This window comes from Longilinea arvoryzae, assembly GCF_001050235.1.
In the GTDB taxonomy this organism is placed as follows: Bacteria; Chloroflexota; Anaerolineae; order Anaerolineales; family Anaerolineaceae; genus Longilinea; species Longilinea arvoryzae.
Genome location: NZ_DF967972.1, coordinates 2419198 through 2476868 on the forward strand (window position 1 = coordinate 2419198; position 57671 = coordinate 2476868).

Consider the following 57671-nt stretch of genomic DNA (forward strand, 5'->3'; position numbering starts at 1 on the left):
TCGCTTCGCTTCCCGGCTAGGCTTATTTCTTTACATTGACGGGCAGTTCCACCGTGAAGGTCGAGCCGGCGTTGACCTGGCTCTGTACGGTGATCGTTCCGCCGTGAATTTCGATGATGCGATTGCAGATCGAAAGCCCCAGCCCGGTGCCCGGATAGGCTTCCTGAATATTATGCGCCCGATAGAATTTCTCGAACACATGGGGGAGATCTGCTTCCGGGATGCCCACGCCGTTATCCTGGATTGAAAAACTGACCGAATCGCCGTTCTTCCAGGCATTGACCAGTACCCGACCGCCGGTCTGGTTGTATTTAATGGCATTGTTGAGCAGGTTGACAACGACCTGCTTGATTTTGTTCTCGTCGGCGGTGAGAAATAAGGGCTGATCGGCTGAAAACATTTGGATGCTGATGCCGGCTTCTTCGGCCTTGGGTCGGAGTGTGCGGCAGCTTTCCGTCAAAAGGTTCCGAAGATCAAAAGCTGTCGCAGAAAAAGTCAGCCGTCCGGCTTCGAGGCGCGAATACTCCAGATAGGAGCTTGCCAGGTCATTCAAACGGGTGACTTCTTCGGCGATCGATTCAGCGAATTGCTGCCTTTGGTCGTTGGTGAGGTCGCTGCGTTTCAGCAGGTAGGCGATCGTCAGGATGGAGGCGAGCGGCGTGCGCAGTTCATGCACCAATTCGTTGATGAGATCAGCCTGCTGATATAACCTGGAATTCTCGACAGCAATGGCCGCCTGAGCCGCCAGAACTGTCAGGACGTCGACATCCTGTTCATTAAAATAATCTTGCTTCTTGTTGACCACTTCCAAAACCCCCTGAATCTTGTCTTTCGCAACCAGTGGTACAGCAATCAGCGATGTTGTTGCGGTGTTCAAAAGCGAATCATTCTTGACGATAGCCCGCTGATCTGATTCGACATCCACCACAATCATGGGCTTTCGATGAACGCAGACCCAGCCAGCAACGCTGGTGGCCGGAAGGCACTGTCCCTGTAAGGCATGTTCGTGTTGCGAATTGGTCGACGCTTGAAGAACGAGACCCCCTTTGTTTTCGTCGTAAAGAAACACGTAAGCTGTTTCAGCGCTGCTCAAGTTTTCGGCCACCCGCAGAATCTTCCGCAATAACACTTCCAGATCGAGGGTGGACGCCAGATCCCTGGAGATTTCGAGCAATTGATCGAAATGTTGAGCATTGATCGACACAATTAATTCTCCATTAGTATAGCACGTGTAATTGCTGGAAGCGCAAGCGATACATCAGCTTTCAAAAGTATCGATGCCTGCCGATCCAGGTAGGTCGGCGATAGGGTGTTGAGGATCAATTCGGCCCCATTTTTTAGCGCAAGCATGGGAAGGCTGTTCACCGGCAGCACTTCGAGTGAGGTGCCCGCCACCAGGAACACGTCCGCGCCTTTCGCCAGGTCCACGGCTCTCGACCAGGCTTCCACCGGCAGCATTTCTTCATAGAAAACGATGTCGGGTTTTAAGATTGCGTTGCAAGCCGTGCAATGCGGCAGGACATCGTTTTCGATAAAGGCCGGGCAGTAAGCCTCCGAATGGAATGTCCGGTGGCAGGCCGGGCAGGTAAGCGTTTTCAAGGAGCCGTGCAGCTCGATGACGGTGCGCGAACCCGCCTTCTGGTGCAGCCCATCGATGTTTTGAGTCAGGATTGCATGAAGTATACCAGCCTTCTCCAACTCAGCCAGCGCCAGGTGGGCCGGATTGGGTTCGGCCGCGGCCATCTTGACCGCAAGCGGACGCAGCCAGGCAAAGAAACGTTCCGGACGGCGGCGGAAGGTTGATAACGAGATGACCTCCAGCGGATCGACGTGTTCCCATTCGCCGGTGCCGGGAGAACGAAAATCCGGGATCCCGGACGGTGTGGAGAGTCCGGCGCCCGTCAACGCCACAGCATGCTGAGCGGAACGCAGCTTTTCGGCTGCCCGCTGGATCAAATCGTCGAAAATCCCGGTCATTTGGTCTGCGTTTTAATGCGTTGCGAAACCAGGTCCGCCATGCGGTAATACTGCTGGCTGACCAGACCTTCTTTTTGGATTTCGATTAATGGGATCGAGCGCGTTGCGGCGTAAAAAGCCTGTTCGGGCGCAGGTGGGATCATCATCGCGATCGGCTGGCCGATTTTTTCCTGGATCTGGGAAGCCGAGAGCACGACATCCGCGCGCACGCGGTTGATCGCCATGACCGTGAGCAGTTTGGATTTCCCGAACCCTCGAGCGACCAGATCATCGATCAAGAATCGTGTCCGGTCGACGGACGAAGGTTGGGGTTCGGTGATCACAATGGCTTCGTTCAGTTGCGGCAAAATCCGGTCGAGCATCGGGTGAAAACTCGTGCCAATGTCCAGGATGACGAACGGCGCCATCAAGGATAACTGTTGGATGATGGCTTCCATCTGCGGACCGTAGTTGAGCGAATCGGTGTCACGCGTACGCGAAGAGGCCAGCAGCAGGCGCACGCCGTAGGTGGTGCGAATCAGTTCCTTTTCGACTACATTTACAGTAATGTCGGTTGGACGGCAATGCAGCAGATTATTCAATCCCTCGGGATTGGAAAGTTTAAGATCGATTGCCCAGGTTCCCTGGCTGGGGCGAAGTTCGGCGGCGATGGTATTGATATTCGTCCGTTCGTGGAAGGCGAGCGCCAGGTTCAATGCCAGTGTGGAAACCCCCAGGCCGCCCTTGGCGGCAATGACGCCCAGGGTGTAGCCGCGATCGACCGATGGGGTCGGCCCGGTGCGCACTTTGACGCGCGTCAACAGGGCCTTGATATGCGCCACCAATTCAGCCGGGTGGACCGGCTTGGTCAGATAGTCATCGACGCCAGATTCATAGCCTTTTACCTTATCATCCACCTGGCTCTTGGCGGTGAACATCAGAATTGGGGTGACGGTGGTGGCGGTTTCCTTGCGCAGGCGGCGGGTTACCTCGTAGCCATCCATGTCCGGCATCATGATGTCCAGCACAATCAAATCCGGCTGTTCATTGCGGGCCATCGCCAGCGCTTCAGCGCCATTATGGGCTGTCGCGACCTGATATCCCTGGCGTTGAAGCATCAACCCCACCAATCGTAACGTTTCCAGGTCATCGTCAACAATGAGGATTTTCTCTGGCATGGCACCCCTCCCTGTACTTTGCTGAATCCCTTCAGGAAAAACCATTCATGAAATTACTTTTAGGTCAATACTATTCTAAATCAAATCCAGAAAAACATACACTATAATCAGCTTATGTTGGAAAGAATCCGGGAAACTGCGCTGAACGATTGCAAACTACCCCCTGGAGCAACCGTGCTGGTTGGCGTTTCTGGCGGGCCAGACAGCCTGTGTCTGGTGGTCGCTTTGCAGCGTCTGGGATTCCACCCCATCGCCGCGTATTTCGATCATCAATTACGCGCTGAAGCGGAAAGTGAAAGCCGGCAGGTCGAAGCTCTGGCAGCCAAATTGGGTATCCGGTTTACGGCCGGGCGTGGCAATGTGGCCGAGGTCGCCCGCTTGAACGGCCAATCCATCGAAGCCGCGGCCCGTGAGATGCGCTATCGGTTCCTGTTTTCGCGCGCGCGCGAATTTCAGGCTGAGGCGGTGGCCGTGGGTCACAACGCCAACGACCAGGTGGAGACGGTGCTGATGCATATCCTGCGCGGCAGCGGGCTGGACGGGCTGCGCGGTATGCCCTTCCGCGTTCTATCCGGGTGGGACGACCAGATTCCACTGGTGCGGCCCCTGCTGCGCTGCTGGCGGGAGGAGATCGTCTCTTTTTGCGCTGCCGCCGGCCTGCAACCCGTGCTGGACCGTAGCAATCTCGAACCGGTTTATTTTCGAAATCGGATTCGGTTGATTCTGATGCCGGAAATCGAAAAACAGGCTCCCGGGGCTGGAGAACGAATCTGGAAACTCTCGCAACTCGCGGATGATGAATTGAAATGGCTGGATGCTCTGGAACAGCAGGCCTGGTCGGATTGCATGCTGGAAGTCACGCCAGGCAGCGTGCGTTTCGATCTGGCTGCCGTTCGTGCTTTGGCAGCACCGCTGCAGCGCCGCCTGATCCGCCGCGCGGCCCAAATCTTACGCCCGGCCGGCGAGGGAATGGACTTCGGAAATTTGAAGCGCGCGGCCGACTTCATCCAATCACCGCGCAGCGATCGAAAAATCGAATTGGTGCAGAAGCTGGAGTTACGTGCCCAGGGCAAAGAACTGATCCTGTTCACGCGTAATCATTCGGCGGATCTATCGCGCTACCCGCAAATGGGAATTTCGGACCCGGTTGTATTGCAACTGCCCGGCGGACAGGCGCTGGGAAATGGATGGGAGATCACCGCCGAGGTGTGCGACCCTCCCGATCCGGGTGCAATCATGGCCCCGCGAAACCAACTGCAACTCGAAGCCTGGTTGGATGTGGATTCGCTTTCCGAAACCCTGGAGATCCGCCAACCGCAGGCCGGGGACCGTTTCCAACCTTTGGGCATGCCTGCGGGAAGCCAGAAACTCTCGGATTTCTGGATCAACCGCCATATTCCAGCCGAGGCCAGACGCGCCTGGCCGTTGGTATTCAGCGCGGGCGAAATCGCTTGGGTTCCCGGTTTTTCACCCGCCGATCGCTTTCGCGTGCGCGAGCAAACATCGCGCTGCGTTCATCTTCGCATCCACCGCGTGGAGCGATAAAAAAAACGGCGCCCGTACGGACGCCGTATTCTTTCAGGCTTTCACCTCGCCGGCCAGGCGGCGGAGCTTGAAGTTGATCTCCCGCCATTGGATTTTCGATATGCCCATCTTCTGACGGATCTGATCGTGATCGATGCCCGAACGCCAATCATCGAGGACGCTGGTCCAGCGGCACATATCGAAGGATAAATGCTTTTCCAACCCGGTTTCTTCGCCGAGATCCTCGAGCAGGTATTCCAACCGGCGCGGCGACCAGGGAAAGATAGTGTCGCGGGGATTGTACTGCGCCAGGTATTCGCGATAGCTCTCCACCCAGTCCGCGGTCAGGTCGATCTTGCGTTCCTTGTAGCGCGAACGCGGCGTGGCGTAGCGAATGAACAGGATGGGGCCGGCGGGATTTTCAAGATCGATATGATTCAGGTTCAATGCCAGGCATTCGCCTTTTTTGATGCCGGTAGTCAGCAGCAGGAGAAGTAAGGTATACGGACGCGCGTCGGGTTTTTGAGCCGTCCGGTATTTCAACGCCACATCCAAAACGCGCTGTTCTTCTTCCTGGGTCAGGATGATGGGCAGAGGGCTCATCACGGACTGCTGCAGCACTTTTTCGGCGGGATCGGCGCCGATGCGGCCGCTTTGCACCAGCCAGCGGAAGAAGGCTTTGATCGATGTGATGCGCCGGGCGAGGCTCTTCGGGCTGCAGGGAATCCCGCGCCCGTTTTGGAGCCATTGCAGAAACTGGTTTAGATCCTTGGTCGAGATGGCGCCAACGGTGCGGTCAGGCGGTAAATGGGTTGCCAGAAGCTGCAAATCGCCTACAAAGGCCTTCACGGTATAAGGTGAGCGGCTTTGGTCGTTGAGATATAGCTCCCAGGCGCGAATGGCCGGGAGAAGCGCGGTGTTTGCCGTAATGTGTGCAGCAGGTGAAGGTTCAGACATGGCCAGAATCCTTGCTGATTTGCGTATAGCCTATCGTGTTTACAGTGTACATGATTAACTGCCACTTGTCAAATGGCAGGCGGGTCATTTTGTGCGATTTTTCGATCAGAAATCAGGGCAAGAATCGACGCATCGCCGAAAAAATCGTAATTCTCCGGCGATGCGTCGTAAGCAGCAGGCTTTCCACAGCCCGATTTATTGTCCGTAGACTTCCTTCTTGATAATCTCCCAGATGCCCTTCCGGTCGGGGATCAGCACCATTGCGCCGGTATCGGTCGTGTAATTGGTCAGCAGATCCGCGCCGATCAGCGTGCGGTGGATCAAGGTGTCGTCCGAAAGCAGCTTTGGCGCCATCTCGACCAACGGCAGCAGATCGGTGATCGTCAAATCCGTCTCGACCGAATTGATGAACTGATTGTAGAGTTCCGGTGCGCGACTGACCGCGTTCAAACTCATCAGGCGGCGAAAGAAGGCTTCCATGACTTCCTGTTCGCGGCGGGTCCGGTCGAGATCCGAAGTCGAATGGCGGGAGCGAACGTACCACAGGGCGGTATCGCCGTCCATCAACATCGCGCCCGGATAAACGGTGCAGTAGCCTTGCCAGTTTGCAGTCGGCAGGTCGCAGCGATCGCTCAGGTAGGAACCGACGTAGACATTGATCCCGCCCAGTGTATTGATGATCGATTTGAAACCGTAGAAATTGGTGAGGATGTAATGATCCGGGCGAATGCCGAAATTATATTCCATGGTATCGGCCAGCAGAGGGAAGCCATCATAAGCATACGGCGTATTCAGACGATCCATACCATGGCCGGGAACGTAGACGTAGGTATCCCGCGGGAAGGAAATGACGCTAACCGTCGATTTCTTGGGGTTGATTGAAACCAGCATCATGACATCGGTACGTCCACCGCTTTGCGGGCGGTAATCCGAGCCCAGCACCATGATGTTCATTTCCCCTTCCGGAACTTTCAGGTTGTGAACGATGGGGCCTGATTCGCCAACCGATTCGGTCGGGGTGGCCGATTGAAGGTCACTGATCTCCGACAGCGTGGGTTCACTCCCCATCGGTTGAAACGGTGTGGGGGTCATGGTAGCGTTCGGATCCGGAGTCATCAATTGAGAGCGGTCAACGTTTGGCGCCTGGGTCGCGCTTGAAAGGCCTGGAAGATTGCAGGCCAGCGAAAGCAAGACGAGTATTGAAAAAACGATCAGAATTCTGCGCATAACTTTCTCACTTGAATTTGCAGGTAGACTTTACGGGGCTGGATAATCACCCGGCGTGGCGGTAAAATCCTGCGTTGGTGTCGATGTAAGGGTTGATGATGGATAAATAGTCTCAAGAGTAGACGCTTGAGTGGGTGCGTTTGTTCCGGTCTGGGTAAATTCCGGCGTGCGAGTGGCGACATTGGGTACATAAATCAAATCCCCAACCCGCAGGAATGTGGAACTGCCCATGCAGTTGGCAAACTGCAATTGTGGAACGCTGACGCCGTAGATACGGCTGATGCGGAAAAGCGTATCGCTCGATTGAATCCGATACGCGATCCAACCCAATGGAGGGCCGCATTTGGATGAAGTGGGGGATGGCGAGGGTGTGAGCGTCTTCGTCAGTGCAAGCTGTGGAACGAATAAAACCGTCCCGGCGACCAGTTCAGCACTCACCAGGCAATTCGCCTCGCGAAGTTGTTCCGGGGTCACGCCTGCGTCGTTTGCCAGACCGCCGAGATCATCGCCGTATTGAACAACATATTCCACCCAACCGGCCGGTAAACGGCAGGCCGTGGTGGGGGTGATCGTCGGCGTGTTGGCGGTGGGAGTCAGGGTGACTTCGACCGGAAGGTAAGTCGGAAGTTCGAACGGCGTTTCGGTGGCCCGCGGCGGTAAAGATGGCGCGGCGGATCCTTCTACAAAGGATAGAATCAGGGCGCCCGCAACGATCACCGTCGAGAGCAATGCAAATAACAACCCGCCAAAAGTTTCCCTGAAGATCTTCATGCCGGTGTTTTATCTTCCAGGGTTTGATCAGGCAGAAGGGGCAGCAGAACACAGAAAGTGTTGCCTTCACCCGGGGTGGTATCCACCCAAATGCGGCCGCCGTGAGCTTCGACGAGCGTTTTCACGATGGATAAACCCACGCCGGTATCGCCGATGCCCTGAATCAGGGCGTTATCGGCGCGGTAGCGGCGCGAGAACACGCGCGGCAGATCCTCGGGACTGATCCCGCCGCCCATATCGCTGATCTGGAGTGAAACCACGGGCTGCTCTGATTCCGACTCTTTGACTTCGACGCGTAGACTGACGGTGCCATCCACTGGCGTGACTGCGCCAGCGTTCTGAATCAGTTGAACGAGCACCTGCTGCAAAGCATCCCGATCTGCGTTGAGAGAGGGTAATTCTTCAGGTAGGTCGAGCTGGAGCGTGATCGATTTATCGCGCAGGAAACCGCTGGTTTCGGAAAGGGCCTGGTCAAGAACCTCTTCGAGGGTGACCCTCTGCGGGCTCAACTCCATCGACCCGCTTTGAAGGTTCGACAGCCGCAGCAAATCATCGATCAGATTTCGCAGCCGATCAGAGGATGTTTTGATGCGTTCGAGGAATTTACGTTGCAGGGCGCCCAGAATCCCGACCGATTCTCCCAGAAGCAGGTCGGTATACCCGACGATCGAGGATAACGGCTGGCGCAATTCCTGATAGATGGAAGCAATCATCTCGTGTTCTTCATCGGGAGTGCGTTCACCCGTTTCGATCTGTTTTTCGAGGACCGCGATGCGGTTGTTGGACTCGGCCAGCGAATTCTGCAGATGCGCCATCTCTTCCAGCGTCAGGCGCATTTCCTCTTCCGCGTATCCATGATCCTTTGTAACCTCTTCAACCGGATGTTCGCGTTCGATCAAGGATCGGAGTTCATCATTTTCGGCCTGCAACCTCTGAATGGTCTCCTGGGATTCTTGCTGGAGGTTGATCAGGGTGGAGAACTCGTTCGATTTTTCGTTGTCCGGCGAAATCAGGTTCTGAAGCGGGTGGGTTTCGGCCATCCCGCGCATGTGTTCTGCCTCGGCCTGCATGGCTTCCAAGTCACGTTGGAGCTGGTTGATTTCGTCCCGGCTCTGTTCGAATTGGAATTTGAACTCGGAATTTTGGGCTGCACGCTGTAGAACCTGGCTGAATGCTTCGCTCATGCTGTTGAGGAAATTCTGGTCTTCGGCAATCCAGAGCCGGTTGGAATACGGCGTCAGCAATACCAGACCGGCACCCCAAACCCCGGGTTTGGCCATGACGGGTATGGCCAGCAGATGGCCGGCCTCGCTTAGCCCGAAAACACGGGCCAGCGAAACCAGATCCTGGGGCGGGGTTCCATTGGTGGAGAGGCGCAACGGCTTGCCGCGTTGGAGCGCATTTGCCAGGGCGGGAACATTATTGATGCCCAGGCTGGTTCCGGCGACCGGTTCCTCGCGGATGAGATCGTAGCCGCATTCGATCAGCATGGAGGATGTCTCGGGGTTGGTATAAACCAGGAAGGTGAAATCAGCCAACATGGTTTGCGATACCGCCCGGGTAAGGGCGATCCCGATTTGGGACGGATCAGACTGGTTGGCCAGTTGAAGCCAGGCGAAGATCGTTCTGGGTTCTCCGCTCAGCCGTTTGCGCCCTTCCGTGTCGGATGGGACGCTCGCAACGGCTGCTGTGGGCGTTGCCGGAAGCCTGGTTTGAGCCTGCAGACGCTGCGCCAGGGTCGGCAGCAACGGGAATGCACACAAGGTAAACAAGCGGACGTATCCGGAGAGATCGGCGTCGGGTTGCGCAAACAGCAGGTGAGTGGCCGACCCGAGGATGACCAGGATGAGAAATCCCAGGCCGATCCCCCAACCGGCCGGCCGGCGAAGGGTAAAGCCAATGAGCCCGATCAACGCCAGGGTCAGAGACGCAATCTGCCAGGCCCAATCCAGCCACGTCCCGTTGAAGGACAGGACCCCGCCCTGGGAGACCCAGTAGGACCACGTGAAGGCCAGCATGACCAGCCCGAGCACGGTGAGGAGGCCAACGCCCACATCCGCTGAACGACTCGGAGCGGGAGAGGCCCACATCCAGATGATCCACGCCAGAGAGAGAAACGGCATGGCCCGGTCAAGGGGCGGGATGAGCAGATGGGCGTTGAACAATCCCTGCCATGCCAGGCCGCTGGCGATAAAAAGGAGGATTTGAAACGCCAAAACCACAGCCAATCCAACGACGGTCCGCCGATTTTGTGCTTTTTCCATCCCCGGCGCGTTGAACGATGCGGCCTGTAAGGCCATAGCGACCGAGAAAGCCAGCACGATGTGGTAAACCAGGTTTCCCGGCGGCGCGATCAGTAGATTGAGAAGTTGGGTGATTGTGGTTTGCATTCTCTATCAGGGCTCATTGGCGATTATAGCACGGTCGAACTTTTCGACAGGGAATTTCTCCGCAATATTCGTCATAAAGGTTGACAAAAACCCGAAATGCGATAAAATTCTGCCCGTTGAACTGAATTGCCGAAGTGGCGGAACTGGCAGACGCGCTACGTTCAGGGCGTAGTGGGCATTACGCTCGTGAGGGTTCAAATCCCTCCTTCGGCACCTGGACCCCGCAAATTGCGGGGTCTTTCTTTTCCCACTGGCCTTCAACTTGCAACGGGTGGTCAATTGGAGTAACATACGCCTATGAAGAGCATCCAGTTTGACAAGAAACGCATCATCGTCGTTGCCGGTCTGGCCCTTCTGTTCCTTCTGATGATCGATTTGAACACCCGTTTGAATGATCTGTATCGCCTGACCCGCGAGCGCAACTCGATGCGCACCGAAATTGCCAACCTGACCAGCACTGCCATTGGACTGCAGACGCAAATTGCGTACGCGACTTCGGATGTGGCCGTGGAAAGTTGGGCACGCGAAGAAGGAATGATGGTGCGGCCGGGCGACCAATTGATCGTTCCCATTTCCCCCTCGGATGCAACCCCCATGCCAGTTATTGCCGCTCAACCCACCCAGTCGTCCCTGAAAAATTGGCAGGTGTGGTGGGCGCTGTTCTTTGGCGAGTGATTTACACGTTCGGCGACGAATTCTTCGACCGGTTGCAGCGGGAAGCTGGCAGCCGGTTTTATTTTTCCAGGTTGCGCAGAAACTCCCCGGGGTTCTGGCTCGACAATCGCGGCAGCACCCAATCCGCCTGGTTGAGCTTCTCGGCCGGATGGGTGGTTTCGACGGCCAGACAGCGCATACCGCCGCGTCTGGCAGCTTCGATCCCAACCAGCGAATCTTCGATGACCAGACATTCTGCGGGAGGAACGCCTAACTGGCGGGCGGCTTCCTGAAAGACAAAAGGATTCGGTTTACCGGGCAGATCATAGGCCGAAACAATGGCCTGAAAAAACAGCCGGATGTTGGTCTCGGCCAACAGGGCGTCGATGTTTTCCCAGGGCGCGGAGGTGGCAATCGCCTGCGCATAGCCTTTCGATCGAAAATACGTCAGCCAGTCAACCACACCGGGGAGGAGATGGACGCGGCCACGTAGCAGGCTTCGAAATAAAATTTCCTTCTTCTTCCCGATTTCCAGGGCTTCAAGCGGATCGGCAGGGTGGTGAAAAAGGTATTCGAGGGTATCGATGTTATTGCGGCCCATCACGCCCAGAAATTCCTGGCGCTCCAGTTGGATGGCGCGCCCGGCGGCAATACTCCGCCAGGCTTCAAAATGAGCGTCCGTCGTATCGATCAGAACGCCGTCCATATCCCACAATATTCCGCGGAGCATTTCAATCCATCCTCTATTTTTTGGATCAGGCGATTCAGGATTTCGTTTCTGGATGGCGTTGGATCGCCAGCAATGTAATATCGTCGGAAACGGATTCGATATCGCGAAATTCGATTACAGATTGTTCGATGGCGTGCAGCAGGTCGTGGACGCCCCGCGCGGCGGTGGACAGAATAATGTTTGTCAGGCGGTCCTCGCCGTACGTCTCACCGGTGGGCGAGAAGCATTCCGTCAATCCGTCCGTGAAGAACAACAGGCAATCCCCGGGGAAAATTTCCAGGTTCTTGTCCGAGTAATGGACACTTTCCAGCACTCCCAGGGCAATTTCGCCCTTGGGAAGCTGCTCGAGATCGTTGGTGGCTGCGCGCCAGAGCCACGCGCGGTTGTGCCCGGCATTTGCGCAGGTCAAAATGCCGCGATCCGGATCCAGGGCGGCGTATACGGCCGTGACGAACATGCCGTTCTGCGAATCCATCAACAGCAGGTTGTTGACGCGCTCCAACACGCGACCCGGTGAAGACGTATTTTGCATAAACGCGCGAATCAGCGTTCGCGTCACTGTCATGTAAAGCGCCGCCGGCAGGCCTTTATCCGAAACATCCGCGATGACCAATCCCAGTTTTCCATGGCGCAAATGGAACACATCGTAGAAATCGCCGCCGACCTGCCTCGCTGTCTGCCAGCGGATATCCAGATCCCAGCCAGGCAGTTGGGGCAGTTGGCTGGGCAGGAAGGACTGTTGAATCTGGCGGGCCAATTGGATTTCTTTTTCCAGCCGCTCGCGTTCGACCATCTCCAGGTTGAGGTGTTCGTTTTGAATGGCCAGCGAGACCTGCTGGGCGATGCCGGAGATGATTTCCAAGCGCTTCTCATGGAATGAGGCTGTAATGGGCGATTCTTTGGTCAGCATCACACCGTTAACCTCTCCTTTTACGGAGAGCGGAAAACCCAAAAGCCACGCGCTGCGCGCGGACTGTGCCGGCGTGGGCATTTCGCCCGCTTTCGAGCAGGGCAGTGTGTGCCACTCCAACGGCGACAGGCCGGGATCGGGCAACGGGCAGGAAGAGGGCGCGTCCGTTTTGAGGACTTGATCCAGCAATGGGAATTCTCCCGCGGCATAGAGGATTTCCATCACCTGCTGCTCCTGCTGGCGCTGTCCGGTAAAAGCCTGAGCCGGTTCGTGGCGCTTGTGCTCATTGTCCCACAGGTAGATGATGCAGGCGTCGATGCCGACCAAAATGGGCATCAGGTGCCCGATCGTATCCAAAATATCCGTCAGGTTGTTCTGGCTCACCACGGCCTGGGCAACCTGCAGCAAGACGGCCGTGACATAGGCTTCTTCCTGACGGACTTCGAGGAGCTGGATGTTTTCCACGGCGACTGCCGTCTGGTGGGCAATGCCCTGCAGGATGGCCAGGGTCTGTTGGTCGAAGAACTGGTGGAAGCCGGGCGTGTCATCGTTCTGATGGCCGACCAGCATCGCGCCGATGATCTCCTGGCGCGTTACCAGGGGGACCAGGACGAGCGTGCTGTTATCCCCCGATAGGGCCGCCTCAGGCAGGTGAAGCTCCTCTTTTGCATCCTGAATGAAAACCGGGCTTTGCGTATCCAGCAATTTTTGAAAGCCGGGCGTCTCGGATTCATAAAACAGGACTTCCCCTTTTGCCAGACCTTCGATGCCGTACCAACTTTTCAGGATGAATGCCTGACGGCTCGAATCGATCAGGAAGATGGCGCAGTTCTTGATCCCGACCAGCAACGGCGTCAGGCGAACCATCGTTTCGAGCAGATCGTCCACCGAATTCAGCGCCTGGCAGGCTTCGGCGACCTGCAGCAGAACGGTTGAAACCCAAGCCTGTTCCTGGGCGGCGGCGTACAGGCGGGCGTTTTGAATGGCCGAGGAGGCGTAACTGGCGAAGGTTGCTGTCATGGCGCGCGCTTCGGACCCATAACGGCCGTAGGTCGAATGAGCAAGCGTCAGGACGCCCAGGGGCTGCTGCCCGGCCATCAACGGCGCAGCGATGGAAGAATAATTGGGTTTGAAACCCAGGGCGGCGCCCAACGGCCCGAGCGGGTCGGTGGGCCGCCGGATGGTGGGTTCGGTTCCGGGCAGGGTGGCTTCCAGGACCTGGCGCGCCGTTGGATCCTCTTTCAGCACTTGGGTCATGTGTTCCAGGGTAAAGCCATGCGCGTAAGCCAGGCGCAGGCGTGTGTTGGTATCGGAATGCTGCGGATCTTCTTCGTACAGCCAGATCGCCGAAGCCTCGCACGGCAGGTTCTTTTCCAATTCCGAAAGGATGCTGTTGAGCAGTTCATCCAGGGTGATGTCTGCGTTCAACAGATTGGCCACGTCCCTGAAACTGTCGGCTACCTGGCGGCGCCATTGTTCCGAACGATACAGCGAAGCATTGCGCAATGCAATGGCAATGGAAGCGCTCAAGGCTTCCAAAATCGAGATATCCTTTTCGTCGAACGCGTTGTATTTTGTGCTTTGGAGGTCCAGAATGGCCTGCGTTTCGCCACCATAGGTCAATGGAAGTGCAACCTCTGAACAGGTTTCGTACGGCAGCAACGGGTAGGGTTTGTAGAGCGGCTCTTTCCGGACGTCGTTTGCCAACAGGGGTTTGCCGGTGCGCGCCACCCAGGGAATAATCCCTTTGGGATCATCGATTGAGATTTGAAGCTGCTGTTCGCGAAGTTTGCCGCTGCGTGCGCCGCTGCCGGCCCAATACAGGATCAATCGCCGACCGGGGTGAACCGAATAAAGATGAACGAATGGATACCCAAATCGTTTTTGAATGGTCTCGACGACGGTATCCAGCAGTTTATCCAGGTCCAGGATGGATGTCAGGGCATGGGTAATGTCGAAAACGGCGGAAATCTGCTCGGCGCGACGTTGAACATCCGAATACAGGCGCGCCCCTTCCACGGCAATAGCGACATTATTCGCCAGGGCCCGTAAAACGATCCGGTCGAGTTCGTGGAAAGCATCCACCTGATCGCTTTGCACATCGAGGACGCCCAGGACGCGCTGCTCGATTTTCAACGGAAACGAAACTTCCGATTCGGTTTCGGGCAGCGAATCGACGAAGCGGTAATGCGGATCGTTGTGAACGTCCGGAACGTAATATTCCTTGCCGATCTGGGCCGAATAGCCGATTACACCTTCGCCCAGGCGGGCCGACAATGTGGTCTGGCGATCCTCTTTGCTCTGGCTGGCGCTGGCGCGAAATTGTAGAATTTCACCGTTTTGATCCAGGGTGAAGATTGCGACGTAATAATATTTGAAGGTCTGTTGGATTAACCGGGTGACGCGCTTGCTGAGTTCGGTGAGATCGGTTACGTTGGCAATTTGGGCCGAGACGGACCGCACCAGCGTAAGCTGATCGGAGCGCCAGTTCTTGAGGGAGGCCTGACGAAAGATTTGCAGATAACTGGCGGCATGCGCCACCAATCCTTCGAGAAAATCGATTTCCTCTTTGCGGAAAGGCGAGTTGGGATCGCGGTGGACTTCCAGCACGCCGAGCAGATTTTCCTGGGTCAGAATTGGAAACGCCAATGAACAGGGCAAGTGATCCGACGAACAAGCCTGGTCTTCTCTGGCGCGGCAGGTTGGTTGATGACTTTCGAATACCTGCTGAACAAATGCAGGCGCATCCGGGGAGGGCAGAAGCAAGACCTCGGGTTCGTTGGGAAGAGGGTAATTTGTGGCGGTCAGCCAGATGACAGCTTGCGCCCCCAACAGCCGCTTGAGCGTCGCACCGATCAGGTTGCATTGTGCGGCTGCGTTGGGTTGCTTCAATAATTCTTCGCCCAGGAGAAGGAACTGCTTCCACTCTGGAATGGCAGTCAACCCGGGAGAAACCATTAGCGTTGTTTCTCCTTGCGCTTCGACATCACCAGGGTATTTCGGCCGGGTTTAAACTCAAAATCCACTTCATCCATCCATTGACGAATGAAGTAGAGCCCAAGGCCGTGGTCTGGTCGTTCTTGAAGCGGTGATTCCAGATCGGGCTTTTTGACTGAATTGGGATTGAAGGGGCGGCCATAATCCCTCAAGACAATGGTCAGCCCCTCTTCATCGATTAGGCAACTGCACTCGATCTCGCCTTTATTTTCACCGCCGTAGGCGTGCTCAATGATGTTGGCGCAAGCCTCATCCAGGGCTGTTTCAACAGCATAGACCTGAAATGAACTCAGACCAGCCTCATGAGCTGCCTCGCGCACAAAATCGGCGATTGCCGGTAAGCTCTCGAATCGCCCCGGAAAGGTGAGCGTAGTCATTTAAAATGATCCGTCAGCGGTTAGAAATTCCCGACTGCCGAGGTTGCATCCGCGAAAATCTTGAACAGGGGGGTAAATCCGGCCAGATCGAGTGTGGCAGCCACGTTGCTTGGAACACTGGATAAGGCGATTTCACCGCGATTATACCGTTTGCAAGTTTTTTGAGTACTGATGAGTGCGCGTAAACCAGCACTTGAAATAAATTCCAACCCGCTCATATCGACAACAATCCGATAGCGGCCGGCTTCCGTGATCTTCGTTAATGCTTCAGACAAAAGCGGAGCCGTCGAGCTATCGACCCGTCCGGATACTTTTACAACATCGCAGTGCTTGTACTGTGTGTGGGAAATTTCCATTGTGTTCCTCCGAAGAAGGATGCTTGAGAGTTAGGGTGGAAAGATAAAGTGATTATATCATGCCTATTTCATGGTAAACTCAAAGACAAGATGATATTCGTCTTAAATCCGATCAGAAAAACGGTCTTCGAGGAAAATAATTCCGACCGGAAATTTTACACTGATCAACACAGGAAACAGAAAAAATGAGTGGAAAAAACACACCGCAAAGCGTTTATGAAACCTACCGAAAAAGGCAACAGATGATGCCCTTCCTGATTGGAGGGCTGGCAGTCCTTCTGGTGGCCGTCGGCGCAATCCTGGTGATTGCCTGGTTAACTGGGTCGAGTAAACCCGGATTCAACCTGTTCGCGTCGCGAACGCCAACCGCCACCCAGACGTCCACACCAACTCCCCTGACGCCTACCGCGACCATCACGCTCACGCCGACCATTACCGAAACGCCGACCCCTTCGGTTTCTCCAACCGCTTCGGGACCTTTCGAGTATACCGTGCAGGAAGGGGACACCTGCTGGAGCGTTTCGCAGAAATTCAATGTCTTGATCGATGTGCTGATGGCATTAAATCCGGGTGTGGATTGTAATTTAATCAAGCCGAATGAAACTGTCCTGCTCATTCCCGCGCCGGACACGAAATTACCGACCATCACGCCGTTACCCACCGGCTTCCGTGGAACGATCGAATACACGGTCGTCAGTGGAGATACGCTGGCGAGCATCGCTTCGTACTTCAACACCACCAAGGAAATGATCGTGGCCGATAACAAGGATAAGATTCCGGACGGGGTCACGATCTATGTCGGGGATGTATTGAAGATCCGCGCGGGTATCGTCACGCCAACGCCCACTCGAGCGCCGACCTCGACGCCCGCAGTCCGGAGCACGCAAAAGACAGCGACGATCGCGCCGACAGTCCCGGCTTACACAGCCACGCTGCCGAAACGCTGATCCTTTCGATAGTCCGCCAACCCCGCTGCCGCAAAGCAGCGGGTTTTTTTCTCTCCATTTTGACAAAGAAATCGGATTGGGTTAGCATACGTCCTACCATGACCGACCCATCCGTTCATCTTTTTGATCGACGCATGCCTTATGCGATCCTGATTCTCCTGGCCGTGATCGGTATATTCTTCTGGTTGGGCAGTCAGGTTGGGATGTCGAAACCGGAGATCCGCCTGCCGGACGGCGCTGAAATTGGCGCTCGCGGACCGCTCATTCTGGAATTTCACCAGGCCGTGACCGCCGCAGATATCGAGGCGCACCTGCACCTGGAGCCCGCCGTCGAGGGCAAATGGACCTGGGAAGGAAATCAAACCACTTTTTGGCCTGCCGGGGTCTTTCAAGCCGGGCAGATCTACACACTCCGGTTGGACAGGGGTGTTGTCGATGAAACGGGCCACCGGTTGAAATCCGATGCAGTCTGGTCGTTTCGCATCCGCGCTGCGAGTATCCTTTATCTGGGTCAGGCCACGCAGGCTCCGGAGGTCTGGCTGGCGGACGCGGCAGGAAATGCAGCGAAACAACTGTCTGAAAGCGGGGGCAGGGTACAGGACATGGCCGGATTTCCCAGCGGCGAGCGAGTGGTGTACAGCGCGACCAACGACCAGGCTGGGGTGGATTTGTGGCTGGTGAATCGGGACGGGGCTGACAATCACCGGTTACTGGATTGCGGTCCGGATGCCTGCGTTCAACCCTCCGTGGCGCCGGACGAATCAGCCATCACTTTTTCCCGGCGCAGCCCAAACGCACCGCTGGGCGAGATTTGGACGTTCGATTTGAAGACCGGAGAGAGTTCGGCCCTGCATACCGATCAAACGATCAGCGGAATCGAACCGGACTGGTCGCCACTGGGCCGCTATTTACAATTCTATGATCCGGAATATTCTCAAATCCGGGTCCTCGACCTGATCACGAATAAAGTAATCTTGATTCCGACCGAACAGCAAGCCATTGGAACGTGGTCGCCGGATGGGACGAAATTGTTGTTTACCCGAGCCGAGAGCAGCGAAATCGGGGTGCCGTTCGTGCGCATTTATCAGGCCGACCTCGAAAGTGGGGATATTCAATTGGTCGAGGCAGCCGACCTAGGGCAGGTCGATGCGAGCCGGCCCATCTTTACCCCGGACGGAAATAGCCTGGTAATTGCCCTGCGCGCTCTGGTGGGTTCGCCGAACAAGCAGCTCTGGCTGGTCCCGCTCGAAAATGGTGCCAGCCAATCGATCACGGAAGACCTGACCGCCTCATTTGCCGCATATTCCTGGGATCCGAACGGCAGGCAGCTCGTTTTTCAACGCTTCCAACTCGAATCCTCTCAGTCCACACCCCAGGTGATGACCTGGCAAAAAGATGACAAAGCCTTTCAGGTCATCGCCGAGGATGCTGCCCGACCGCAATGGCTGCCGTAGCCTTTACTTTTCCAATGCAGCTTTGATTTCCTGGCATACTATGGCATCCGGTTCCACCCGGAGCGCAATTTCGAGTGCGCTTCGCGCATTGACCGGGTCGATCTCGGCCAACGCCCAGGCCGCAGCGCCGCGAATGAGCGCTTCGGGTTCGGCCTGGAGAATTTCCTTCAAGGCTGGCAGCGCAGCGGGATTGTGCGAATTTCCGAGGGCGATGCAGACATTACGCAGATATCCGCGCCGTTTCGCGCGCTTTACGGGACTGAGCTGAAATTTCCGGTTGAAGGCACGGGCGTCCAATTGTAATTCGGGCAATAATGACGGCGCAGGGATTCCCGGGCGAGGCTGGAAGGTGGGATCGATTTCATTATCAACGGCAAAACGATTCCACGGGCAGACCTGCTGGCATATATCGCAGCCAAATACCCGGTTCCCAATTCTGGGACGCAGATCGACGGGTATGGGGCCTTTGTTTTCGATCGTGAGGTAGGAGACGCACCGGCCGGCATCCAGCGTGCGGTCCTCGCAGATGCAACCCGTCGGGCAGGCATCGATACAGCGCCGGCAGGAGCCACAGCGGTCGATTGCGATAGGCTTATCCGGTTCAAGTTCGATATCCAGAAAAAGCTCGGCCAGGAAGAAATACGATCCTCGCCGGGGATGAATGAGACAGGAATTCTTGCCCGCCCAACCCAACCCGGCGCGCTGCGCCAGGTCGCGTTCGAGGATGGGACCGGTATCGGTGTAAGCGCGCCGGGCAACCGGGCAGCCGAGGTGTTCGGAAATTCGTTCAGCCAGATCGTTCAATCGCGCGGGGATCACCTCATGGTAATCCATGCCCCAGGCGTACGAGGCAATCCGGCCGGCGGGTTGGGACTGCTCGACTGTCGAATCCAGGGAGGGAGCATAGGGCATGGCAAGCGTGATGATCGATTTTGCTCCGGGAAGGATTTGACGCGGATCGGAACGTTTATCAAGGCTTACGCCGCGGCCCAGATAATCCATGCCGGCGTGGCGGCCGGCAGCGATCCAGTCGCGAAACACGTCCAAATGGGGCGGCGGCGTCAGATCGGTAATGCCGAAGAATGGAAAGCCGAGGCTAGCGGCCTCGGCTTTGATCCAATTTCGAATTTGCATTTCCCATCCAGTTGGATTGGAGAATTTAGGTTACGGAGTGGCCGTAACGGTCGCCGTCTTTGTCGGGGCAGCCGTCGCGGCGGAGGATGAGGATACTTTGAAGCTATAGGACATGCCGCGGCCAAAGTTTACGCCACTGGCGTTGGTGAGTACCCACAGGGTGGTGTGATCGCCGGTCGTCGACGGCGCTTTCAATGTGATGGTGAGGTCGATTTGTTCGCCCGGTTTAACTTCGCGGCCGAAAGCGGTTGACGATCCGTTGAAACAATAGGCCGTGGTAAAACAGCGCACCTGGTAATTGCTGGCCCAGGTATTGGTCCCGGTATTCTTGACGGTCCAGGTCACTTTGAATTCCTGTCCGGGAGTGTAGGTTGCGGAAGCGGTAACACCAACGACTTCCGCCATATCGGGGGCTGCGGCGTGAGTCGCGGTGATTGTGGCAGCCGGCGTGTTCGTCACACTCGAAGTGGGAGTGCTGACGGTGGGGGTGAATGTGGGTTCAGGGGTGTTTGTGGGAGTGCTGGTGGGTGCAGCAGCCGCGGTCTGCGTGAGACCCGCTTGAACGGTACCGGCAACCTGGGTGCGGATTTCTGCAGGATCAGGGGTCGGGGTTGCAGCCGGCGCGCAGGCTGCTAGGACCAGGGCAGCGGCGACCAAAACGATAAAACCGGCTGATTTCTTCATTCCAAGCATACTTAATTCCTCCAATTTTGCATCAACAAAAATACATTTGGCCTTGATGAGCCAAACGTGTATTTTCAGTTCGGATGCTTGAATTGTCAAGGGTTTATATTATGATTCGGGGGTTAACCACTCATCCGGGGACGGGGTGGCCGGGAGATCCAGGTCAAAACCCAGAGTGCTATGAAATGAGAAGTAGGTGACGGCGCCCGGATTGATGCTCAACTGCGTGCGATAACGCGTGCCGTTGACGGATACGTAGACGTAATAATCTCCGGCCGGCAGATCACTGAGCACCATGTTTTCCTGATAATAATCGTCCTGGTTGGCGGATGTGGGGCCATAGGTGAGGACGGACCAGGTCTGGCCGGTATCGATCGAATAAACGACGACCTCCTGCTTGGTCAGGAGCATTCCTCTTCGATCCATCAATCGCCCGGTAAGAACGCCCCAGCCCTGGGGAGGAGCCAGCCATAATTCGGGATTTCGGGTCGCAAAAAAAGAATTCGTTTCGATCCGAACTTCGAAGTGCAGATGGGGTCCGGTGGTGAAGCCCGTATCCCCGACTTCGCCGATGACGGTGCCGGTTTCGACTCGCTGGCCAAGATAGGCCTTGACCGCCGACATATGCGCATAGACAGTGTATAACTGGCGGCCCTGGTAACCGAAATCATGGCGGATGACGACCGCCTGGCCATATGGATCCCCTTCATTTCCCGCACCGGTGTACAGGCCGTATCCCGTCCAGACGACTTTCCCCGGCGCGGCGGCCAGGATGGGCGTTCCATAGGGAGCGTCGATATCGATCCCGGTGTGGACGATATCCGAATCCGGAAAGATGCCGCCGTAGCGATAATCGGCCAACGGCCAGTTGATTTCATCGGCCGCAATCGGCCGGCTGAAGAAGAAATGGTCATGTTCTCCCAGCGCCCAGGGAACCTCATACAGGGGAGGGCGCCACAAGGAGACGGGTTGATTGCCCGGGGTCGGAAACGTAAAGTGCAGCGGGGTCTCCTGAACATGCAATCCCGGCGTTTCCGGGGTCGCCTGCAAATCCGGCAGCTCCGGTTGGGGGGTGCTGGAGGGGAGCGGGATTTCCGTCGTTTCCGCCTGGATGGATGCTGGCTGGCAACCGGCTAAAATCAAACAGGCTGCCAAAAGGAACAAGACCAATCTTGTTTTCATGGGGTTGGCGTTGCGGCCAGGGGTGTCCAGGTGGGACGATTGGTCGCGGTGGGCGTGACCGGCGTAGGGGTCGGGGTATTGGTCTGGTAATAGCGCCGGCCAGGCCAGGGTGTGCGGGTTGGAGTCAGGGTGGTGGTGGGGGTCGGAACGAAGGTTGGCGTGGCAATTGCCTCTTCCGGGTACAACTGCGCCATGGCGTCCTTCCAGCTTAATCCATCCGGAATGACGAACTGGTTGAAACGGGAAGCGGCGTAATAGGTGCGCCAATCGACCAGGGCGGGCAGGCGCTGCCAGCCGAACTGGGCTGCCAGGTCGGTCAGATCCAACCAGTATCCGTCCGGAATCGGGGCCAATTCCCCACCCTGTTCGTAAGCGCGGGTGTCGCCGCTGTGACGGGCGTCCAGGTTCCAGGGATGCGCCGAGAGGGGAATACCCTGTGAGCCGTCCTGATACCGCGCCTTAACGTAAATCCGCCAGTAGGTCTGGCCGTTATAATCTTCGCGGACCGACACCATCCAGCCGGCCGAAAACGGCAGGGGGTTGAGGGCAAATCCACGCCCGGTGTACAACCAATCTTCGATCAGTCCGGGTGAAGGCGGTTCGGTGAGCGGATAATAGGCATTTTCAAGACTCGAAAGCACATCCCAACCCACCTGGCTGGCCAATTCACTGCGGAAGGCGTTGAAGGATTCATCCAGCGAATCCAGCAGGTACGGATAGGGAGCCGAGACATCCGGCAGGCTGACAAGTGCGGATCGCCCGGCCGGAGAAATGGGTGAAACCGTGAGGGCCGGCGACCAAAGGGTCGGCATGAGAGCCAGGGACGGATTGTAAACGGCGCTGTTGCGCATCGCGTCGGCGGAGGGACCGGTCAGCCAGATCAACCCGTGCAGGCTGGCCGGCAAGGAGGTGTAAGACATGACCTGAGCGCCGCCCGGGAACTGGTAGGCCGCAATGCCTTCCTGATTCGGGCCCGAAATACGCGCCAGAATGGCGCTTCCGTCGGGTTTCCAAGCCGGTTCGGCGCCGGGACCGATGGTCGTGACATTGCCGTACGACTCCTGGCCGTCCCAGACCACGATCGAACGACCGCCTGAACCATCCACTCCCCAGGCAAGATACCGACCGTCCGGTGACCAGGCGGGTTGGCTTTCGGATGTATCCGGAGACTGGCTGATGTTCTGAAAGCGGTTGTCGATCTGGTCGAGCAACGCCAGCCAAATTTCGTCCTCGCCCGAGCGCGCAGAAACAAAGGCGATGCTGCGTCCCTGCGGCGACCAGGCTGGCGCGAAATCGGGGCCCGGGTCGTCGGTGAGTTGAACCGGGGCATCATTGGGGTTGGACAACGAACGCAGGAAAATATCCAGATTATTCCCGTTGTAGGCTTCATAGGCTAACCACTGGCCGTCTGGCGACCAACTGGGTGAGCCCTCGAATTCCGGCGTGTCGGTGACCCGTTGTACCTGGCCGCTGGCGAGATCCAGGATGTAGAGATCCCAGTATCCATTCCGGCGCGAGCTGAAAGCGATCCGCTGGCCATCCGGGCTGAGCGCCGGGTCGCGATCCGCGCCGGCCTGGGTGGTGATGCGCTGAAGGGGCTGACTGACCGGATGATAGATAAAAAAGTGGGCGCTGTTCCCATCGCTCATCGAGAACAGGAAGAGGCCATCCGCAGCATTCGCGGCATTCATCGGGGCGGAAGCCATTGGTTTGGACGATGGTGTGGTGGATACAGTTGGCGTCGATAAAGGTTGGCCTGTTGCAGCTTGCGCCTGCGGTTTGGGCCCCTCGGCCCGCATTTCTGGCCAACCTACGAAAAGTAAATACACCACATTCGCGAGGATGAGCGCGGTCAATAGCAACGCCAATATCCGTTGAGTGGTGGGCGTACGGTTATTCATCTGCGGGTCCATGAATGAAAGTTTTCTCGTACGCTCGATCGATAGTCGGAATTTTCACAGGTTGATTGTAGCATTCTTAAATCTCGAACGTCAATGCAACCAGTGGCAGGCTGGTTTACAGTTTCGTTATTGCAATTTTCGAGCCAGTTTATGGGATTGTTTCAGGCGGAATTTGAAAAGTGCAGCCGGTTTGAGCGATCGTACCCTTGCTTTGATAACTCAGCCTGGCTTCAAGACGATAATCGGATTGGGTTTCTGGATCTCGTAAATGCATGGTGACCACAAAATGGTCATCGATGTTCTCGATGATTGCGATATGGCTGACTTCCCGGCCCTGTCCATCTAGAATGGCAACTTCCAGATCGGGAGGTTGCTGGAATGGCGTGAGGGTCAGGTGCACCCGTACCCGGCGTCCATCCGGCCAGGGTTCGACATGGACATCGACAAAACGGACCTGTTCGGGAGGCAGCGCATTTTCGTTTGGTTGAAAGGGGTTAAATCGCGACATGGGATGTTTCCTGTTCACACCAATTATACCCAACTCGGTCTGCCCATTAAAAAAGTCAGTCTCAACCACTGTGATGAGACTGGCTTTCGGGTGAACCTATTGATTCACAATAATCTTATTTGACGATCTTGCGGGCTTCCATATAGAAGCGTTTTTCTTTGGCTTCGCCCATCGAGAAAGTCTTGCGCGGCAGTGCACCATCCAGAATGACGGTCTTGAACAGGTCGCTCTTGGGCATGCCGGGCAGGTAGAATCCCAGATTGCCGGGCTGGACGCCCAGCTTGCAAACCACGTCCCGCCCGTGAACGTAGTCGACTTTTTCGGCGCCGCCCTTTTTCAGCCAATGGTCAATAAAGCCTTGCAGCGTGCCGACCGGCAGGTTGGAAGATGGATCCTTCACGGACAGAACCTGATAACCGCCGACTGAGACCAGACCGATGAGCTGCTCCGGCCCGGTTTGAGCATTGACCATCGCGACCATTTCCTCTTCGGTTGAGTTGGGAATCAGGCTTGCCTTGTCGCCGAAGTAATGCCGTAAACCGGTAGCAAGATCTTCCTTCACATGGAAGAGCACGCGGTGAATGGGTGCGAATTCGAGGCCGTCATCGTGGACGTTTTCGATTTCAACCAGGGCATAACGAGCCGGGTGGTTCAGGCCAACCTGCGGCTTGATCTTTTCCCAGATCGCCTTGGCGGTGGCCAGCGAGTGATTCCCATCGCCCATGGCGAACAGGAGCACGCCTTTATCCGGCGCAACGCTGTATTTGGAGGCGAAGCTGGCCGGATCGGCCAGGCTTTCCAACGCGTGGATGACCTGTTTCTCCAGAGCCGGGTCGTTGATGCTATAGCCGCACAGATGGCCGCTGTCGAGCATCAATTCGAAGTCGTACAACTTGGGCAGGCGTTCTTTCTGGGCCAGGAGCGGTTCGATTACGGTGCGCTTGGGGTCGTCGATCAAGACCAGGATATGAGGCAGTTCGAGGGTCGCGCCTTCGCGGATCTTCATGCGCGGGGGCAGCCGGTCGAGAATGGTGCCTTCGGTAGCGCGGATCAGGGTCTGGGAACCTTTGTTGAAGTCATACTGTTCCAGATCCAACGCCAGCATCAGGCCGCGGCGTGTTTTTCCATCCACCGTGCGTTCAACCAGGATCAAGCCTTCGTGATCGACGAGAAGGCCGCCTGCCAGGTATTGCTGCATGGCCGCCTGGGTGCTTTTCACGCGGGCGGGTTCTTCATCGGTGCCAAGATAGACTTCCGGCAGGGTTAATTTGAATGTGGAAGGCGATTCACCGACGATTTGGGCGACTTTCTGCCAGTATTCGGGTTGGGATGTGAACTGATCGCAGGCGATGGAAGCCCATTGTGTCAGATTCGTGCCAGGTTTTGGAAGCAGGATATCGGCAACCTGCACGCCAATGCTGGGATAGAGTCTCATGGAAAACCCTTTCGCAAAAAAGATTTGACCAATGATGATTGTAACGAAAGTGCCTGCGTGAATAAACACCCCATACAAGGTTGGTGATGTCTGTCAGGGGTAATCAGGAGGGTTGTCCGGAATAAAAAAACGCCCGCTGAAGCAGGCGTTTTGCGATCCAATCGGGCGTTCTACATGCCGGCCAGAAAGGCGATCCCCAGCGCACCCGGGCCGATGTGCGCGCCGATGACCGGACTGACATCGGCGATGAACGCTTCGGCGACGTCGCTGGCGCTGAAACGAGCGCACACGCGATCGAGCAACATGCGGGCCGCATCCGGGCAATTGGCATGGTGAACGGCGATGCGGACGGGCAACCGGCCGTTGACATCTTTCAGAAATAATTCGGTCATTTGATTGACGGCTTTACTGAAGGTCCGCACTTTATCCACAGCGTCCAACCGCCCGTCGATGAGCTTGATGATGGGTTTGAGGTTCAGCACGGAGCCCACAAAAGCAGCGGCGCCGCCAATGCGTCCGCCGCGATATAGATAATCCAGTGTGGGGACGACCACAAAGACACCGCTATTTTTAACCGCGTTTTCGGTGAGAATCCGGCATTCCTCCAACGTGGCGCCCTGTTTGGCGGCGCGGGCGGCAATCAGGGCCGGAAAACCCATGGCCATCCCAGCTCCGTAAGTATCCACGAGTGAAATCCGACCCTTGCCGTTCATGACCATCTTCCGGGCCTGAATTGCGGAATCGAGGGTGCCGGAAAGGCGCGAGGAAATGTGCACGCTGAGAATGTCATATCCCTGGTCGAGCAGGCGGGTGTACAGTTCGGCAAAATAACCGGGAGTGGTTTGCGATGTGGTCGGCATCGTTTTCGAATTGGACAGGCGGGTGTAAAATTCGGAAGGTTGAATATCGACGCCGTCCTGGTAACTCTGATCGCCCCAAATGACCTGCAGGGGAGCCACGAACATGGGATAGCCCTGAATGATTTCTTTTGGGAAACAGGCGGTCGAGTCGGTAACAATGGCGACTTTGGACATAAAACTCCTCGATAACGGATAAGAATGAAAACAGGCTGATTTTCTGAAGGTAATAACCCATAAGGCAGGGGAAGGTTGCGAAAAAATCCAAAAGATTTGACAAAATGCGAAAACTGTAAGCTTTCCCGGGCCATCTCTTGACCCACCTTGCTTTCTAGGCTAAAATCAATCGGTTAGACGCCCCGGCTGTGGGGTGTTGTTTTCTATGGATGTGAATCGACGTGTTTGAGACTTTAAGCGACCGTTTGAATAAAATCTTTGATAATCTGCGCCGGCGCGGGAAACTTTCCGAAGCCGATGTGGACGCCGTGATGCGTGAGGTCCGCCTGGCATTGCTGGAAGCGGACGTGCATTACAGCGTGGTCAAAGATTTCGTGGCTCGCGTTCGCGCCCGGTCCATCGGCGCCGAAGTCTCCAAAGCGCTCAACCCCGCCCAACAGGTCATCAAGATCGTTAATGAAGAGATGATTGGCACCCTGGGTGAACCGGCCCGGCTCAACCTGGCCGGCCCCAAACCCTGGCTGGTGATGATCGTCGGTTTGCAGGGTTCGGGTAAAACAACCGCCGCCGCCAAGCTGGCGCGTTTACTGCGTTCGCAGGGCGAGCGGGTGATGCTTGTGGCCGCGGACCCTTACCGACCGGCGGCCATCAAACAATTGCAAACACTGGGCGAACGGGTTGGTGTGCCGGTCTTCACCGAAGACGGTGTGAATCCGCCGGAACTGGCGGCGCATGCCTTCGACCAGGCCAGGAAGGGCGGTTACACCGTGGTCATCCTGGATACGGCCGGCCGTTCGCAGTTGGACGATCAGTTGATGGACGAACTGCGGTCGATCAGCCGCAAGGTCACGCCGACCGATACCTTGCTGGTGATCGATTCGATGATCGGCCAGGAAGCCCTGCACGTGGCGGAGGGTTTCCGGGATACGGTTTCACTGACCGGGCTCGTGCTGACCAAAATGGACGGCGACAGCCGTGGCGGCGCCGCAATTTCCATCCGCTCGGTGACCGGCGTGCCCATCAAATTCCTCAGCACCGGCGAAGGCGTCGATGCGCTGGAAAGTTACGATCCACGCCGCCTGGCTTCGCGCATTCTGGGCATGGGCGATGTGATTGGCCTGATCGAAAAGGCCGAAGCCGCTTACGATGAGCAATCGGCGCGCGACCAGGCGAAAAAGATGATGAAGGGCGATTTTACGCTGGAAGATTTCGCCCAACAATTGCGCCAGATTCGTAAAATGGGGCCGTTCCAGCAAATCCTGGATATGCTGCCGGGCAACCTCGGACAGGCCGCCCGAAACATCGATCCGAAAGATGCCGAAAAGTCACTCAAGGTCACTGAAGCCATTCTAAGTTCGATGACGCAGGCCGAACGCCACGACCCGGATATCCTTAACGCGAGCCGCCGGCGGCGGATTGCGCGCGGTTCGGGCACCGAGGTGCAGGATGTGAATCGCATCCTCAAGCAATTCCGCGAGACACAGCGGATGGTCAAAACACTGCAAAAAACAGGCGGTCGCGGAATGCCCCGCATGTTTGGATAACCCACCGTTTCGGGCGGAGAGTTTTCGCGCTTCCTTCAGCGCCCCCAGGCTCTCCAATCTGACGGCTGGACGGAATGAAATTTCGCGATATACTTGATTTGAGAAACACTAGAAAGTAAAAGGGAGATCGACTCGATGGTTCGTATTCGTTTGCGCCGCACTGGTTTGAAGGGTCAGGCTACGTATCGTATCATTGCCGCGGATAAGGAAAGCCCGCGCGATGGCCGTTTCATTGAAATTCTGGGTTCTTACAATCCACGGACTGAACCCTTCACGTTCGAAGTACAGGAAGACCGCATTTATGATTGGATGAGCAAGGGCGCGCAGCCCAGTGATTCAGTGCTCATGCTCTTCAAGAGTGTTGGTCTGTTGGATCGCTTTGCCCGCTATAAGGCCGGCGAACCGGTTGAAAAGCTGCTGGAAGAAGCCAAGGCAGTTTACGAGAACCGTAAAACCACCACGAAGACCCTCCCCTCCACGTCGAAATAATTGCGACCGGAAATGATACTAGAGCACCGGCGTTTTTCCGGTGATCTGGAAAGGGAGAAGCCGTGAAGGATCTGATCGATTTCATCGCCCGTTCTCTGGTTGATGATCCCACCCAGGTGGAAATCAAACAGGAGCGCGCGGGCGCCACGAAAGTTCACATCGAACTGAGGGTCGCCAAAGAAGATATGGGGCGTGTCATCGGTAAAGGTGGCCGGGTGGCCAACGCGATGCGGGTTTTGCTGCGCGTGGCTGCCGCCCGCGAGGGTAAACAGGCCAGTCTGGATGTCGTAGAACCCCGATGAAACCACGCCGGATGGTCCCTCCCGTAACACCATCGGATGAAACAGGCTCGCCCCTGACGGGCGAGCCTGTCTTTCTGATTGTCGGAAAACTCCGCCGGCCGCATGGCCTGGCCGGAGAAGTTTTAATGGAAGTGATCACGGACTTTCCAGAGAGAATGCGCAGTGGGCGCGAATTATTCATCGGCGAGACCCACGTGCCCATACATCTGGAAAGGACCCGCAAGAATCCACCATTCCTACTGCTCAAATTCCGCGACATCGATACACCCGAAGAAGTTGGAAAATTCCGCAATTGCATGGTGTATGTGCGCGCGGACAGCCTTCCGAAGTTGCCTGAAGGTGAATATTATCAGCACCAAATGATTGGCCTGAAGGTTCTCACGGAAGAGGGGCAATCCCTGGGCATCCTAACCGAGGTGGTGGAAACCGGAGCTAACGACGTTTATATCGTTACCGGCGAGGATGGAAAAGAAATTTTGCTGCCGGCGATTCGCGAGGTTATCCTGTCGGTCAACCTGGCGGAGAAGACCATGACTGTCCGGCCGCAAATCTGGCAGGATTAGAATGGACCACCGCATCTACTGGATGGGATTCAACCTGGTCAAGGGAATCGGGGCCGTGCGCATGCAGGCGCTGCTGGATTACTTCGGCAATTTGGAAATTGCCTGGAATGCCCCCGGTGATGCCCTGGCCTCGGCGGGACTGCCGCCGAAAATCGTTGAAACCTTTCTGAAGATGCGCAAGAGCGTGGACCTGAATGAAATCTGGTCCCGGATCGAGGAACAGGGCATCCAGGTCTTGATTCGCGAGGATGAAGCCTATCCCCGCCACCTGCGAGAGATCGACCAACCGCCGCCGGTGCTTTATATGCGCGGCGAGTTGCTGCCGGAGGACGATTTTGCGGTGGCCGTGGTGGGTACGCGGCGGGTAACCCCGTACGGCAGACAGGTGGCCGCTGAACTGGCTGCCTACCTGGGCGCAAACGGCATCACGGTGGTCAGCGGTTTGGCGCGCGGCGTGGATGCCATTGCCCACGATGCGGCCATGAAAGCCGGCGGGCGCACGCTCGCGGTGCTGGGCAGCGGCGTGGACCGCATTTATCCGCCCGAGCACGAACGGCTGGCCGGGCAGATCATCAGCCGCGGCGCACTGGTCAGCGATTACGCGCCGGGTACCCCGCCCGACAGTACGAATTTTCCGCCCCGCAACCGGATCATCTCCGGCCTGGCCATGGCGACGGTGGTCATCGAGGCGGGCGAAACCAGCGGCGCCCTGATCACGGCCACTTTTGCCGTCGAGCAGGGCCGCGAGGTGTTTGCCGTGCCGGGCAGCATTCTGGCGCCGCAAAGCAAGGGCACCAACCGCCTGATTCAATTGGGCGCGCACCCGCTGCTCGAAATGCAGGATGTGCTCGAGATCTTGAAACTGCAGCAGGTCCAGGAACAGGTCAGTGCGCGGCGCAGTTTGCCGGCTGACGGAATCGAAGCCAGGCTGTTGGGCGTCCTGGGCGGTGAAGCCCAGCACATCGACGAGATCTCGATTAAATCCGGCTTGCCAATTGATCAGGTTTCGGCTACACTCGCTATCATGGAACTTAAGGGCATGATCCGCCAGTTGGGCGGGATGAATTACGTGACTATTCGAGAGATTCGACCTCAATATTCAACAGATCACAAATGAACGAACATTTCTATGCTGTCATCATGGCCGGCGGCGGGGGAACGCGCCTTTGGCCGCTTTCGAGACAAAATCGACCGAAGCAGATGCTTCGCCTGGTAAGCGATCGAACGCTTTTCCAGATGGCCACAGACCGGTTGCAGGGCTTATTTCCGGTCGATCACATCTATGTCGTGACCGTCGCCGATCAGGCGACCGAATTGCAGAAACAGAGCCCGAACATTCCGGCTGAAAACTACATCCTCGAGCCCATGCCGCGCGGCACGGCCTCGGTGGTCGGATTGGCGGCGGTCGTTCTGCAGAAACGCGACCCTGAAGCGGTCATGGCCGTCCTGACCGCTGACCATTACATCGAAAATGTGGCTGGTTTCCAGCAAATTTTGTCGTCTGCCCAGGAATTGGCCCGCAAGGATTTCCTGGTCACGCTTGGGATTCAACCCACCTTCCCGGCAACCGGTTATGGCTATATCCAGCGCGGTGAACTCCTGGGCCATTACGGCCAGCACGACGCGTACCGGGTGTTGAGATTCAAGGAAAAACCCAATGAAGAAACCGCCCGCGGATTACTTCAGCGTGGCGATCACTTCTGGAACTCGGGCATGTTCATCTGGCGGGTCGATCGCATTCAGGAAGAATTCAGCCGCCAGATGGGCGAACTATACCAGACCCTGGAACAGATCGCGAAAAGCTGGGGAACCGCCTGGCAAACCGAGACACTGAAGAAATTATGGCCGCAGATCAAGCCCCAGACTATCGACTACGGCATCATGGAACACGCCCAGCAGGTGGCCGTATTACCCGGCGCGGATCTGGGATGGAGTGATGTGGGTAGCTGGGATTCACTGTTCGACGTGCTGCCCGGCGATCCAAATGGCAACATCCACATCAGCGCCATGCACCTAGGGATTGACACGCGTGATACGCTTGTATGTACCGAAGATCCAAATCGTTTGGTGGTGACAATTGGCGTCAAGAATCTCATCATCGTCGACGCCGGAGATGCATTGCTGGTTTGCCCGAGAGATGACGCTCAAAAGGTCCGTGAACTGGTGAAATTACTCGACCAGAACGGCTACCAGCTTTATTTGTAGGAGTAAGCCTTTGGAAGCCTATTGCGTTAAATGCAAGCAAAAGCGAGAAATTCAAAATCCGCAGGCGGATTTCAATAAAGTCGGAGCTCCCATTACACGGGGAACCTGTCCAGTGTGCAGCAAACCCATCTTTCGGATGGGACGCACCCCGGCGCACGACGGCCTGACGCCACCCGAAAAAGTCAGCCGCGAACCGAAACGAAAAGGAAAACTGGTGATCGTCGAATCACCCGCCAAGGCGCGTACCGTGGGACGCTTCCTGGGAAAGGGCTTTACCGTTCGGGCCTCGGTGGGTCATGTGCGCGATCTGCTGCGTTCGGAATTGTCCGTGGATGTCGAGCACAATTTTCAACCCAAGTACCGGGTTCCCAACGAGAAACGCCAGGTGGTCAAGGAACTTAAATCGCTGGCGAAGACGGCCGAAGAAATCTACCTTGCCACCGACCCGGATCGCGAAGGCGAGGCGATTGCCTGGCACTTAATGGAAGCTGCCGAAATCGACCCAAAGATTTCGAAGCGGGTGGTTTTTCATGAAATCACCCAGCCGGCCATCGAGGAAGCCTTCGCTCACCCGCGGGATATCGATATGTCGCTGGTGGATGCCCAGCAGGCCCGGCGCGTGCTCGACCGGTTGGTCGGTTACAGCCTGAGCCCGCTGTTGTGGGAAAAGGTCCGCAGCCGGTTATCCGCCGGCCGGGTGCAGTCGGTCGCGCTGCGTTTGATCGTCGAACGCGAGCGTGAAATCGATGCTTTCGACCCCGTGGAATACTGGACCCTGGGAGCCGAACTTAAACCGCACGGCGGCAAGAAGAACGCTTACCTGGCTCGATTGGCGCGCCTTGATGATGCCGAACCCCGCCTGCCGGATCAGGCTTCCGTGGATGCACTGCTGGCCGATCTCGAGGACGCGACCTACGAAATCAGCAAAATCAAACGCACCGAACGCCGCCGCAAGCCGCAGGCGCCTTTCATTACCAGCACGCTACAGCAGGAATCGTCGCGCCGTCTGGGATATACCGCGCGCCGGACCATGTCGCTGGCGCAGCAATTGTATGAAGGCCTGGATGTCGGTGAGGGGGGCACGTCCGGCCTCATCACCTATATGCGTACCGATTCGACGAACGTTTCCGAGCTGGCTCAACGCGAAGCGCGCGAGATGATCGGGCAACAATACGGCGCCGATTTTCTACCCCCGGCTCCACCCCAGTACAAGACTCGCGCGGTCGGCGCGCAGGAAGCCCATGAGGCCATCCGGCCCACTTCAGTCTTGCGCGCCCCGGATAAGGTCAAACCCTTCCTGACGCCGGAGCAGTTCAAGCTTTATCAGCTCATCTGGCAGCGCTTCGTTGCCTCACAAATGGAGGCTGCGATCTTCGACACGGTTTCGGTGGAAATCAGCACCCGGACGCAGGCCCATGAGTATCTGTGGCGCGCTTCCGGATCCACGCTGCGCTTCCCGGGTTACCTGATCGTGTATGAAGAAGCCAAAGACGAGGATCTTAAGGGCGAGGATGAGGATAACGTGCGTATTCCGCCCGGTCTCGAAGAAGGCCAGCGGCAGGAGTTGGTCCGCCTGATACCCGAGCAGCATTTCACCCAGCCGCCGCCTCGATTTACCGAAGCAACGCTGGTGCAATCCCTCGAGGAACATGGTATCGGCCGGCCTTCGACATATGCGCCCATTCTATCGACCATTCAGGAGCGCGGTTATGTGATCCGGGAGACCAAACGTCTGTTCCCGACCGAGACGGGCATCCTGGTTAACGATTTGCTGGTGAAGCATTTCCCTGAAATTGTGGATTTGAATTTCACCGCGAATATGGAATCGAACCTGGATAGCGTTGCCGAGGGTGAGCGCGAATGGCCCGGCATCGTGGCCGATTTTTACAGCGAATTCGAACCCCAGCTCAAGAAGGCCCAGGAGGAGATGCCGGTCACGAAGGCGGAACTGGAGAAAGTCGGCCGCGCCTGTCCCGAATGCGGTCACGATCTGGTCATCCGCTGGGGTCGCTTTGGAAAGTTCATCAGTTGCAGCAATTTCCCGACCTGCCGGCACACCGAACCCTGGTTGGAAAAAATCGGCGTCACCTGCCCGAAGGACGGCGGCGATATCGTTCTGCGTAAGACTCGGAAAGGCCGCATCTTCTATGGATGCGCAAATTATCCAACCTGTGATTTCACCTCCTGGAAGCGACCGGTGTCGGCGCCCTGCCCCAAATGCGGCGGTTTGTTGGTCCTTTCGAACAAGCGGGAGGTGCAGTGCACGCAATGCCAGGAGACATTCCCGCTCGATCAGATCGAAGAAACGCCCGTTGAAACGGCATAAACCTTGCAACATTGTTCGTTGAAACCCTTTGCCAATCGGTGGCTGTTGCTTTCTTGCAACTTTAGTTCTAAAATAAACGCAAATTAAAAGCAGACCGCTAGGCAGGAGTTCTAAACCTGTAGGAGCTGACTATGGACAAGATCCGAGAACAATTCCGCAACCCGTGGGTAGCAGCCGCTGTTGGCTTTGTCATCGGCCTGATCATTGGCCTTGTCGTTTTAGGTTGGGGTTTATGGCCTGTGCAATGGAAGGATGCCGCGCCGGCGCATTTGCGCGAGGACGCCAAAGTGGACTACCTCTGCATGGCCGTTCAGGCTTTTTCCAAAGATCAGCGGGCTGACCTGGCGGCGATGCGCTGGAAGGAATTAGGATCGACCGCAGCCGATGTGCTGATCGGGATCAATTCAGGTAATTGTTCCGCTTCGCAAGCCGATTTGCTGGCTTTCCAAACGGCTGTGAAAACGCCAATCACCGCGGTACAGACCTCTCCAACAGCCGGCGGGGCTGTTTTGCCGGCAACGACTCCGGGTGCAGTGCAACCGACCATGGCCGCAGCCGGGGAAAAGACTTCGAAGAACTCGCCGGTCTTGCTGATTGTGTCCTGCCTGCTGGTGTTGATCATCGGCGGCGCGTTGGCTTATATCTTCTTCTTCCGAAAACGCCGCGGGACCGAGGGAACTCCGGTAGCTCGCGCGCAGGAAGTCAGCCGCGCTGCTGAACGGACGGACTTCGAAGCCGAAGGTCAGGACCAACCCGTCGCGCAATTCATGACCACCTACATGGCGGGTGATGATCTGTATGATGACTCATTCAGCATCGACTCGGCCAGCGGTGAATTCCTGGGCGAATGCGGCGTGGGCATCTCCGAGACAATCGGTGTCGGCGACCCGAAGAAGGTAACCGCCTTCGAGGTCTGGCTGTTCGATAAGAATGATATCCAGACCATTACCAAGGTGTTGATGAGCACGCACGCATTCAATGACCCGGCGATCAGCCAGCGCCTGGCGTCGAAGGGCGAGCCCGTGCTGGTGGAACCGGGCGCCAAGGTGCTGCTCGAAACGGCGACCCTGCAATTGGAAGCGCGCGTCGTAGACATGGGGTACGGCACCGGCGCTCTGCCCAACGAAAGCCACTTCGACCGGCTTACGCTCGAACTGGCCGTCTGGCCGAAGACCAAAGCCTGAGGTTTTCTTCGACTTGTCCTGTGGATCTGCCCGTCATTCGGCGGGCAGATCTTTTTAACAAAAAGCACCGGCTTTCGAGGCCGGTGCATGGTTTGGTCACAATATTCGTTATTACTCGATGCGAAGAATATTCAGGCGAATGGAACCGCCGGGGGTGTCGACCAGAACTTCGTCGCCAACCTGGTGCCCTAAAAGGGCCTTTCCGATCGGGGATTCGTGCGAAATCCGGCCGTTGCGCGGATCGGCTTCCTTGGGACCCACCAGGTAATACGTTTCCTCTGGAAAGCTGCCCTCCTGAATGGTCACATGCGCGCCAATTTCGACCTTATCGCGATTCTGCACCGTATCATCGATGATGACAACATTTCGGAGAAGCTGTTCGAGTTCGAGGATGCGGCCTTCCAAAAAGCCCTGGTCTTCCTTGGCCTGAATGTAATCGGCGTTTTCGGAAAGATCGCCCTGCTGGATGGCCAGGCGTAGCCGTTCGGAGAGTTTTTGACGGGCTGGTCCTTTCAAATCATCAAGTTCGGCTTTGAGGTTCTCGAGGCCTTCCTGGGTTAAGTAAGAGACATCTGCCATTCTTTTTCACCATTCTATAAATAAACTTCAAGATTGCATGATAACACCAAGAAAGAGATATTGCCACCCCTTTCTGAGAAAAAGTGATCGAATCGGTAATCAGGGCAGTACCAGCGGATCGAACAGCTTTTGGTGCTCCTCGACGGCGTAACGATCCGTCATTCCGGCCAGATAATCGCAAATGGTGCGTTCCAGGCCGCGTTCCGCCACCAACACTTGCACGTGCGGCGGCAGGGTGTTGGGATCGTTCAAATAGGCGTTGAAAATCTCGCTCAACGTACGTTCCGCCTTTACAGCCATGCGCACCACACGATAATGGCGGTACAGTTTGGTGTACAGGAAATCCTTCAACTCGCGGTTTCGTTGGCGCATTTCATCGCTGAAACCAACGATGTTGTACGGCAGGCGTTGGACGTCTTCCGCCGATCGAATACTGTTTTCCCGCAGACGCAGGTCGGTGCTCTTGACCTGATCGGTCACCTGAATGCCAATCAACTTGCGGATGATGCGGTGACGGTTCTTTTCATCCAGTTCGCCGCCGCGCCAACCGATCAAGTCGGTGAGAATTTCCCACAGTTCCATGCCGCTGAGCATGGCGGGCGTAATCATGCCCGAACGCAGGCCGTCATCCAGATCATGCGCGGTATAAGCCAGCTCATCGGCCACGTTGGCGATCTGGGCTTCGAGATGCCCGCGCAATTCGGGATTGAACTCACGCGCATCGGCGATATCGTACTCGGTTTCGTGCTTGACGATGCCTTCCAATACTTCCCAGGACAGGTTCAGGCCCGGGAAATCGGGATAGCGGTTTTCCAAGAATGTAACGATACGCAGGGATTGCTTATTGTGATCGAAACCGCCGTAGTCCTTCATCAGGCGGGAGAGGATCATCTCGCCCGAATGGCCAAAGGGCGGGTGACCGAGATCGTGCGCCAGGCAGATCGTCTCGATCAGATCTTCGTTTGCTCCCAGGGCGCGTGCAATGGTGCGTCCGATCTGAGTCACTTCCAGGGTGTGGGTCAGGCGGGTGCGGTAATAGTCGCCTTCGTAATTGATAAAAACCTGGGTCTTATATTCCAGGCGGCGGAAGGCGGTGGTATGCAGGATACGGTCGCGGTCGCGTTGAAAAACCGTCCGATAATCCGGTTCGGAATCAGGAAATTGGCGGCCTTTGCTCTGCGCGCTGTGAATGGCGTATGAAGCCAGATTCCGCTCCTCGTTTGCTTCCAAAAGATCGCGGGTGTATAACATAACTCGACCTCCTTTATGTTCAGGCCGACAGCAAAGTTCCGGATTCAGCGCCCAAGAGGGCTCGTTCGATAGAATTCGATTCTACGCCAGAGAAGATGCGAATTTCAAGCCGTGGATTGGCGCGGATGACATCCAGCATCCGCGAGACTTTTTGAGTCATCCCGCCGGTCACGTCGACGCCGGCGGATGCGCCGAGCGCCGGGGCGATTTTCGTGTAGTCATTCAGATGTATCCGGTCGAACAATTGCTTGCAGGCCGGATAATCCGACCAGACACCGGGTTCGACGCCTGCCAGCAGGATGCGCTGCGGTTCGAGGCGTGGAGCCAGGTGAAAGAACTGATCTTCCGTGGAAAGGATAGTCCCGCCGAGGATCGTATCGAAGACGACATCTCCCTGAATCACCGGGATGAGATCATGTTGCAGGGCTTTCTGCAGCGTTTCTGTTTCGCAGCGCAAAACGGCGCGCTTCGAGGTGATGGCGATCGCCGAAGCAGGGAAGGCCATTACCGGCAGACCGGCCTGGACGAGGGCATCCATGACGATTTCATTCAATGCACGGGCTTCCTTCCACACTTCAGCAAAACCACGCCACTCGAGCGAGGTATGAACGCCGGTGTAGGTGCCGTATTTTTGGGCTGCAAAATGGCCAAAGGATCCGGAACCATGGCCCAAAACCAGGCTTAAATCCGGATCCTTTTGCAGGGCAGCGGAAATTTCTCGGGCCAGGCGCGTCAGCACCTCTCGCCGGGCCGTGTGCGCGGTTGCCTTATCCGTAATCAATGAACCGCCTAATTTCAGGAAAACCAGACGACGGGTTGTTTGCATTTCCTAATCCCTCCGTAGGACCCAAGATCGGAGCAACGGTCGTTATCCAGGTGTGGACCGCACCGGCAGCTATCAGCGCCCGTTCGACCCTGGAAGCCGTCTGCGGAGAAACCAGCGCGATCATATTGCCGCCGCGTCCGCCTCCGGATAGCTTGGCTCCCATTGCTCCGTTGGCCAGGGCTGCCTCGACCAGCAAGTCGAGTTCCGGTGAAGAAATCGTCAATTCTTTCAAGAGGCGTTGATTGTGGTTCATCAATTCGCCCAGGTTGTCGATCATCCCGGCCTGAATATACCCGCGCGCCTGGCGAACGATGTCGCCTATGGCGGTGAAGGCGCGATCGATCGATTCGGGATCGGCCTGGTGCAGGCGCTGCACATCGGCCACGACTGCCGCCGTGGAACTTTGCACGCCGCTGTCGCCGATCACCAGGGTAAAGGGCCTGGCGGCGATCAACGTCTCGAAAGGCTGGCCGCGCACGAAATAAACTGGCTGCTCGAAAGCGACGACCGTATTGTCGATGCCGGACGGATTGCCATGCTGGCGCCGTTCAACCCGATAAGCCAGTTCAGACACGATATCGTTGGACAACGGACGGCCCAGGAAAGCTGATACGGCGCGGATGATGGCGATGGCCGTGGCAGCGCTGGAGCCGAAACCGCCTGCAAGCGGGATGCTGGAGGACAGATGCACCTGCATGGCCGGCAGACGTTGCGCGCCGAGGTGGCCAGCGGTGAGTAAAATTGCCAGCACAAGCGGGTGATCGTCGGGTAATTCATCGATCAGCGAATCGAGGTGGATATCCGGCGCGATCAGGCGCACCTGACCATTCGGGGCTGCGGGAATGGCGCTGATGACCGCGCGCGCCTGAACAATGCTCACCGGCACGGCAATGGCGGGCTGCCCGTAGACCACGGCATGCTCACCGAATAATATGATTTTTCCTGGAGCAGTAGCGGATAAGGCTGTCATCGTCATTTTTACTTGGCAAGCAAATAAAAGATGACCAACACAGAAATTCCCCACAGCAGGATGTCGATCTGGAACGGCCGGTCTTTCAGCAGAATTTCTTCCGGAGCGCCGCCTTCCTTCTTGACTTGAATCAGCCACAAATAACGAAAAACGCCGTACATGACGAAGGGAATGGTCAGCATCATGGCGTGATTGGAAGGCAGATTGGGAGCCGAAAAGGTATACAGGCTGTAGGCAATGATGGTGGTGCTGGAGACGATCGTGATCATCTGGTCGAGGAAGGGCAGGGTATATCCATCCAGGACCTTGCGATGATTGTTCGCGCCGTTTTGCAGCAGGTTAAGTTCGGCGCGGCGTTTACCAAAGCCGATATACAGGGCGCCCAGGGTGGTCACCACGTAAAGCCAGGGGGAGAAGCGCTCCACCTGGATCAGGGTAACCCCGGCCGCAACCCGCAGAACGAACCCGGCGGCGATGATCAGCACATCCACGATGAGGACATTCTTGAGGTAGAGCGAATACGCCAGGTTGATCACGAAATAGAACAGCGAGATCAGGAAGAACTCTGGCGAGAGCAGGAAAGTCAACGGGAAAGTGACGCCCAGCAGAACGACCACCGCACCCACGGCGACCGGGACAGACAGCTCGCCGGAGGCAATGGGACGATTGCGTTTGACGGGATGCTGCCGGTCGGCTTCGACATCTTTAATGTCGTTTATAATATACACACTGCTGGACAAGAGACAAAACAGCAACATTCCGCCGATCGAACGCAAAACAGGATCGATTGCGCCGAACAACTGCCGGTCAAAGACCAAAGCGGCGATGACGAAGATGTTTTTAGTCCACTGGCGTGGACGCATGGTCTTTAGAATGGCCTTAAGCATAGCGTTTATGATATCACATCTCCTTTCTGCGCCGAACAGAAGGCGGCCACGAAGTTTGTATGCCCACTCTTCATAAAACTCGCCTCGACATTTTGCTCACCGAACGCGGTCTGGCTGAAAGCCGGACCCAGGCGCAACGCCTGGTGATGGCCGGTCAGGTGCGCGTGGACGGACAGGTGGCCGCCAAACCCTCCGAAAAAGTGCTGGAGAATGCTGCGATTTCGGTGGATCACGGACCGCGGTTTGTTTCGCGGGGTGGTGAAAAACTGGAGGGCGCGCTGCAGGCTTTTGGCTTGCAGCAGTTGGATGGGATGATCTGCGCTGATCTGGGTGCCTCCACAGGTGGGTTTACCGATTGCATGCTGCAGCACGGGGCCGCCCGGGTGTATGCGGTGGATGTCGGGTATGGCATTTTACATTGGAAGCTCAGGAACGATCCGCGCGTGGTGGTGATGGAGCGCGTCAATGCCCGATACGTGAGCGGCTTTCCCGAACCGGTGCAATTCGTAACCATCGATGCTTCTTTTATTTCACTTAAGATTCTGCTACCGGTGGTCAAAACCTGGTGGTTGCAATCCCAGGGCCAGGTGGTGGCGTTGATCAAGCCCCAATTCGAGGCCGGGCGCGAAGAAGTCGCCCGTGGAGATGGGGTGGTGCGTGACGCCGCCGTGCATCGATCAGTTCTGGAGCAAGTGCTTGCATTCACGACCCAGGAGGGTTTTGGCGTTCGCGGTCTGGTGCGCTCCTCACTGTTGGGGCCAAAAGGGAATACCGAATTTCTGGTCTGGCTGGAATATCCGGCCAGGCAGGCGGCGGATGTGAACGCGTTGATCGAACAGGCCGTGCAATCCCCTCTGCCGGATGGTGAGGGTCGGCGTGCTCTCGAATGAAGCTCTGAATAATGAAGGGAAAGTAGGGTATACTAAGCCCCGATTATGAATACCGATCATATCCGCAATTTTTGTATCATTGCTCACATCGATCATGGCAAATCGACGCTGGCTGATCGCTTGCTGCAGATCACCGGCACGATCAGTGACCGCGATATGGTCGAGCAGGTCCTGGATACGATGGACCTGGAACGCGAAAAAGGCGTCACCATCAAAGCCTCTGCGGTGCGCATGAGCTACACCGCAAAGGACGGCGGTACCTACGAACTCAATCTGATCGATACGCCCGGGCATGTCGACTTCAATTATGAGGTCAGCCGCGCCCTGGAAGCCTGCGAAGGCGCCATTCTGGTGGTGGACGCGACCCAGGGCATCGAAGCGCAGACCCTCGCCAATCTCTACCTGGCGCTGGAAAGCGACCTGGAGATCATCCCGGTCATCAATAAGATCGACTTACCCTCAGCCATGCCGGATGAAGTCGCCGAAGCGCTTGAAAGTCTGCTGGGTATTCCGGCCGAAGATATTCCACGCATTTCCGCCAAGGAAGGTATCCATATCAATCAGGTGCTGGAGGCGATCGTGAATCGCGTTCCGCCGCCCAAGGGTAACGAAAATGTTCCGCTGCGGGCGTTGATTTTCGATTCTCATTACGATCCTTATAAAGGCGTGGTGGCCTATATCCGGGTCGTCGAAGGTCATTTGCGGAATACCGACTCGCTGCGCTTGATGGCGAACAACACGGATGTTCGCCCGGTTGAAATCGGTTACTTCGCGCCAGGCATGCGCCCGGTGGATGAACTTGACTCGGGAGATGTTGGCTATATCGCCACCGGCCTGAAAACCGTGTCCGAATGTCGCGTCGGCGATACCATCACCCTGACGGCGTCCCCGGCAGCCGAACCCTTGCCCGGCTACCTGCATCCCAAGCCGATGGTGTTCGCGGGGATTTACCCGGTGGAAGGGGAAGATTACAGTAACCTGAAGGACGCGCTTGAAAAGCTCCAGCTTAACGACGCGTCTCTGACGTTCGAGCCTGAAAAATCGCAGGCGCTTAACTTCGGTTTCCGCTGCGGCTTTCTGGGCCTGTTCCACATGGAAATCATCCAGGAACGTCTAGAACGCGAGTATGACCTGGACATCGTTGTGACGGCGCCTTCGGTGGAATATCAGGTTATTCTGCTGGACGGCACGCAGATGGTGGTCGATTCGCCGGTCCAACTGCCGGACGAAAGCACCATCGCTGAAATTCGCGAGCCCTGGATGGGACTGGACATCTTCTCGCCGACCGAATTCTTCGGCACCATCATGGACCTGGCCAACAAACGCCGGGCCGAGTTCAGAGCCCAGGATCATCCGTCCCCCAATCGGGTGCACCTTTCCTTCGAGATCCCGCTGTCGGAATTGATCGTCGATTTCTTCGACGATCTCAAATCCCGCACGCGCGGATATGCTTCGATGGACTACCATTTCGAAGGATATCGCGCCGGCAATCTGGTGAAGGTGGAAGTGCTGGTGGGTGGCGAGGTGGTGGACGCGCTGGCTGCCATCGTCCATAAAGAGGATGCTTATCATAAGGGGCAGCGGCTGGTCACCAAGCTCAAAGAGATCATTCCACGGCAACTGTTCGATGTGGCCGTTCAGGCTTCGGCAGACGGCCGGATCATCTCGCGTGCCAACGTCAAAGCGTTGCGCAAGGATGTGCTGGCCAAATGCTATGGCGGCGATATCTCCCGCAAGAAGAAACTGCTGGAAAAGCAGAAAAAAGGCAAGCGCCGCATGAAGATGGTCGGCAACGTCGAGATACCGCAAGAAGCCTTCATGGCGGTATTGCGCCTGGAGGAAGAGTGACGCAGGGGATAAAGACTTCCAAACGCAAGGACTGGCTGCGCTGGCTGCCGGGCGTCGGTATCAGTGTGGTGGCGTTGTTCGTCGTCTTCCGGCTGGCGCGTTGGGATGGTCTTTCGACTGCGTTCACCACCATCAATTGGAAGTACATCGGGCTGTCGGGTTTGTTCACCACAGCCTTCCTGTTTGTGCGCAGCCAGGCATGGCGCGCCCTGCTGAACAATCGGCCGAGTTATAAAGATACGTTCTTCGTCGTCAACGAAGGTTATTTGCTCAATAATCTCTTCCCGCTGCGCGCCGGCGAAATTGGCCGGGCGGTGATCATGGGGCGCATGACCGGTTGGGGACCGTTTCACATCCTTTCCACCATTGTCATCGAACGCGTCTTCGATCTACTGCTGGCAGCCGGAATGCTGCTGGGAACGCTGCCGCTCGTCCTGGGCGCAGTTTCCTGGGGCAAACCGGTGGCGATCGCGACCCTGCTGGTCATGGGCAGCGCCTTGGTGATCCTGTTCCTCATGGCCCGAAACCGGGCCGTGGTGGACCGGTTGGTCGTCAAATTCGGCAGCCATTGGAAGTTCGTCGAGAAATATATTGCTCCGCAGGTGGAGAAACTGCTGGACGGACTGAGCGCGCTGGCCAACCCCCGGCAGTTTCTGCTCGCTTTCGGGTTGATTTGTGTCTGCTGGATGATTGCCATTTTTCAATATTACATGGTGATCCTGCCCATCGTGCCGCACGCGCCGGTTTGGTATGGGGCGTTCACGGTAACCGTGGTAGCGTTGGGCGCGGCCATTCCTTCCGCGCCGGCAGCGTTGGGCGTTTTCGAAGCCTCCATCGTCGGAGCCATGGCCGTTCTGGGAATCGATCATGCCACAGCTTTGGCGGTTGGAATCAGCCTGCATTTTTTGCAGTTCGCGATCACAGCCATTTTTGGTTTCATCGGCCTTGTCACTCAAAGGCGTTCATTGGGTTCGCTCTTTTCTGAAACGCGCATGCAGCAGCAAGCAAACTGAGCGCAAATCTTTCTTCGGAGGCATGCATGTCTCGCAATGTTCTGATCACCGGGGGAGCTGGTTTCATTGGATCGAATTACGCCGCCAGGTGTATTGCCCGTGGCGATAAAGTGACCATCTTCGATAATCTTTCCCGTTCGGGAGCAGCCACGAACCTGGAATGGCTGAAAACAATCTATGGTTCCGACTCCTTCCGCATGGTGCTGGGGGATGTGCGTAAGGAGACCGAGATCAACGCAGCCGCAAAGGATGCGGATATCATCGTTCATCTGGCGGCGCAGGTGGCTGTGACCACCTCGGTCACCAAGCCACGCGAGGATTTCGAAATCAACGCCCAGGGTACTTTCAATGTGCTGGAAGCCGCCCGGGCATCCAGCCGCAACCCGGCCGTGCTGTATACCTCGACCAACAAGGTCTATGGCGGCATGGAAGACGTCCGGGTCGAAGAAACGCCGACCGATTATCGCTATACGGATTTCCCATTGGGCATTCCCGAATCGCAGCCGCTTGATTTTCACTCGCCCTACGGCTGTTCGAAGGGCTGCGGCGACCAGTACGTGCGCGATTATCATCGCATCTATGGCTTGCCGACGGTTGTGCTGCGCCAAAGCTGCATCTACGGCACACGCCAGTTTGGCGTGGAAGATCAGGGCTGGGTGGCCTGGTTCATCATCGCAGCCGTGACCGGACGTCCGATCACCATCTACGGCGATGGTAAACAGGTGCGGGATGTGTTGTTCGTCGAAGACGTGATGAATGCCTATGATGCAGCCTTGAGCAATTTGTCGGTCGCAGCCGGCCAGGTCTACAATATTGGCGGCGGACCGGCCAACACCATGTCGGTCTGGACGGAATTCGAGCCGATCCTCGAACGTCTGTTGGGCCGGCCGGTGCCTACCAGCCAGGGTGATTGGCGCCCCGGCGACCAGCGCATTTATGTTTCCGATATCCGTAAGGCGCAGCGGGACTTGAATTGGATCCCCAGGGTGGGCGTGGCAGAAGGCGTCGAACGACTTTACCGCTGGGTTGTCGAAAACCGCAACCTCTTCTAATGTTTGTATGAATTCCTATGAAGATTCTGGTCGTCCTCACATATTATCGCCCGCATACCAGTGGTCTGACCATTTATGCCGAACGTCTGTGTAAAGCCTGGGCCGAACGCGGCCACCAGGTGACGGTGCTGACCTCGCAGTATGATCCATCGCTGCCGGAGGATGAGATCAAAGACGGCGTGCACATCGTGCGCGCGCCGGTGCTGTTTCGCCTGAGCAAGGGCGTCATCATGCCGACCTTTGGCCGGCTGGCCACGCGCCTGACGCGCGAAGCGGATGTCATCCAGCTTCACCTGCCGCAGTTCGACGCGGCGGGTGTGGCTCTGCGCGGCCGGATTTTGCGGAAACCGACCGTCATCACGTACCATTGCGATCTGCTCATGCCGCGCGGGCTGGTTTCGTGGCTGGCCAATCAGGCTGTGCGCGTCATGAACAACCTGGCCGGGATTTTTACACACCGGATCGTGACCTACACCCGCGATTATGCTGAAAATTCGGATTACCTCACCCGGTATCTGCGCAAGCTGCAGGTGATCCCGCCGCCGGTGGTGCTGCCAACAGTTTCAGCAGAAGCGGTCCAGTCTTTTGCCGCTGAAAACAATCCACAACACCACAAGCCGGTGATCGGCATGGCGGCGCGTTTTGCCACCGAAAAGGGCGTAGAGGTGCTACTGGATGCGCTGCCCGTTATCCTGCAACATTACCCGGATGCCCAGGTCCAGTTCGCCGGGCCGTACCAGAATATCATCGGCGAGGAAAGTTATTTCGCCCGCCTCTCCCCGACGATCGAAAAATACATCGCCTCGGGCAACTGGCGCTTCGTGGGCTCGTTGAGCCCCGAGCAAATGGCGGCGTATTACCCCAATTTGAACGTGCTGGTGCTTCCCAGTTTGAACTCGACCGAAGCCTTTGGCCTGGTGCAGATCGAAGCCATGCTCAACGGGGTGCCGTGCGTCGCGTCCAATCTGCCGGGCGTGCGTCAGCCGGTGAAAATCCATGCCATGGGCCAAATTGCTCCCATTGGCGACGTGCAGGGCCTGGCGCAGGCGGCTCTGGAAGTGCTGGACCATCCCGAAAAATATACCGGCGACCCGGTCGAGATTGTCCGGCGCTACGAGCCGGCCACCATCGCCGTCGAATATGAAAAACTATTTGCTGAAATGCAGCACGAGCTGCTCGGGTAAATTTGCCCCGGAGGTCGATTTTGCCATCATCATCCCAATCCAAGGACTTCCTCTGGCTGCAATTACGCGACCTACCGTATTTTCGCGCGGTGCTGCGAGCGGTCGAATCGCGTTTCTACCAGGATATCGAGCTTCCGCGGCCCATTTTGGATCTGGGTTGCGGTGACGGCCATTTCGTGACCATCACTTTCGACGCCCCGATCGATTTCGGGATCGATCCGTGGACTGGGCCGGTCCGCCAGGCTGAAAAACGCGGCGGTTACCGCAGCGTTGTTCAGGGCACGGGCGATGAAATTCCCGTACCGGATGGCAGCTACGCGGCCGTGATGAGCAATTCGGTGCTGGAGCACATTCCCGATCTCGATCCGGTGTTGGCCGAGGTTAAGCGGGTGTTAAAACCCGGGGGGCTGTTCGTCTTTTGCGTGCCCAACCACAACTTCTTGAGCAACCTGTCCGTATCGAATTTCTTCGACCGCATCGGCCTGCGATTTCTGGGAAACGCCTACCGGGCCTTCTTCAACCGCATCAGCCGGCATTATCATTGCGACAGTCCGGAAGTCTGGGAAGAACGCCTGAATCGGGCGGGTTTCCGCATCGAACGCTGGTGGCATTACTTCTCGCCGCAATCGTTGCACGTGCTGGAATGGGGCCATTACTTCGGCCTGCCGTCGTTGGTCCTGCATTTCCTCACCCGGCGTTGGAATGTGGTGCGCCAGCCGTGGAATTTTGCCCTGACCCGGGCAATTTGCCAACCGGTCTATGATGAACCTGACAGTCAACCCAAAGGGTCGTATACTTTCTATATTACCCGCCGGATCGATGGTTGATGAACCCAGAAAAGCCAGAACCCAGTGTCTTGGATTATTTAAAAGCCCGGTTGATGCCCTGGAAGGGTGCTGCCCCGGAAATCCCGCCGCTGCCGCAAGAAGCGGAATCGACTGAGCCGCAGGCCGAAACGCCGGCACCCGAAGAACAGCCGGGTCCGGGATTTTTCGCCTGGGTGAGCGATCGCAGCGCCGGGCTGGTATTGGCAGCCGCGCTGATCGCGCAATTCATGCTCGAACCGCCCAACCGAAATTGGCCGGTGGCGGTTGGTTTCTATGCGCTTGCCCTGGTCCTGCTGCTCGGATCCTTGTGGAAGCGGACCTGGAGCCTGCCGGAGATCCCCCGGTCGAGTGAGATCGGCTACAGCTTCGAAATCCTCCGAACGCCGCTGTATATCTGCCTGGCGTTTATTCTGATCAGCTTCTGGCTGTTCAGCGGTAACCGGTACAGCGGTTTGAACTTGCTGGCCTGGGCGATTACCGGCGTGGCTTTGTTGGTGGCAGTGTGGCTGCCGAACGAGGCCTCGCACACCCACTGGCAGCGCCTGGTCGGGTTCATCCGGCAGCGCGAATGGCGTTTGAAAATTACACCCTGGCACATTCTGGTCCTTCTGGTCGCGGTGATCGTCATCTTCTTCCGCTTTTACCGGTTGAACCAGGTCTCCGGCGAGATGTTCAGCGACCACGCCGAAAAACTGCTGGATGTGGCCGACCTGATGAACGGTCAGACTAAGATTTTCTTCGAGCGCAATACCGGGCGCGAAGATTTTCAATTCTACCTGACGGCCGCCATCGCCAATCTGTTTGGCACAGGCCTTTCGTTCCTGAGCCTGAAGTTGGGTACGGCGCTGGCCGGGTTGTTCACGCTGCCGTATATCTACCGGTTGGGCAAGGAAATCGGTTCGCGCTGGGTGGGACTGTTTGCCGTATTCCTGGCCGGCATTGCCTACTGGCCGAATGTCATTTCGCGCATCGGCCTGCGATTCCCGCTCTATCCCTTGTTCGCGGCGCCGATGTTGTTCTACCTGATTCGCGGCATTCGCCGGTCGGACCGCAACGATTTCATTAAATCCGGCATCGCTCTGGGCCTGGCCCTGCACGGTTACAGCCCGAGCCGCCTGCTGCCGCTGGTCGTTCTGGCGGCCATCGGAATTTACCTGTTGCACCGCGCATCCCACGGCAAACGCGCCGGGGTGGTATGGGCGCTGGTGGTGCTGGTGTTGGTGTCGGTGGTTGTGTTCCTACCCCTGCTGCGCTATTGGTCCCAGTATCCGGAGAATTTTGCCTTTCGCGCGTTTACTCGACTGGCAACGACCGAACGCGCTTATCCGGCGCCGGTTGGGCTGGTTTTCCTTTCCAATTTGTGGAAAGCGCTCATCATGCCCTTCTGGGACAATAACAACATCTGGGTCCATTCGGTGGTGAATCGACCCGCGTTGGATGTGGTGACCGCGGCGCTTTTCTTTATCGGCCTGGTTCTGGTGGTTGTGCGCTACATCCGCAAGCGCGACTGGCTGGATTTGTTCCTGCTCGTCTCCATCCCGTTAATGATGCTGCCGTCCATTTTGTCTCTGGCGTTCCCTGAGGAAAATCCATCCCTCAACCGCACGGGCGCCGCTTACATCCCCATCTTTATCATCGCAGCCATCGGGCTGGAAAGTCTGGTCTCGTCCCTGCTTTCGCGCGCCTCCCAACCGGGGCGGATGGTGGTGGTCATCCTGACCGTTGCCCTGCTGTCCATCTCTGCCAGTTCGAATTACGACCTGGTTTTCCGGAAGTTCGACGTACAATTCATGGGCGGCGCCTGGAATACTTCACAGATCGGGCAGGTCATCCGCGGCTTCGCCGAGTCGACCGGGGACGCGGATCACGCCTATGTGATTCCTTATCCTTACTGGGTGGATACGCGGCTGGTGGGGATCAATGCGGGTTACCCGTTGAAAGATTACGCCTTACCCGCGGACCAGATCGAGACCACCCTGAGCATCGACGCGCCCAAACTCTTCATCCTCAACCCCGCCGACCAGGATAGCCAGGCCAGGCTCGAACAGGTCTATCCGCAGGGGCGGCTGTTTCTGTATGATTCGGGCCGCGACGGCAAAGATTTTCTCATTTACTCAATCCCTTGAGGTCAGCCAAAAACCGCTGACTGGTCAGGAGCAATCTCCGCATGTTCGATAGCACAATCCCTGAACAACCGACTTCGACCCTTCCGGCACGCCCAAAAGAATCCCATCTTTGGGATGTGTTGCTTTTACTGGTGATGATCCTGGGGGCTTATTTTCGCCTGACCGGTATCGATTGGGGAAGAGGACAATTCCTGCATCCGGATGAGCGCTTCTTCGTGTGGGTCACAGCCGACATTTCGCGCGTCAACAGCGTCGGTGAATATTTCGACACGGCCAACTCGAGCCTGAACCCGCACAACCGCGGGCATACCTTCTACGTTTACGGCACGCTGCCGGTCATTGCAACACGCTATGTCGTGGATGCCATCATCAAGAATCCGGGCTGGGAGGATATCAACCTGGTCGGCCGCCTCCTGTCGACGGCCTGCGACCTGCTGACTGTTTTCCTGGTTTATATGATCGGCCGGAGGCTGTTCAATAAGAAAGTCGGGGTGCTGGGCGCAGCGTTCTCGGCGGCTGCGGTGATGCAAATCCAGCAGGCCCATTTTTTCGTATCCGATTCTTTCGCGGTCGCTTTCGCCACCCTGGCTCTGTACTTCGCCATCTGCCTGGTGACGGAACCTTTTAAATCCCACGATCCGAACGAGAACCGGCGCATTCCACAACCCGAAACCCTGGGCTACAGCCTCTGGTTCGGCCTGGCGATCGGCCTGGCCATGGCCTGCAAGATCAACACGGCTCCTATGGCCCTGCTGCTGCCGGCGGCCATGTTTATTCGCCTTCTGAACATTCCCCTGGAAGAACGCGGCCAGCAGGAATTGTTCGGGATGCGCGACCTGGTGATCGCCGGCGTGGTGGCTTTCCTGGCCTTCCGCATCTTTCAACCCTATGCTTTCCAGGGACCGGGTTTCTTCGGCCTGGCGCTGAACGACAAATGGATCCAGAACCTGAAAGACCTGGCTCTTCAGACCAGCGGCGATGTGGATTTCCCGCCAGCGCTGCAGTGGGCGCGCCGGTCGCATTTGTTCTCTTTGCAGAACATGGTCGAATGGGGTCTGGGGATTCCGCTGGGCCTGACTGCCTGGATCGCTTTCCTGGGCATGGGCTGGCGTATTTTAAAAGGAGAATGGAAGCGCCTGCTGTTGATCTGGGGTTGGACGGGCGCTTATTTTCTCTGGCAGTCCATGCAGGGCAACCCGACCATGCGCTATCAGTTGCCCATCTACCCCTCCCTGGCGGTGATTGCCGCCTGGGGTATCCTGGCGTTGTGGGATCGTGGTAAGGCTTTCCTGGAAGAAGGTTCGCTCAAACGCGGGCGGGCTTTGAAAATCGGTTCGGCTATCATAGCCGGGGTGGTCCTGTTGGCGACCTTTGCCTGGGCGTTTGCCTTCACACGCATCTACACCCGTCCGGTGACGCGCGTGGCAGCCAGCGATTGGATCTACGCCAACGTACCCGGCCCGATCAACCTGCAACTCGAAACCGCCGCGGGCAGCGCGACCCAACCGGTCGCTTATCGCTCAGGAATCACAGTCTCGAACGGCGCCCCAATTTCATTGGTATTCAAGGCCGAACACAGCGGCCTGTTGAGTGAAATTTCATTGGGGCGGGTGAGCGATCCGAATTTTTCCACCGATCCATCCCTGGTAGCTCAAAAGGCGCTCGCGATATCCGTTTCACGACCCGATGATGCGACTGTAACGCCGGGAAGTGCGGCGATCAGCGCTGATTTTTCGACTGAAACAGACTATACCGCCCCGTTCAACCAGTCCATCCAGATCGAAGCCGGGCAGACCTATCAGCTTACGCTTTCAGTTCCAGAAATCGATCAGTCCATCCACCTGAATGGTCAGATCAACCTGAGACTGGTCACAGCGAATGATACGCTCATCCAACCGCTGGTCGATCCGGTGTACCGGATCGACGCCGGCAATCCATTCGCCAGTTTGTTTACCGCCACCCTGAGCGGCACTCTGACCCAGATCACGCTGCCGCACGTGCTGGATTGGTCCGGCTCTTCGGATGTCAAAACGCTGCACCTTGAAATCGGCGACCCGAATAACGCCGGCGCGCCGCTGGCATCCGCGGATGTTCAAGGGATGTTTGGCACAACCGCCGACCGGCGCGGCGACCCGGTAACTTTCCAGTTTGCCGCGCCGGTTGATCTGACGGCTGGGGGGACGTATTCCCTGCAGTTGACACTGACCAGCGGCAGTGGGGAGATTGCGATTTACGGCAGCAAGCACGCTCTGGAATCAACCTGGGACGACGCCATTCCGTTGCGCAAGGACGGTTACGATCCGTTCAGCCTGGATACGGGCATCTATCGCAGCGATTTGAATTTCGAGATGTACTGGGACGACAATCCGGATAAACTGGAACGTTTCGAGTCGATCCTGGATCAGGCGGATTACATCTACATCACCTCCAACCGCCAGTGGGGCACCACGGTGCGCATTCCGGAACGCTATCCGCTGACGACGCAGTACTACCGCAGCCTGATCGGCTGCCCGGAAGATCAGGACATTTTATACTGTTACCGCGTGGCTCAACCGGGCACTTATCAGGGCGGGTTGGGCTTCGAACTGGTACAGGTTTTCCAATCCGACCCGAACATCGGATCGTTCAAGATCAATACGCAATTCGCGGAAGAGGCTTTCACCGTTTACGACCATCCCAAGGTGATGATCTTCAAGAAGACGGCGGGTTATGATTCGGGCAAGGTGCACGCAATTCTGGAAAGCGTAGACCTGACCCGGGTCGTCCACCTGACGCCTCTGCAGGCCAGCAAGACCCCGGGGACGCTGGAACTGCCGGCGGATCGCCTGGAAGGCCAGCAGAGCGGCGGCACCTGGGTGGATTTGTTCAACCCCGATTCACTGGTGAACAGCTCACCCTGGGTTTCCATGCTGATCTGGTATCTGGCGGTTACCCTGTTGGGCTGGGTGGTCTACCCGACCGTGCGGCTGGCAATGGGCGGCCTGCCGGACCGTGGTTATCCGGTCAGTAAGTTGACCGGTATGTTGTTGCTGGCTTTCCTGAGCTGGCTGGCCGGTTCAGCGGGTATTTCGGTCACGCGTTTGCTGCTGAGCGGCGTCGTCGTGCTGTTGTTGGTGGTGAATGGCGTTCTGGCCTATCTGCAGCGGGAATCGCTGTTCGAGGAAATCCGCAGACATCGAAAGTACTACCTGGCCGTCGAGATGGTTGCGCTGGCGTTCTTTGCCTTCTTCCTGCTCATCCGGCTGGGCAACCCCGATCTGTGGCATCCATCCAAGGGCGGCGAAAAGCCCATGGATTTCTCGTATTTCAACGCCGTATTGAAGAGCAGTACTTTCCCGCCCTATGATCCGTGGTACGCGGGCGGATATATCAACTACTACTATTACGGCTTTGTCGTGGTGGGTATGCTGGTGAAATGGCTCGGTATCATCCCATCCGTGGCTTACAACCTGGTGCTGCCAAGCCTGTTCAGCTTCACCGCGTTGGGCGCTTTCTCATTGGTCTGGAACCTGATTTCCTGGCGGCAGGCCGGTGTGGAAGAGGATCCAGACGGAGGCTGGTTGAGCCGGCATGTCGCGCCGCTGCTGGCCGGAATCTCCGGGGCGCTGGGCATGGCGGTGCTGGGCAACCTGGGGACCGTGCGCATGATCTGGCAGGGTTGGCAAAGGCTGGCCAATCCAACTGCGCTGGACCAGGCCGCAAACCTGTTCGTGCGCATCGGTTGGGCGCTGCAAGGATTGGGCAAGATGATCGGCGGCGCGCAGTTCTCCTACTATCCCGGGGATTGGTACTGGATTCCCAGCCGGGTGTACCCGGGTTGGGTCATCACCGAGTTCCCCTTCTTCACTTTCCTGTATGCCGATCTGCACGCTCATATGATGGCGCTGCCGATCACGCTGCTGGCGCTGTTGTGGGGCCTTTCGATCCTGATGGGCCGCTGGCAATGGCGGCGTCCGGAGGGTACGCCGGCCTGGTTGAATTTCGCGCTGTGCTTCGGGCTGGGCGGCGTCGTCATCGGCGCGCTGCGGCCGACCAACACCTGGGATCTGCCCGCTTACCTGGGATTGGCGCTTCTGGCCGTCGTGTATACGGCTTTCCGGTATGGAGCAGTTTCGGATCGCTTCTTCCCGAACCTGTCCGTCTGGACGCGGCGCGGGTTGCTGGCGATTGGCGCGGCTGCCCTGCTGGCGGTTCTGGTTTTCCTGTTCTACGCGCCGTTTGGGCAGTGGTACGGGCAGGGGTATAACGCCGTCGATTTGTGGAAGGGCGACCGGTCGGCCTTCTGGTCGTACATGACCCACTGGGGATTGTTCCTGTTCGTGATCCTGGGCTGGCTGGCCTGGGAAACGCGCAATTGGTTGGCCAGTACGCCGCTTTCTTCGCTGAATAAGCTGCGCCCGTACCGAAATTGGATCTATTCTGGTCTGGCGCTGATCCTGGTCATTGTCGGGTACTTGCTGATCGACCATGTCCAGATTGCCTGGTTTACACTGCCGGTGGCCATCTGGGCCGGAATTCTGATATTCAGACCCGGACAGCCGGATGTAAAACGCTTCGTTCTCGTGCTGGTGGCCGCGGCCTTGATGCTGACGCTGGCCGTCGAAATCATCGTGCTGCGCGGGGACGTGGAACGCATGAATACGGTCTTCAAGTTCTACCTGCAGGCCTGGACGATGCTCTCGATCAGCGCGGCCGCGGCGCTGTTCTGGCTGCTGCCGGCAGTCTCGTATTGGCCGCGGACGCGGCGTAACCTCTGGCAGACTGGCTTGATTCTGCTGGTGTTCGGCGCTGCCCTCTACCCGGTCCTGGCCGGAATGGACAAGATCAAGGACCGCATGAGCGAAGCCGCGCCGCACACGCTGGATGGGATGGCTTACATGAAGTCATCTTATTACAGCGAGTCGGGGGTGGATATGGACCTCAGCGAGGACTATCGGGCGATCCAGTGGATGCAGCGCAATGTCCAGGGTTCGCCGGTCATCGTCGAGGCCAACAGTTTCGACCTTTACCGCTGGTTCAACCGTTTCACCATCTACACCGGTTTGCCGGGTGTCGTCGGGTGGGACTGGCATGAACGCCAGCAGCGCGCCATTTTACCCGGCGAGTGGGTTTCCAACCGGGTCAATGAAATCGAGCAGTTCTATACCCTCGACAGCCGCGAACAGGCCGAAAAATTCCTCAAGAAATACAATGTGCAGTACATCATCGTGGGCCAGTTGGAACGGGCAAAGTACGGTGAGACGGGTTTGCTGCGTTTCGAGGAATGGAAGGGCGATCTGTGGCAGGAAGTCTACCGCGACGGCCAGACAGCAATCTATCAGGTGATCCAATGACCTCTCCAAACGATGCAGTGATCTACCATATCATTTCGTTGGCAGACTGGGAAGCGGCCAGACAGCGGGGCAGTTACCGCGCGGCTTCCCTCTCCAGTGAAGGATTCATTCATTTTTCGACGCGGCGGCAGGTTCCGCGCACGCTGGCGAAATTCTACGCCGGGCGAAGCGGATTGGCCCTGTTGTGCGTCGAAGTGGCGCGGCTGAAATCCGAACTGCGCTATGAGGAAGCCGACGGACAGATGTTCCCGCACCTGTACGGCCCGCTCAATCTGGATGCTGTGGTTGAAGCACTCCCGATCGAACCGGGTTCGAGCGATCCGTTTTCCGGCCGTCAAGAGTAGAATTAAGGTCAAATCTCCCAAATGGTTACACTCCTGCTCTGGTATCTCATTATTACTATCATCGGGTGGCTGGCGTTCCCGCTGGCCTACCGTTTGTTGCCCTTTCTGCCGGATCGCGGCTATTCCTTCTCGCGCGCCCTGGGACTCCTCATCCCCAGCTATCTGTTCTGGTTGATGGCATCCCTGCAGGTGCTTCCGAACACACTGGGCGGAATCCTGCTGGCGGTCTTCTTTCTGGCCGGGTTGGGCGCTCTGGCGGTTGGCAAAGGTTGGAACGAACTTCGCGAATGGCTGAATGCGCAGCGGAACACGCTGCTGGTCATCGAAGGGGTCTTTCTTTTGACCTTTCTGGCATGGGGTTTCGTGCGCGGGTTCGATCCGGCCATCGAATACACCGAAAAGCCGATGGAGCTGGCCTTCATCAATTCCATCCTGCGCTCGCCGACCTTCCCGCCGGCCGACCCCTGGCTCTCGGGCTATGCCATTTCCTATTATTACTTTGGTTATGTCATGCTGGCCTTCATGGCGCGGCTGTCGGGCGTGGGCGCAAACGTGGCCTTCAATGCCGGGCAGGCGATGTGGTTTGGGCTGACCGCGCTGGGCGCGTACGGCGTGATGTTCAACCTGCTGGCCGGTCTGCACCGCGACCGGAAAATCACGGCCGGGCTGCGCAGCCTGGCCCTGCTGGCGCCCATGTTCATCCTGGTGGTCTCGAACCTGGGCGGTCTGATGGAGGTGCTGCACGCGCGCGGCGTCTTCTGGCAGACGGCCGCGGACGGTACGCAGACTTCGTATTTCTGGCAGGATGTGCTCAAGGTCGAGGAATGGAACCAACCGCCCACCCAACCTTATTCCTGGACGCCGAACCGCGGCGGATGGGTGTGGTGGCGCAGTTCGCGGGTGCTGAATGATTTTAAGTTGAGCGGCGAACCGATCGAGATCATCGACGAGTTCCCGTTCTTCTCGTATTTGCTGGGCGACATGCACCCGCACGTGCTGGCGATGCCGTTCGTCCTGCTGGCGATTGCGTTGGCGCTGAATCTCTATTATTCCTCGGCGCAGCGCAAATTCCTGTCCATCGACCCGCAGGAATGGATTCATAGGTTGGATTTCTGGCTGGCCGGGCTGGTTTTGGGCGGGCTGGCCTTCCTGAACACCTGGGATTTTCCCATCTACGTGGTTCTTTTCGGTCTGGTCTACGGGTTGGTGCGCACCCGGCAGAAAGGTTGGCGCTGGGGGCGGGTGTGGGACTTCCTGGGGTTCAGCCTGCTGCTCGGACTGGCCGGGGTGCTCTTATACCTGCCGTTCTATTTTGGTTTTTCTTCCCAGGCGGGCGGATTCCTGCCCAGCATGGCCTTTTTCACCCCCGGCGTAAACTTCTGGGTGATGTTCCTGCCATTGTTGGTGCCGGTCTTCCTGTGGTTGATCTTCGAGGCCCTTCGAGAAAAAGGTCCCTGGACCGCGGGCCTGAAATTCGGCGGGCTGGTGGTGGGCGGAGGCTGGCTGGTTTCGTACCTGATCGGCATCCTTTTCGCGAATGCGATCCGCATCGGCGGAAAACTGGCAGCCGCCGGTGGCCTGGGCGCTCAGTTGGGGCAGAAGTTAATCGAATACGGAAATCTATTCCTCACCAGCCAGGGAGCCACATCGCCGGGCGAGCTGGTGCTGAGTTCGCTGGTGTTGCGCCTACAATCCCCGGGCTGCTGGTTGACGCTGCTGATCCTGGTGGTGCTGGTCTGGTCATTGCTGGCGAAATCCGGGGTCCGGAATGAGGAGGCAGTGGAAAACGGCGGCTTGACGGACGCCAGACCGCTCGGGTTCGTATTGCTGCTGACTCTCATGGGCGCCGGCCTGGCGCTCGTCCCCGAGTTCGTCTTCCTGCGCGATACCTTCGGTAATCGCATGAACACCATCTTCAAGTTCTACTTCCAGACCTGGATGTTATGGGGCCTGGCGGCTGCTTTTGGTTCGGCCGTCATCCTGACCCAGATCCGGTCCGGGTGGCGCTGGGCAGCTTCGGCGGCCTGGATGGTTGCCGTCATGGCGGGCTTGATTTATCCGGTCACCATGTTTCAGGCCAAGACCGGCATGATCGACACGGCCACCGGCCAGCTTCGCATCGCGCAATGGACACTGGATGGTACACAGGCTTTTCAAAATAACTCACCGGATGATTATGCTGCTGTACAATATTTGAAACAGGCCCCTTACGGAGTGGTGGCTGAAGCGGTCGGCGGCAGTTACAGCGCGTACGCGCGCATTGCCACCCAGAGCGGGCTGCCGAACGTGCTGGGGTGGCCGTTCCATGAATACCAGTGGCGCGGCGGTACGCAGGAAATTGGCACCCGCGAACCCGACCTGTCGCGGCTCTACACCACGACCGATTGGAACGAGGCGCGCGTCATCCTGACGCAGTACCACGTGCGGTATGTGGTGCTTGGCGACCTCGAGCGTTCGGCCTACCGTGTCAATCAGGCAAAATTCGACAACAACCTGCAGGTGGCGTTCCGTTCCGGGAATACGGTGATCTATGAAGTTCCGCTGGAACTGGCCGCGGAACAGGGGCAATGAGGTGGCATTGACAATGAAGTGGAATAGCGAGAAGACCGAACGAATATTGTGGATCCTGGCGGTGAGTCTGGCCCTGGCGCTGCGCCTGATCCGGCTGGGCGCGGCTCCGCTGACGGATTGGGAGGCCGGCAATGCGCTGCCGATCTTCGATTGGCTGAGGTCCGGCGTGCTTCCGAGCGGATCGCAGGCCGGGTATACGCTTTTTAGCGGTTTGATGGCCTACCTCTTTGGAGTCAGTAATTTCGCCGCGCGTTTCATCCCCGCGCTGGTCGGCAGTCTGTTGGTGCTATCTCCGCTGCTGTTCCGCCGGCAGTTGGGACGCTGGCCGGCGTTGATTGCCGCCTTCGGGTTGGCAATCGATCCGGCCCTGGTGGCTATTTCACGCCAGGCGGACGGGGGCATCTGGGCGATCGCGTTTACCCTCTTCGGGCTTGGCTTTTTACTCCACAGGCGCCCCGTCTGGGCGGGTGTGGCGCTGGGATTGGCGCTGCTTGGGGGTCCAGCCTTATGGATCGGGTGGTTAAGCCTGGGCGCGGCGCTTTTGATTAATTTCCGAAGATTGGCGTCCGATTCGCGGGTGGAAACCTCCGGCGCCTCCGCCTGGCAGACTCAACGAAACACCGTTTTATTGAGCGCCGGGATCACATTGGCTGCGGCCGGGACCCTCTTCTTCTTCGCACCCTTCGGGTTGAGCATGGCCCTGCAAAGCATTCCCGACTTCCTGCATCAGTGGACCCAAACCGGCATGCTCGACCTGCGCTCTGCGGCGATGGCGTTGATTTGCTATGCAACCTTCCCGCTTGTATTGGGAATTATCCAGGCGGTACAGGGTTGGACGCGAAAGAACGCCGTGGATCAGTTCCTGTCCGTCTGGTTGATTCTCGCGCTTATGCTGTGGTTTGCCTGCCCGGGACGCCAGATCAGTTTTGCGGGTTGGATCATGCTGCCCCTGTGGGCGTTGGCTGCCCGCCAGGCGGCCGGCTGGTTGCGAAAACCGATCTTCGACATTCGCTTTACAGCCGCGACGGCTCTGGTCGTTTTTGTGCTGCTT

47 protein-coding genes and 1 tRNA gene (2 of these 48 only partly in view) are annotated in these 57671 nt (G+C 57.2%); 25 read left to right on the forward strand and 23 right to left on the reverse strand.

What is annotated here, in order from left to right; all coding sequences use genetic code 11:
- Positions 1-20, forward strand: partial view of a DegV family protein gene (locus LARV_RS10760; protein ID WP_075073637.1) — the final stretch only. The gene continues 847 nt to the left of window position 1, outside the view; 20 of the gene's 867 nt are visible here — the last part of the coding sequence; the start codon falls outside the window, past its left edge; it ends in the stop codon at positions 18-20.
- A 2-nt stretch (positions 21-22) separates the two neighbouring features.
- Here LARV_RS10760 and LARV_RS10765 read toward each other — a convergent pair whose 3' ends face one another.
- From LARV_RS10765 to LARV_RS10775, 3 genes are read right to left on the reverse strand one after another with little or no spacing between them, the layout of a single operon-like run.
- Positions 23-1204, reverse strand: a complete 1182-nt coding sequence (locus tag LARV_RS10765) for a GAF domain-containing sensor histidine kinase (protein WP_075073638.1) — start codon at positions 1202-1204, stop codon at positions 23-25.
- A 2-nt stretch (positions 1205-1206) separates the two neighbouring features.
- On the reverse strand, positions 1207-1977 hold the full coding sequence (locus tag LARV_RS10770) for an SIR2 family NAD-dependent protein deacylase (protein ID WP_075073639.1): 771 nt from the start codon (positions 1975-1977) through the stop codon (positions 1207-1209).
- Positions 1974-3134 (reverse strand): response regulator, encoded by a 1161-nt coding sequence (locus LARV_RS10775; protein WP_075073640.1) that lies wholly within the window; start codon positions 3132-3134, stop codon positions 1974-1976. Before LARV_RS10775 ends, LARV_RS10770 begins: the two co-directional genes overlap by 4 nt.
- A 114-nt stretch (positions 3135-3248) precedes the next feature.
- Between LARV_RS10775 and tilS the strand changes: the two genes are divergently transcribed.
- Positions 3249-4679, forward strand: coding sequence for a tRNA lysidine(34) synthetase TilS (gene tilS / locus LARV_RS10780; RefSeq protein ID WP_083522495.1), 1431 nt, complete (start codon positions 3249-3251; stop codon positions 4677-4679).
- 33 nt (positions 4680-4712) lie between these two features.
- On the opposite strand, the gene LARV_RS10785 is transcribed toward tilS, so the two are convergent.
- The 4 genes from LARV_RS10785 to LARV_RS10800 all read right to left on the reverse strand — a co-directional run bounded on the left by LARV_RS10785 (position 4713) and on the right by LARV_RS10800 (position 10003).
- Complete coding sequence (locus tag LARV_RS10785) at positions 4713-5615, reverse strand: tyrosine-type recombinase/integrase (protein WP_075073642.1); 903 nt, start codon at positions 5613-5615, stop codon at positions 4713-4715.
- 195 nt (positions 5616-5810) lie between these two features.
- Positions 5811-6842, reverse strand: coding sequence for an LCP family protein (locus LARV_RS10790; RefSeq protein ID WP_075073643.1), 1032 nt, complete (start codon positions 6840-6842; stop codon positions 5811-5813).
- Positions 6843-6872: 30 nt separating this feature from the next.
- Positions 6873-7613 carry a LysM peptidoglycan-binding domain-containing protein gene (locus LARV_RS10795; protein ID WP_075073644.1) on the reverse strand — a complete coding sequence of 247 codons (741 nt, stop codon included), beginning with the start codon at positions 7611-7613 and terminating at the stop codon, positions 6873-6875.
- Entirely contained in the window at positions 7610-10003 is a 2394-nt protein-coding gene (locus LARV_RS10800; protein ID WP_075073645.1) for an ATP-binding protein, read from the reverse strand. The genes LARV_RS10795 and LARV_RS10800 overlap by 4 nt, the downstream gene beginning before the upstream one ends.
- A 128-nt stretch (positions 10004-10131) precedes the next feature.
- Between LARV_RS10800 and LARV_RS10805 the strand changes: the two genes are divergently transcribed.
- A tRNA-Leu gene (locus tag LARV_RS10805) sits at positions 10132-10216 on the forward strand.
- An 84-nt stretch (positions 10217-10300) separates the two neighbouring features.
- Positions 10301-10678 (forward strand): hypothetical protein, encoded by a 378-nt coding sequence (locus tag LARV_RS10810; protein WP_075073646.1) that lies wholly within the window; start codon positions 10301-10303, stop codon positions 10676-10678.
- Between the two features lie 58 nt (positions 10679-10736).
- Here the strand turns inward: LARV_RS10810 and LARV_RS10815 are convergent, their stop codons facing one another.
- The 4 genes from LARV_RS10815 to LARV_RS10830 are packed head-to-tail and all read right to left on the reverse strand — an operon-like array spanning position 10737 to position 16027.
- Complete coding sequence (locus LARV_RS10815) at positions 10737-11387, reverse strand: HAD family hydrolase (RefSeq protein ID WP_083522496.1); 651 nt, start codon at positions 11385-11387, stop codon at positions 10737-10739.
- Between the two features lie 34 nt (positions 11388-11421).
- Entirely contained in the window at positions 11422-15255 is a 3834-nt protein-coding gene (locus tag LARV_RS10820; RefSeq protein WP_075073647.1) for a GAF domain-containing protein, read from the reverse strand.
- Positions 15255-15671, reverse strand: coding sequence for an ATP-binding protein (locus LARV_RS10825; RefSeq protein ID WP_075073648.1), 417 nt, complete (start codon positions 15669-15671; stop codon positions 15255-15257). Before LARV_RS10825 ends, LARV_RS10820 begins: the two co-directional genes overlap by 1 nt.
- Before the next feature lie 20 nt (positions 15672-15691).
- Positions 15692-16027 (reverse strand): STAS domain-containing protein, encoded by a 336-nt coding sequence (locus LARV_RS10830; protein WP_075073649.1) that lies wholly within the window; start codon positions 16025-16027, stop codon positions 15692-15694.
- Between the two features lie 185 nt (positions 16028-16212).
- Here LARV_RS10830 and LARV_RS20800 point away from each other — a divergent pair, with 185 nt between their 5' ends.
- Positions 16213-16974: a LysM peptidoglycan-binding domain-containing protein gene (locus tag LARV_RS20800; RefSeq protein WP_075073650.1), complete on the forward strand. Its 762-nt coding sequence runs from the start codon at positions 16213-16215 to the stop codon at positions 16972-16974.
- Positions 16975-17108: 134 nt separating this feature from the next.
- A complete protein-coding gene (locus LARV_RS10840; RefSeq protein WP_172797842.1) occupies positions 17109-18428 on the forward strand; it encodes an Ig-like domain-containing protein in 1320 nt (439 codons plus the stop codon).
- Positions 18429-18431: 3 nt separating this feature from the next.
- Here the strand turns inward: LARV_RS10840 and queG are convergent, their stop codons facing one another.
- From queG to LARV_RS10875, 7 genes are all read right to left on the reverse strand, one after another.
- The gene (queG, locus tag LARV_RS10845; RefSeq protein WP_075073652.1) at positions 18432-19562 is read right to left on the reverse strand and encodes a tRNA epoxyqueuosine(34) reductase QueG; all 1131 of its coding nucleotides are present in this window, start codon (positions 19560-19562) and stop codon (positions 18432-18434) included.
- Positions 19563-19592: 30 nt separating this feature from the next.
- Positions 19593-20255: an NBR1-Ig-like domain-containing protein gene (locus LARV_RS10850; RefSeq protein WP_075073653.1), complete on the reverse strand. Its 663-nt coding sequence runs from the start codon at positions 20253-20255 to the stop codon at positions 19593-19595.
- Between the two features lie 99 nt (positions 20256-20354).
- Entirely contained in the window at positions 20355-21428 is a 1074-nt protein-coding gene (locus tag LARV_RS10855; protein WP_083522497.1) for a peptidoglycan DD-metalloendopeptidase family protein, read from the reverse strand.
- A complete protein-coding gene (locus LARV_RS10860) occupies positions 21425-23329 on the reverse strand; it encodes a TolB family protein (RefSeq protein ID WP_172797843.1) in 1905 nt (634 codons plus the stop codon). The genes LARV_RS10855 and LARV_RS10860 overlap by 4 nt, the downstream gene beginning before the upstream one ends.
- A gap of 148 nt (positions 23330-23477) precedes the next feature.
- Entirely contained in the window at positions 23478-23837 is a 360-nt protein-coding gene (locus LARV_RS10865; RefSeq protein ID WP_075073656.1) for a hypothetical protein, read from the reverse strand.
- 115 nt (positions 23838-23952) lie between these two features.
- On the reverse strand, positions 23953-25272 hold the full coding sequence (locus LARV_RS10870) for a DUF1015 domain-containing protein (RefSeq protein WP_075073657.1): 1320 nt from the start codon (positions 25270-25272) through the stop codon (positions 23953-23955).
- A 170-nt stretch (positions 25273-25442) separates the two neighbouring features.
- Entirely contained in the window at positions 25443-26306 is an 864-nt protein-coding gene (locus LARV_RS10875) for a DegV family protein (protein ID WP_075073658.1), read from the reverse strand.
- Between the two features lie 221 nt (positions 26307-26527).
- Between LARV_RS10875 and ffh the strand changes: the two genes are divergently transcribed.
- From ffh to LARV_RS10915, 8 genes are all read left to right on the forward strand, one after another.
- Complete coding sequence (gene ffh, locus LARV_RS10880) at positions 26528-27850, forward strand: signal recognition particle protein (protein WP_075073659.1); 1323 nt, start codon at positions 26528-26530, stop codon at positions 27848-27850.
- A 135-nt stretch (positions 27851-27985) separates the two neighbouring features.
- Positions 27986-28339 carry a 30S ribosomal protein S16 gene (gene rpsP, locus LARV_RS10885; protein WP_075073660.1) on the forward strand — a complete coding sequence of 118 codons (354 nt, stop codon included), beginning with the start codon at positions 27986-27988 and terminating at the stop codon, positions 28337-28339.
- Between the two features lie 62 nt (positions 28340-28401).
- Positions 28402-28641 (forward strand): KH domain-containing protein, encoded by a 240-nt coding sequence (locus LARV_RS10890; protein ID WP_075073661.1) that lies wholly within the window; start codon positions 28402-28404, stop codon positions 28639-28641.
- An 11-nt stretch (positions 28642-28652) separates the two neighbouring features.
- The gene (gene rimM, locus LARV_RS10895) at positions 28653-29204 is read left to right on the forward strand and encodes a ribosome maturation factor RimM (protein WP_172797844.1); all 552 of its coding nucleotides are present in this window, start codon (positions 28653-28655) and stop codon (positions 29202-29204) included.
- 1 nt (position 29205) lies between these two features.
- Positions 29206-30321, forward strand: coding sequence for a DNA-processing protein DprA (gene dprA / locus LARV_RS10900; protein WP_075073662.1), 1116 nt, complete (start codon positions 29206-29208; stop codon positions 30319-30321).
- A complete protein-coding gene (locus LARV_RS10905; protein ID WP_075073663.1) occupies positions 30318-31409 on the forward strand; it encodes a mannose-1-phosphate guanylyltransferase in 1092 nt (363 codons plus the stop codon). The genes dprA and LARV_RS10905 overlap by 4 nt, the downstream gene beginning before the upstream one ends.
- 10 nt (positions 31410-31419) lie before the next feature.
- The gene (gene topA, locus LARV_RS10910; protein WP_201785914.1) at positions 31420-33735 is read left to right on the forward strand and encodes a type I DNA topoisomerase; all 2316 of its coding nucleotides are present in this window, start codon (positions 31420-31422) and stop codon (positions 33733-33735) included.
- Positions 33736-33866: 131 nt separating this feature from the next.
- The gene (locus tag LARV_RS10915; protein ID WP_075073664.1) at positions 33867-34919 is read left to right on the forward strand and encodes a hypothetical protein; all 1053 of its coding nucleotides are present in this window, start codon (positions 33867-33869) and stop codon (positions 34917-34919) included.
- Between the two features lie 111 nt (positions 34920-35030).
- Here LARV_RS10915 and greA read toward each other — a convergent pair whose 3' ends face one another.
- The 5 genes from greA to LARV_RS10940 all read right to left on the reverse strand — a co-directional run bounded on the left by greA (position 35031) and on the right by LARV_RS10940 (position 39432).
- Positions 35031-35498, reverse strand: a complete 468-nt coding sequence (gene greA, locus LARV_RS10920; protein WP_075073665.1) for a transcription elongation factor GreA — start codon at positions 35496-35498, stop codon at positions 35031-35033.
- Positions 35499-35597: 99 nt separating this feature from the next.
- On the reverse strand, positions 35598-36749 hold the full coding sequence (locus LARV_RS10925; RefSeq protein ID WP_075073666.1) for a deoxyguanosinetriphosphate triphosphohydrolase: 1152 nt from the start codon (positions 36747-36749) through the stop codon (positions 35598-35600).
- A 19-nt stretch (positions 36750-36768) separates the two neighbouring features.
- Entirely contained in the window at positions 36769-37575 is an 807-nt protein-coding gene (locus LARV_RS10930) for an isopentenyl phosphate kinase (protein ID WP_075073667.1), read from the reverse strand.
- Positions 37517-38545, reverse strand: a complete 1029-nt coding sequence (gene mvk, locus LARV_RS10935; RefSeq protein ID WP_083522744.1) for a mevalonate kinase — start codon at positions 38543-38545, stop codon at positions 37517-37519. Before mvk ends, LARV_RS10930 begins: the two co-directional genes overlap by 59 nt.
- 8 nt (positions 38546-38553) lie before the next feature.
- Positions 38554-39432 carry a decaprenyl-phosphate phosphoribosyltransferase gene (locus LARV_RS10940; protein WP_075073669.1) on the reverse strand — a complete coding sequence of 293 codons (879 nt, stop codon included), beginning with the start codon at positions 39430-39432 and terminating at the stop codon, positions 38554-38556.
- Positions 39433-39491: 59 nt separating this feature from the next.
- On the opposite strand from LARV_RS10940, the gene LARV_RS10945 reads away from it, so the two are divergent.
- The 11 genes in view from LARV_RS10945 to LARV_RS10995 are tightly spaced (at most 45 nt apart) and all read left to right on the forward strand, a layout consistent with a single transcriptional unit that may run on beyond the window.
- A complete protein-coding gene (locus LARV_RS10945; protein ID WP_075073670.1) occupies positions 39492-40322 on the forward strand; it encodes a TlyA family RNA methyltransferase in 831 nt (276 codons plus the stop codon).
- 45 nt (positions 40323-40367) lie between these two features.
- Positions 40368-42170, forward strand: coding sequence for a translation elongation factor 4 (lepA, locus tag LARV_RS10950; protein WP_152031776.1), 1803 nt, complete (start codon positions 40368-40370; stop codon positions 42168-42170).
- On the forward strand, positions 42167-43183 hold the full coding sequence (locus tag LARV_RS10955) for a lysylphosphatidylglycerol synthase transmembrane domain-containing protein (protein ID WP_075073672.1): 1017 nt from the start codon (positions 42167-42169) through the stop codon (positions 43181-43183). The genes lepA and LARV_RS10955 overlap by 4 nt, the downstream gene beginning before the upstream one ends.
- Positions 43184-43209: 26 nt before the next feature.
- Positions 43210-44235: an SDR family NAD(P)-dependent oxidoreductase gene (locus tag LARV_RS10960; protein WP_075073673.1), complete on the forward strand. Its 1026-nt coding sequence runs from the start codon at positions 43210-43212 to the stop codon at positions 44233-44235.
- A gap of 17 nt (positions 44236-44252) precedes the next feature.
- Complete coding sequence (locus LARV_RS10965; protein WP_075073674.1) at positions 44253-45419, forward strand: glycosyltransferase family 4 protein; 1167 nt, start codon at positions 44253-44255, stop codon at positions 45417-45419.
- Between the two features lie 20 nt (positions 45420-45439).
- On the forward strand, positions 45440-46246 hold the full coding sequence (locus tag LARV_RS10970; RefSeq protein ID WP_075073675.1) for a class I SAM-dependent methyltransferase: 807 nt from the start codon (positions 45440-45442) through the stop codon (positions 46244-46246).
- Positions 46246-48372, forward strand: coding sequence for a glycosyltransferase family 39 protein (locus LARV_RS10975; protein WP_075073676.1), 2127 nt, complete (start codon positions 46246-46248; stop codon positions 48370-48372). Before LARV_RS10970 ends, LARV_RS10975 begins: the two co-directional genes overlap by 1 nt.
- A 41-nt stretch (positions 48373-48413) precedes the next feature.
- Positions 48414-53705 (forward strand): DUF2298 domain-containing protein, encoded by a 5292-nt coding sequence (locus LARV_RS10980; protein ID WP_075073677.1) that lies wholly within the window; start codon positions 48414-48416, stop codon positions 53703-53705.
- Positions 53702-54049: a DUF952 domain-containing protein gene (locus LARV_RS10985; RefSeq protein WP_075073678.1), complete on the forward strand. Its 348-nt coding sequence runs from the start codon at positions 53702-53704 to the stop codon at positions 54047-54049. The genes LARV_RS10980 and LARV_RS10985 overlap by 4 nt, the downstream gene beginning before the upstream one ends.
- Positions 54050-54070: 21 nt before the next feature.
- A complete protein-coding gene (locus tag LARV_RS10990) occupies positions 54071-56620 on the forward strand; it encodes a DUF2298 domain-containing protein (protein WP_075073679.1) in 2550 nt (849 codons plus the stop codon).
- A gap of 13 nt (positions 56621-56633) precedes the next feature.
- Positions 56634-57671: the 5' portion of a hypothetical protein gene (locus tag LARV_RS10995; RefSeq protein WP_075073680.1), read on the forward strand. It continues 669 nt past the right edge of the window; the window shows 1038 of its 1707 coding nt (coding positions 1-1038); its start codon is at positions 56634-56636; its stop codon lies beyond the right edge, outside the window.

Bases quoted from the DNA above. Each gene is read 5' to 3' on its own strand.
- LARV_RS10770 (WP_075073639.1), bottom strand. From the start codon at position 1,977: ATGACCGGGATTTTCGACGATTTGATCCAGCGGGCAGCCGAAAAGCTG.
- LARV_RS10775 (WP_075073640.1), bottom strand. From the start codon at position 3,134: ATGCCAGAGAAAATCCTCATTGTTGACGATGACCTGGAAACGTTACGA.
- tilS (WP_083522495.1), top strand. From the start codon at position 3,249: ATGTTGGAAAGAATCCGGGAAACTGCGCTGAACGATTGCAAACTACCC.
- LARV_RS10785 (WP_075073642.1), bottom strand. From the start codon at position 5,615: ATGTCTGAACCTTCACCTGCTGCACACATTACGGCAAACACCGCGCTT.
- LARV_RS10790 (WP_075073643.1), bottom strand. From the start codon at position 6,842: ATGCGCAGAATTCTGATCGTTTTTTCAATACTCGTCTTGCTTTCGCTG.
- LARV_RS10795 (WP_075073644.1), bottom strand. From the start codon at position 7,613: ATGAAGATCTTCAGGGAAACTTTTGGCGGGTTGTTATTTGCATTGCTC.
- LARV_RS10800 (WP_075073645.1), bottom strand. From the start codon at position 10,003: ATGCAAACCACAATCACCCAACTTCTCAATCTACTGATCGCGCCGCCG.
- LARV_RS10810 (WP_075073646.1), top strand. From the start codon at position 10,301: ATGAAGAGCATCCAGTTTGACAAGAAACGCATCATCGTCGTTGCCGGT.
- LARV_RS10815 (WP_083522496.1), bottom strand. From the start codon at position 11,387: ATGCTCCGCGGAATATTGTGGGATATGGACGGCGTTCTGATCGATACG.
- LARV_RS10820 (WP_075073647.1), bottom strand. From the start codon at position 15,255: ATGGTTTCTCCCGGGTTGACTGCCATTCCAGAGTGGAAGCAGTTCCTT.
- LARV_RS10825 (WP_075073648.1), bottom strand. From the start codon at position 15,671: ATGACTACGCTCACCTTTCCGGGGCGATTCGAGAGCTTACCGGCAATC.
- LARV_RS10830 (WP_075073649.1), bottom strand. From the start codon at position 16,027: ATGGAAATTTCCCACACACAGTACAAGCACTGCGATGTTGTAAAAGTA.
- LARV_RS20800 (WP_075073650.1), top strand. From the start codon at position 16,213: ATGAGTGGAAAAAACACACCGCAAAGCGTTTATGAAACCTACCGAAAA.
- LARV_RS10840 (WP_172797842.1), top strand. From the start codon at position 17,109: ATGCCTTATGCGATCCTGATTCTCCTGGCCGTGATCGGTATATTCTTC.
- queG (WP_075073652.1), bottom strand. From the start codon at position 19,562: ATGCAAATTCGAAATTGGATCAAAGCCGAGGCCGCTAGCCTCGGCTTT.
- LARV_RS10850 (WP_075073653.1), bottom strand. From the start codon at position 20,255: ATGCTTGGAATGAAGAAATCAGCCGGTTTTATCGTTTTGGTCGCCGCT.
- LARV_RS10855 (WP_083522497.1), bottom strand. From the start codon at position 21,428: ATGAAAACAAGATTGGTCTTGTTCCTTTTGGCAGCCTGTTTGATTTTA.
- LARV_RS10860 (WP_172797843.1), bottom strand. From the start codon at position 23,329: ATGAATAACCGTACGCCCACCACTCAACGGATATTGGCGTTGCTATTG.
- LARV_RS10865 (WP_075073656.1), bottom strand. From the start codon at position 23,837: ATGTCGCGATTTAACCCCTTTCAACCAAACGAAAATGCGCTGCCTCCC.
- LARV_RS10870 (WP_075073657.1), bottom strand. From the start codon at position 25,272: ATGAGACTCTATCCCAGCATTGGCGTGCAGGTTGCCGATATCCTGCTT.
- LARV_RS10875 (WP_075073658.1), bottom strand. From the start codon at position 26,306: ATGTCCAAAGTCGCCATTGTTACCGACTCGACCGCCTGTTTCCCAAAA.
- rpsP (WP_075073660.1), top strand. From the start codon at position 27,986: ATGGTTCGTATTCGTTTGCGCCGCACTGGTTTGAAGGGTCAGGCTACG.
- rimM (WP_172797844.1), top strand. From the start codon at position 28,653: ATGGTCCCTCCCGTAACACCATCGGATGAAACAGGCTCGCCCCTGACG.
- dprA (WP_075073662.1), top strand. From the start codon at position 29,206: ATGGACCACCGCATCTACTGGATGGGATTCAACCTGGTCAAGGGAATC.
- LARV_RS10905 (WP_075073663.1), top strand. From the start codon at position 30,318: ATGAACGAACATTTCTATGCTGTCATCATGGCCGGCGGCGGGGGAACG.
- LARV_RS10915 (WP_075073664.1), top strand. From the start codon at position 33,867: ATGGACAAGATCCGAGAACAATTCCGCAACCCGTGGGTAGCAGCCGCT.
- greA (WP_075073665.1), bottom strand. From the start codon at position 35,498: ATGGCAGATGTCTCTTACTTAACCCAGGAAGGCCTCGAGAACCTCAAA.
- LARV_RS10925 (WP_075073666.1), bottom strand. From the start codon at position 36,749: ATGTTATACACCCGCGATCTTTTGGAAGCAAACGAGGAGCGGAATCTG.
- LARV_RS10930 (WP_075073667.1), bottom strand. From the start codon at position 37,575: ATGCAAACAACCCGTCGTCTGGTTTTCCTGAAATTAGGCGGTTCATTG.
- mvk (WP_083522744.1), bottom strand. From the start codon at position 38,545: ATGACAGCCTTATCCGCTACTGCTCCAGGAAAAATCATATTATTCGGT.
- LARV_RS10940 (WP_075073669.1), bottom strand. From the start codon at position 39,432: ATGCTTAAGGCCATTCTAAAGACCATGCGTCCACGCCAGTGGACTAAA.
- LARV_RS10945 (WP_075073670.1), top strand. From the start codon at position 39,492: ATGCCCACTCTTCATAAAACTCGCCTCGACATTTTGCTCACCGAACGC.
- lepA (WP_152031776.1), top strand. From the start codon at position 40,368: ATGAATACCGATCATATCCGCAATTTTTGTATCATTGCTCACATCGAT.
- LARV_RS10960 (WP_075073673.1), top strand. From the start codon at position 43,210: ATGTCTCGCAATGTTCTGATCACCGGGGGAGCTGGTTTCATTGGATCG.
- LARV_RS10965 (WP_075073674.1), top strand. From the start codon at position 44,253: ATGAAGATTCTGGTCGTCCTCACATATTATCGCCCGCATACCAGTGGT.
- LARV_RS10975 (WP_075073676.1), top strand. From the start codon at position 46,246: ATGAACCCAGAAAAGCCAGAACCCAGTGTCTTGGATTATTTAAAAGCC.
- LARV_RS10980 (WP_075073677.1), top strand. From the start codon at position 48,414: ATGTTCGATAGCACAATCCCTGAACAACCGACTTCGACCCTTCCGGCA.
- LARV_RS10985 (WP_075073678.1), top strand. From the start codon at position 53,702: ATGACCTCTCCAAACGATGCAGTGATCTACCATATCATTTCGTTGGCA.
- LARV_RS10990 (WP_075073679.1), top strand. From the start codon at position 54,071: ATGGTTACACTCCTGCTCTGGTATCTCATTATTACTATCATCGGGTGG.